Origin of the sequence: Chryseobacterium antibioticum (assembly GCF_012927325.1) — a bacterium.
GTDB lineage: Bacteria > Bacteroidota > Bacteroidia > Flavobacteriales > Weeksellaceae > Chryseobacterium > Chryseobacterium antibioticum.
The window spans coordinates 1-45414 of the sequence record NZ_JABBGI010000034.1 but is presented as its reverse complement, the minus strand read 5'-3'; the positions used below and the strand labels follow the sequence as shown (position 1 = coordinate 45414).

29 protein-coding genes and 2 pseudogenes are annotated in these 45414 nt (G+C 33.8%); 24 read left to right on the top strand and 7 right to left on the bottom strand.

What is annotated here, in order from left to right:
• Positions 1-435 precede the first annotated feature (435 nt).
• The 8 genes and pseudogenes from HHL23_RS19910 (at position 436) to HHL23_RS19875 (ending at position 15671) form a co-directional block, all read left to right on the top strand.
• Entirely contained in the window at positions 436-1695 is a 1260-nt protein-coding gene (locus HHL23_RS19910; protein WP_169236498.1) for an MFS transporter, read from the top strand.
• A gap of 73 nt (positions 1696-1768) precedes the next feature.
• Positions 1769-3156 (top strand): annotated as a pseudogene (locus HHL23_RS19905) (Gfo/Idh/MocA family protein).
• A 265-nt stretch (positions 3157-3421) separates the two neighbouring features.
• Positions 3422-3559: a hypothetical protein gene (locus tag HHL23_RS19900; protein ID WP_169236497.1), complete on the top strand. Its 138-nt coding sequence runs from the start codon at positions 3422-3424 to the stop codon at positions 3557-3559.
• A 114-nt stretch (positions 3560-3673) separates the two neighbouring features.
• Positions 3674-4927: a pyridoxal phosphate-dependent aminotransferase gene (locus HHL23_RS19895; RefSeq protein ID WP_169236496.1), complete on the top strand. Its 1254-nt coding sequence runs from the start codon at positions 3674-3676 to the stop codon at positions 4925-4927.
• 133 nt (positions 4928-5060) lie between these two features.
• The gene (locus HHL23_RS19890; protein ID WP_169236499.1) at positions 5061-5858 is read left to right on the top strand and encodes a RagB/SusD family nutrient uptake outer membrane protein; all 798 of its coding nucleotides are present in this window, start codon (positions 5061-5063) and stop codon (positions 5856-5858) included.
• 1095 nt (positions 5859-6953) lie between these two features.
• Entirely contained in the window at positions 6954-9830 is a 2877-nt protein-coding gene (locus HHL23_RS19885) for a SusC/RagA family TonB-linked outer membrane protein (RefSeq protein ID WP_169236495.1), read from the top strand.
• A 21-nt stretch (positions 9831-9851) separates the two neighbouring features.
• A complete protein-coding gene (locus tag HHL23_RS19880) occupies positions 9852-11504 on the top strand; it encodes a RagB/SusD family nutrient uptake outer membrane protein (protein WP_169236494.1) in 1653 nt (550 codons plus the stop codon).
• Positions 11505-11858: 354 nt separating this feature from the next.
• Complete coding sequence (locus tag HHL23_RS19875; protein WP_169236493.1) at positions 11859-15671, top strand: TIM-barrel domain-containing protein; 3813 nt, start codon at positions 11859-11861, stop codon at positions 15669-15671.
• A gap of 423 nt (positions 15672-16094) precedes the next feature.
• Here the strand turns inward: HHL23_RS19875 and HHL23_RS19870 are convergent, their stop codons facing one another.
• On the bottom strand, positions 16095-17093 hold the full coding sequence (locus HHL23_RS19870) for a GntR family transcriptional regulator (RefSeq protein WP_169236492.1): 999 nt from the start codon (positions 17091-17093) through the stop codon (positions 16095-16097).
• Positions 17094-17223: 130 nt separating this feature from the next.
• On the opposite strand from HHL23_RS19870, the gene HHL23_RS19865 reads away from it, so the two are divergent.
• The 4 genes from HHL23_RS19865 (at position 17224) to HHL23_RS19850 (ending at position 23002) form a co-directional block, all read left to right on the top strand.
• A complete protein-coding gene (locus tag HHL23_RS19865) occupies positions 17224-19092 on the top strand; it encodes a beta-galactosidase (protein ID WP_169236491.1) in 1869 nt (622 codons plus the stop codon).
• 265 nt (positions 19093-19357) lie between these two features.
• Positions 19358-20440 carry a UDP-glucose--hexose-1-phosphate uridylyltransferase gene (locus HHL23_RS19860; protein ID WP_169236490.1) on the top strand — a complete coding sequence of 361 codons (1083 nt, stop codon included), beginning with the start codon at positions 19358-19360 and terminating at the stop codon, positions 20438-20440.
• Between the two features lie 212 nt (positions 20441-20652).
• Positions 20653-21936 (top strand): galactokinase, encoded by a 1284-nt coding sequence (locus HHL23_RS19855; protein ID WP_169236489.1) that lies wholly within the window; start codon positions 20653-20655, stop codon positions 21934-21936.
• 4 nt (positions 21937-21940) lie between these two features.
• Positions 21941-23002: an aldose epimerase family protein gene (locus HHL23_RS19850; protein ID WP_169236488.1), complete on the top strand. Its 1062-nt coding sequence runs from the start codon at positions 21941-21943 to the stop codon at positions 23000-23002.
• Positions 23003-23960: 958 nt separating this feature from the next.
• Here the strand turns inward: HHL23_RS19850 and HHL23_RS23000 are convergent.
• Positions 23961-24482 (bottom strand): annotated as a pseudogene (locus HHL23_RS23000) (transposase); the annotation flags it as partial.
• A 198-nt stretch (positions 24483-24680) separates the two neighbouring features.
• Complete coding sequence (locus HHL23_RS19840) at positions 24681-24839, bottom strand: hypothetical protein (RefSeq protein WP_169236486.1); 159 nt, start codon at positions 24837-24839, stop codon at positions 24681-24683.
• Between the two features lie 547 nt (positions 24840-25386).
• On the opposite strand from HHL23_RS19840, the gene HHL23_RS19835 reads away from it, so the two are divergent.
• The 6 genes from HHL23_RS19835 (at position 25387) to HHL23_RS19815 (ending at position 36486) form a co-directional block, all read left to right on the top strand.
• The gene (locus HHL23_RS19835; RefSeq protein WP_169236485.1) at positions 25387-30759 is read left to right on the top strand and encodes an RICIN domain-containing protein; all 5373 of its coding nucleotides are present in this window, start codon (positions 25387-25389) and stop codon (positions 30757-30759) included.
• A 214-nt stretch (positions 30760-30973) separates the two neighbouring features.
• On the top strand, positions 30974-33175 hold the full coding sequence (locus HHL23_RS19830) for a TonB-dependent receptor (protein ID WP_169236484.1): 2202 nt from the start codon (positions 30974-30976) through the stop codon (positions 33173-33175).
• Between the two features lie 6 nt (positions 33176-33181).
• Positions 33182-33442, top strand: coding sequence for an alpha/beta hydrolase family protein (locus tag HHL23_RS22370; RefSeq protein ID WP_317174722.1), 261 nt, complete (start codon positions 33182-33184; stop codon positions 33440-33442).
• Between the two features lie 117 nt (positions 33443-33559).
• Positions 33560-33739, top strand: a complete 180-nt coding sequence (locus HHL23_RS22630; protein ID WP_228464881.1) for a transposase — start codon at positions 33560-33562, stop codon at positions 33737-33739.
• Positions 33740-33787: 48 nt separating this feature from the next.
• A complete protein-coding gene (locus tag HHL23_RS19820) occupies positions 33788-34183 on the top strand; it encodes a hypothetical protein (protein ID WP_169236483.1) in 396 nt (131 codons plus the stop codon).
• 20 nt (positions 34184-34203) lie between these two features.
• Positions 34204-36486 carry a T9SS type A sorting domain-containing protein gene (locus HHL23_RS19815; protein WP_169236482.1) on the top strand — a complete coding sequence of 761 codons (2283 nt, stop codon included), beginning with the start codon at positions 34204-34206 and terminating at the stop codon, positions 36484-36486.
• A gap of 521 nt (positions 36487-37007) precedes the next feature.
• On the opposite strand, the gene HHL23_RS22625 is transcribed toward HHL23_RS19815, so the two are convergent.
• On the bottom strand, positions 37008-37478 hold the full coding sequence (locus HHL23_RS22625) for a hypothetical protein (RefSeq protein ID WP_228464879.1): 471 nt from the start codon (positions 37476-37478) through the stop codon (positions 37008-37010).
• A gap of 320 nt (positions 37479-37798) precedes the next feature.
• Positions 37799-38149 carry a transposase gene (locus HHL23_RS22620; protein WP_228464877.1) on the bottom strand — a complete coding sequence of 117 codons (351 nt, stop codon included), beginning with the start codon at positions 38147-38149 and terminating at the stop codon, positions 37799-37801.
• Positions 38150-39274: 1125 nt separating this feature from the next.
• Between HHL23_RS22620 and HHL23_RS19805 the strand changes: the two genes are divergently transcribed.
• Together HHL23_RS19805 and HHL23_RS19800 are read left to right on the top strand one after the other, a co-directional pair.
• The gene (locus HHL23_RS19805) at positions 39275-40138 is read left to right on the top strand and encodes a Fic family protein (protein ID WP_169236481.1); all 864 of its coding nucleotides are present in this window, start codon (positions 39275-39277) and stop codon (positions 40136-40138) included.
• 297 nt (positions 40139-40435) lie between these two features.
• A complete protein-coding gene (locus tag HHL23_RS19800; RefSeq protein ID WP_317174720.1) occupies positions 40436-41122 on the top strand; it encodes an IS5 family transposase in 687 nt (228 codons plus the stop codon).
• 39 nt (positions 41123-41161) lie between these two features.
• On the opposite strand, the gene HHL23_RS19795 is transcribed toward HHL23_RS19800, so the two are convergent.
• Positions 41162-42253, bottom strand: a complete 1092-nt coding sequence (locus tag HHL23_RS19795) for an ISAs1 family transposase (RefSeq protein ID WP_169236480.1) — start codon at positions 42251-42253, stop codon at positions 41162-41164.
• Positions 42254-42643: 390 nt separating this feature from the next.
• On the opposite strand from HHL23_RS19795, the gene HHL23_RS19790 reads away from it, so the two are divergent.
• From HHL23_RS19790 to HHL23_RS19775, 4 genes are read left to right on the top strand one after another with little or no spacing between them, the layout of a single operon-like run.
• Entirely contained in the window at positions 42644-42952 is a 309-nt protein-coding gene (locus HHL23_RS19790; protein ID WP_169236479.1) for a hypothetical protein, read from the top strand.
• 53 nt (positions 42953-43005) lie between these two features.
• Entirely contained in the window at positions 43006-43347 is a 342-nt protein-coding gene (locus HHL23_RS19785; protein ID WP_169236478.1) for a transposase, read from the top strand.
• An 18-nt stretch (positions 43348-43365) separates the two neighbouring features.
• A complete protein-coding gene (locus HHL23_RS19780; protein ID WP_169236477.1) occupies positions 43366-43716 on the top strand; it encodes an ISAon1 family transposase N-terminal region protein in 351 nt (116 codons plus the stop codon).
• 22 nt (positions 43717-43738) lie between these two features.
• Complete coding sequence (locus tag HHL23_RS19775; RefSeq protein ID WP_317174721.1) at positions 43739-44650, top strand: thiopeptide-type bacteriocin biosynthesis protein; 912 nt, start codon at positions 43739-43741, stop codon at positions 44648-44650.
• A 32-nt stretch (positions 44651-44682) separates the two neighbouring features.
• On the opposite strand, the gene HHL23_RS19770 is transcribed toward HHL23_RS19775, so the two are convergent.
• On the bottom strand, positions 44683-44934 hold the full coding sequence (locus HHL23_RS19770; protein ID WP_169236476.1) for a helix-turn-helix transcriptional regulator: 252 nt from the start codon (positions 44932-44934) through the stop codon (positions 44683-44685).
• Positions 44935-45414: the final 480 nt, after the last annotated feature.

Below are 45414 nucleotides of genomic sequence, written 5' to 3'. Positions count from 1 at the left end.
TGGAACATCATCGAAACCCAACTGATCAAGACCAAAGTAATTTTATCATTGAGTAGTAATACTCGAATCGTGGACTTTAAGTCCACAAACCAAACCTATGGACTTTAAGTCCATAGTGGTTTAGTTTCTAAGTCCTGTAAGGTTATTCTTGCTGATGTTGGGTATAGAGGAGAAATAATAGAAGCCGTAAAAGAAAATTTGGTTATCTCATACAAGTCGTTATGCGGTCTGATGATAGAAAAACAGGATTCAAACCCATTCATAAAAGATGGGTTATTGAGAGAACATTTTCCTGGTTTGATAATGATAGAAGACTTTGTCGAAATTATGAGCTCCTAATGGAAGCATCTGAAAATATGGTCAAATTATCCACTATAAAACTTTTATTGAAAAAAAATTAAACAGGCTCTTAACATATATATATTTTAAATTAATATGAAAAATCAAAGTTACGTCTTACCTATTGCAATGATGTTTGCACTTTTCTTTATGATTGCCTTTGTTACAGGTTTACAAAATCCTATGGGAGTAATTGTGAAAAACCAATTTCAGGCGAGCAATTTTCTTTCACAACTTGGAAATTTCGCCAACTTTTTAGCCTATGCATTTATGGGAATTCCAGCAGGGTTTATGCTGCAAAAAATAGGCTACAAAAAAACAGCTCTTATTGCAATTTTAGTAGGAATTCTTGGCGTAGTAATTATATTTTTGTCGGGAAAAATAGAAAGCTTTTCAGTGTATTTAATTGGAGCTTTTATTGGTGGTTTTTCGATGTGTATGCTTAATACAGTTGTTAATCCAATGCTTAATACGCTTGGAGGAGGAGGCAAAAAAGGAAATCAATTATTGCAATTCGGAGGAACGCTAAACTCAATGGGAGCTACCATAGTTCCGGTGTTAGTAGGATATTTAATGGGAGATGTGGCAAAAGCTACCATTTCTGAGGCGAATCCTGCTTTGTTTTTAGCAATAGGAATTTTTGCACTGGCATTTATAGTTTTATACTCTATAAATATTCCGGAGTCGCATATTGATACGGAAAAATCTTCTGTGAAAAATACCCGCAGACCAATTTCTTTCAGACATTTTACTTTAGGAGCTATTGCTATTTTTGTATATATGGGTATAGAAGTAGGAATTCCGAATATTGCTAATTTATATATGACCGGAGAATTGCAAATAAATGCAGCTACTGCAGGTACTGTAGTAGGAACTTATTGGTTTTTGATGCTTATCGGAAGGCTGACAGGTGGAGTTCTTGCTTCTAAATTTTCAAGCAAAGCAATGTTAACATTTGCATCTTTACTTGGATTAGTATTTGTTTTGTTGGCAATTTTGTTACCTAAAGATCAAGTGATAAGTATGCCAGTTTTCCAAACTGATATTTCTTTTGGGTTTACGAAGGTTCCAATATGCATTATGTTTCTTATTTTATGTGGACTTTGTACATCTGTAATGTGGGGAGGAATTTTTAATCTTGCAACTAAAGGGTTAGGAATATACACAGCAACTGCATCAGGTATAATTATGGTAATGGTTTGTGGAGGAGGTATTATGCCCGTATTCCAAGGATATATTGCAGATATTTTAGGCTATTTGCAAAGTTATTGGGTAATTGCACTCGAAATTCTTTACATTCTGTTCTATGCTTTGGTAGGAAGTAATTCTTCACAAGTACTAATACAAAATCTATAAATCTAATGTAATATATATTTAACGTGAGTTCGATATACTTGTTTTTTTTTAGTTTGTGAATACTAAAATAATTATGAATAAATTCAATCGCAGAGATTTTATTAAAACTGTAGGTTTAGCAGGCTTTGGAGCTTTAATCTTACCCAATTCTTTATTTGCCTATTCTGATAATAAGAACTATACCCAAAAAGTAAGAAGGGATGATTGGTGTAGGAATGCGTGGGCAAAGTAATTTGGATATTTTAGCTAAGAGGGATGATGTAGAAATTGTCGCTTTTGCAGATCCAAGTAGAAGGATGCTAGACAATGCACAAAAAATTCTCGCCAAAAATAACCGTACCAATGCAAAAGAATTTTCTAATGGGCACTACGACTATAAAAATCTTCTAAAGCTAAAAGAAATTGATGCTGTCATTGTATCAACACCATGGGAATGGCACAAAATACAAGGAATAGAAGCCATGAAAGCCGAAAAAATTGTAGGCATGGAAGTGTGTGGAGCCATAAAGCTGGAAGATTGTTGGGACTTTGTAAATACATATGAACAAACGGGTGTCCCTATTTTTATGATTGAGAATGTGTGTTACCGAAGAGATGTTATGTCCATTCTTAATATGGTACGAAAAGGAATGTTCGGGGAGGTAGTACACGGACAAGGTGGTTACGAACATGATTTAAGAGGTGTGTTGTTTAATGATGGGCCTTATAATTCGGGAGTAGAATTTGGAGAAAAAGGCTTTAGTGAAGCCAAATGGAGAACACAACACTATATAGATAGAAATGCAGAACTATACCCTACTTATGGTTTGGGATCAGTTTCTGTTATGATGGATATCAACAGAGGAAACAGATTGTTAAGGCTTTCTTCATTTTCTTCTAAAGCAAGAGGCCTACATGAATATATTGTGCACCATCCGAAAAGTGGCGAAAATCACCCTAATGCCAAAGTCAAATTTTAGCAAGGGGATATTATAACCACACAGATTGTTTGTGCCAATGGAGAAACAATACTTTTAACACATGATACCAGTTTACAACGTCCCATATAATCTTGGATTCAGAATTCAAGATACAAAAGGACTTTGGCAAGATTTCGGCTGGGGAGAATTCAATCAAGGATTTATCTATTTCGAAGAAATGATGAAGCATAGTCACAAATGGGAAAATACTGATAATTTGTTGAAAGAACATGACCATCCTCTTTGGCAGAATTATGAAAAGTTGGCAGAAGGGGCCGGACATGATGGAGTGGATTGGTTTCTCATTAATTCATTAATAGAATGCATTAAGAGAAATGTTGAGTTTCCTTTGGATGTTTATGATTTGGCTACTTGGTATTCAATAACACCACTAAGTGAAAAATCCATTGCGAACAATTGAAAAGTGATGGAAATACCAGATTTTACGAAAGGAAAATGGCAAACAAGAAAACCAGTATTTGGCTTTGATGGAAACTTCTAGTAAAACAATTGTTTTTTATCAGGAGGATTAGGAAGCCGATATAATGACCTCAAACAAGTGGATATATTTTAAATGGGAGCTGCCTTCTAGAATACTCTCTTTATGATGTTTTGAATGCGGGCTTTAATAAATTTGTTTTTATTATTAATGATAAAATTCCTGCTGATTTTGTAGAGAGAACATTTCGAAGATTTTGGAAGACGACAGAAGCGCCTAATACCATTGGGTAAAACAAAAGAAAGACAGTTTTGTTGACTATGATGATTTGATTACTAACAGAGAAAAACCTTGGGGAACTGGACATGCAGCTCTCTGTACCTCTTCTGAAGCCGATTTCAGAGATAAATTAAAATCATTAGAAGCAAAAATGGAGGACGTAAGGAAAGATCTGAAATTAGATTAACCTTACAAGAGCTCAGGAGTTTTTAAGTCTTTTTGATGCTCAGATGCCTGTGGATCAGATCCGTGAGAAAATGAACGTGGAAAACGAATATTAGTAAATTTAAATAAAAATAAAGTGAAAGTTTCAAAATTAGCGGCGAACCTGATTGGTTCCGAAATCGTAAAAATTAGTAATGAAGTTAATGATTTAAAAGCAAAAGGAGCGGAAATTGCCAATCTTACTATTGGTGACCTGAATTCTAATCTATATCCTATTCCGGCACTGCTGAAGGAGGAGATTCAGAAGGCATATCAGAATAATCTGACGAATTATCCGCCGGCCAACGGACTTTTATCTTTAAGAAAAGAAGTTTCCAAAGACTTGAAAAACAGATGGAACCTGGATTATTCTCCAAACGATATTTTAATTACTTCCGGATCAAGACCATTGATTTATGCAGTGTATAAAACAATTGTAGATGAAGGTGATAAAGTAGTGTATCCTACACCGTCTTGGAACAACAATCACTATGCTTACCTTACTTCCGCAGACGCAGTAGAAGTAAAGACAACCCCTGAAAATAACTTTCTTCCGACAGCAGATGATTTAAGACCACATTTAAGCGGTGCAGTTCTTTTAGCGCTATGTTCACCGCTGAATCCTACAGGAACAATGTTTACAAAAGAGCGGCTTTCAGCTATCTGCGAACTGGTTCTGGAAGAAAACAGAAAAAGAGAGGAAGATGAAAAACCATTGTACCTGATGTATGATCAGATCTATTCTAATCTTACTTTTGGCGCAGAACACGTAGATCCGGTTTCTCTTTTCCCTGAATTGAAAGAATATACAATTTATATCGACGGTATCTCCAAATGCCTTGCAGCAACCGGAGTACGTGTAGGGTGGGGATTCGGTCCTGCTCATATTTTAGATAAAATGAAAGCCCTGTTAACGCACGTTGGAGCCTGGGCACCGAAGCCTGAACAGGAAGCTACTGCGAAGTTCTATGAAAACCCTGAAAATGTAAACGTTTTCGTAGAAGATTTCAAAGGAAAACTAGAAGAAAGCTTAAAAGTTCTTCACGGTGGAATCCAGGATCTGAAAGGAAAAGGGCTAGCTGTAGAAAGCATCGAGCCGATGGGAGCTTTATATCTTACAATCAGATTGGACTATATCGGAAAAACAAAACCGGACGGTTCTGTAATTGGAAATTCTTCTGATTTGGTTTTCTATCTGATTAATGATGCAGGTGTTGCATTGGTTCCATTTTCAGCGTTTGGAGAAGCAAAATCTGAACCTTGGTTCCGTGCTTCTGTAGGAGGTTTAGCGGTTGACGAGATCAAAATAATGCTTCCAAAGTTTGAAAATGCTTTGAACGTTTTAAAATAATTGAAAAAAAATATATACTTCGGCTACACTTAACACGGCACAATATAAATTAATAGTTAATATGACAAGTGTCACGCTGAGTGTGGTCGAAGCGTTTTTTGAAGATAAGAAATGCAGGAAAAACTAAGTTTTTATTAATGAAATTTCCAAAAAGGCCGTTTCTGGAAACCAAACTGTTGAGTTATTCAGCATTAGGAATTATTGTTTTAGTGATTCTGAGTGTCTGGCTTTCAGGAAAAAATTCTCCTATTGGAAAAAAGACGGAACGGCATTTACGCCCCCTTCTAATGCTACAAGAGCTTCAAATTATAATAATGGTAATCCAAATAACGCCTATCTAGATGAATTTAAAGACAGAGATACCCGTTTATATGCAAGTATAATGCATCCAAATGGACCCTGGTCTTACTTAAAAGGTTTTGGGACAAGTACACTATTCAAATGGAGTAAAGGTGGAAACAATACGTCTAAGATAGGCTATAATTATAAAAAAATGGCTGATTATAGCTCATTAGATGAGAACTTAAATACAAGTAATAACTTTATGCTTATTCGTTATGCAGAGGTATTACTCATATATGCCGAAGCAAGAAATGAATTTTCTGGCCCAGATCCTTCTATTTATGATGTATTAGATCAAATTAGAAGTAGAGTAGGCATGGTAGGAATTAGCAAAACACAAACAAAAGAAACCCTAAAAGACATTATCAGAAATGAAAGAAGAATAGAACTAGCAAATGAAGGACACAGATTCTATGATATTAGAAGATGGAAAATTGCTCCAAATGTAATGAAAACAGTTTATGATATAACAAATATACAGGTTGCAACAAGAGTATGGATTGATAAGTTTTACAGATTCCCTTACCCTCAAATTGCGGTAGATTTAAATCCAAAATTAAAAGAAGCTCAAGCAGCAAAAGGATACTAAGTATAGATGAAAAAAGATTAGTGGGAAGTTAACTCTTAAGTTTTCGGTTTATACATTAATCATATTTTCGGTGTGCACATCATAAAAAGTGCATCCTGATTATAGAGTTAAGCAGTGATTATATTAGCAGACAGGTTTTATTATGTCTGTTATTAAAATAAATATGGGTAGCTTTTTTAAACGAAACCGTTGAATAAGTTATCCATAATTCTTCTTCTCTCAATCCAAAAAAAGTTTTAAAGCCACAGATGTTAAAGATATCTTTCAATCTCCTTTGGCTTATTTTTCATTATTAAATACATAAAACAGAAGTGTGTAAAACATATTCTTTTTGTGAAGAATATTACATATGGTAATAGCAGAAAGGTTACTTAAAACGCTCTTATAATACAGAAAATTAATAGGTTAAACGGATTTTTTCCTCTTAAAAAGTAGAAAAGCAGGAAGTAAAGTCTGCCAACCATAACCAATCTATAGGGGGGCTTTCTAATAACACATATTCAAATGATTTTCAAACTGGTGGTAAAGGTACAAAAACTGGTGGCTACCAGTATGGAGATGTGATGTAAAACTATACATTTGAGTAACATAGAGTTAATATTATAGCAATATCTAGTTCACACTCGGACAAGGAAAAGAAGAAGAGAATATATAGTGTATTTGTGCATCATCAGGAGGTGTCCATTTATATATTTTCCAATTGTGCTAGAACAGAGGTTTACATTATATAATATGGAAGGTCATAATTTTTTTGTTCTTGCCAGGAAAAAGGTAAAATGGATATGGTTTTAAAATTCAACTTCATCTAGAAAGCTAAATCTCAAATAAAATGTTTTGGACAAAAGGGCATTATTAAAAAATAAACTGCTCAATACAATAAAGGATATTAGGCCGTGAAGGGAGTAAAAAAAAGAAGCGATTGCATTTAAAAGTGAAAACAAGACTGAAATAGTCATTTGGTTCTATAGAATTTGAAGAGCAAAGAGTAATATAAGACCTTTAGATTTTTCTTATTATATCTTATCTATCAAGAAAGATTGGTAAGAAACTAACTATCCTTAAATAGAATAATATTTTAATAAAAATGAATAAAAGATGAAAAAAGCAACAATTTGTATTTTGAGTGCAGTTCTAATGTCATCTATAACATTAGTGGATGCACAGGAAACTAAAAACAAACCTTCGGACTCCATCATGAAAAAAGTAAAAGATGTGGACGAAATTGTTTTAATAGGATACGGAAAACAGAAAAAGGGAACCGTTTCTGGATCTATAGTTTCTGTTGATAAAAAGATACTACAGGATCGCCCAACAACAAGCTTAACAGCGAGTATACAAGGTGCTTTACCAGGAGTTACAATTAAGTCTTCTTTAGGAGATGTAGGTTCTGTACCTGCCTTAAATGTAAGGGGAAGAAGTGTTGCTGGTAATTCACCACTCTATATTATAGATGGTATTCCCTCTAGTGCTGCAGATTTTTCTAGGCTAAGCCCAGCTGATGTTGAAAATATAAGCATATTAAAAGATGCTTCAGCAGCTATCTATGGTACAAGAGCTGGTTATGGTGTAATTCTTGTCGAGACCAAAAAAGGTGGTGGAGGTAAGATGAGTATAAGTTATAATATGTATAATGCCTATCAGACACCAACTTATTTACCTAAGTATGTAGGTGCTGTTGAATATATGAAAATAAAAAATGAAGCATATTACAACGCTAATAATAGTGTCGGTTATTTTTCTCAATATAAGCAAGAGCAAATAGATCTTACAGCTGTAGGTACAGACCCAGATAGATACCCTAACACAGACTGGTATAAAGCAACTTATAGAAAAATGGCAAATGTGCTTAATAATGAGATTAATGTATCAGGTGGAGATAAAATTCGTTATTTCGCAAGTTTAGGGTATTTGAAACAGGAGTCTCTATCACCTACAAAAGGTATGGATAGATATTCTTTTAGGACAAATACATCCTCTAAATTAAGCGATAAACTTACAGTAAATTCTAATATATCGTTTATCAAACAAATGATCAATGATCAAGGAGGTGGTATTAATACTACAGAATTGGCAAGAATATCTCCTACAATGGCATTAAGACAATCCAATGGATGGTGGGGATCTATAAATGCGGGTAAAGTAGATAACACATTTGCGAATACCAATCCTGTAAGAAATAACATAGAGGGTGGAGATTCTAAGTCAAATGATCAAAAATTTATGGGTGCATTATCTGCAAACTACACTCCTATAGAAGGATTAAATGTAGATGCTCAAATCAGCTATTCAAACTGGAACTATCGTTCAGGCACTTTTGTAAATACATTAAACCCTGTATACAATTTTTTAACTAAAGCTCCTATTGGTGCAACTTCGAGAGCGATTAATAACTATTCTGAGTCTTGGAATTCTGATGAATTACTTAATACTCAGGTCTTGGTAAGTTATGAAAAAAAAATATCATCACATTATTTTAAAGTTTTGGGAGGTGCTTCCTATGAAGACTATACAGTTAGATCAATATATGGTAAAAAATCTAATATACCAAAAGACGGATTGCATGCTTTAAGTGCTCTTACTACCCTTGATGGAACCTTAGATGAATTAAGGTCCAATACTCAGCAATATGCTTTCCAGTCTGCTTTCGCTCGTATCAATTATAATTATCAAGAAAAATATTTTTTAGAAGGTATTATAAGGGCAGATGCATCTTCGCGTTTTGCTAAAGAAAATAGATGGGGCTATTTTCCTGCGATTATGGCTTCTTGGAGGCTAGATAAGGAGAATTTTATTAAAAGCTTAAATTTTATCAATACACTAAAATTAAGAGGTTCTTATGGCAGCACTGGATCTATCAATACTATTGGTTATTATGACAGTCAGACGTATATGGATAATAATTCTTCAGTTCTAGGGAATGTTATAGTTGGGACAGCGGTACCAGGCAAGCTTGGTTTTTCGGATATAGGTTGGGAAAAAATTGTCACCAAAAATATAGGTCTAGATGGATCTTTATTCAGTAATACTTTCACTTTCTCAGTAGATTTATATAATCGTCTTACAAAAGGTGCATTAATGAGCAATCAATTAGAATATGAAACAGGTGTATTAGGAAACCAAGCGCCGCCAATAAATGCAGGAGATGTAGAAAATAAAGGGATAGAAGTTACTTTGGGATACAATAAAAATTTTGAAAATGGAGACTTTTATATCAATGCTAATTTTGCTAAAAACCAAAATGATATTCTTTCACTTGTAAATAGCAAGCCCCTATACAGTGGTTATTGGATAACACAAGTAGGAGGTTCAATTGGTGATTTCTACGGATACAAAACTGCTGGTCTCTTAACCCAAGAGGATATTAATAATAAATATCCTAAATTATATAGCTCTTCTCAACCTGGTGATATAAAGTATGTAGATATTAATGGAGATGGAGTTGTTAATGAGAACGATAGAACAGTAATAGGAAATGATGTTCCAAGTTTTACCTATGGTCTAAGCATAGGAGGTAAATATAAAAATTTTGATCTTAACGTAGTGGGGCAAGGGGTAGCTAATGTTAAGGTATATCTGGATAAAGAATCTTCTCAGGCATTTTTCAATGGAGGCAATATAAAACAATACGTTTTAGATAATAGATGGACTCCTGAAAATCCAAATCCTAATGCCTTGTATCATAGGGTATTGCCATCTGGAGGAGGAACTCAAAATATAGGTGTCACTTCAGATTATTGGCTTTTTGATGCAAGTTACTTCAGAATTAAGTCTATTACTTTGGGGTATTCCATTCCTCAGGAAGCAATTAGCCACATAGGATTGAAAAAATTCAGAATATATGCAAACTTAGAAAATTACTTTACATTGAGAGGAGACAAAAGAATGAAAGATTTTGATCCTGAAATAGCAAGTACTCGTTCAACATATCCGTACTTAAAGACCATATCGTTCGGTATAAATGCAACTTTTTAACTTAAAATGAAATATCTAAAAATGAAAAAAATAAAAATTATATTACTATCAGTTACCCTAGCTATAGTTACTAGTTCTTGTAATTTAGATAGGTTTCCAGAAGACAAAATATCAGAAGATACATTTTGGAAAACTGAGAAAGACGCTACCATGGCATTAAATGGTATTTATACATACTTGTCTAGCGCAGCTTATAGCAATTTATATAACGATAGTTATACCGATAATTCATTTGCTCAATATCCTTGGGAAACAACTGCAGTAGATGCTTCTGCAGGAAACATACTTCCTTCTACAGATTTCGGATATAACTTTGTTACAATTAGGGGGGTAAATACCTTTTTAGAGAATATTGATAAAATTCCAATGGACAAAAATCTTGCTAAAAGATATATAGCAGAAGCAAGATTTATAAGAGCTTTTAATTATTTTGATTTATCTCAGTACTTTGGAGCTCTTCCATTAGTGCAAAAATCAGGCGAGTTAGATGGTGCCAACCTTACACCTATTTCTGAAGCTAATATTGATGATTATGTTATCAGTGAATTGAGTGCTATAGAAAATGATTTACCAACTACTTATACTTCAAGTCAAGATAAGGGTAGAATAACAAAAGGAGCTGCATTGGCATTTAAAGCAAGGGTATATTTGTACACGGGAAAATATAAAGAAGCTTACGAAACTGCTCAATTGGTAATTAATTCTGGCACTTACAAGCTTTTCAATACTGCAACAGTAGATAAAAGTACAAACTATGACAATTTTGTTACGTATACTTCTACCACAGATAAAGATAATTTTTACAAAGGTTTAAGTAATTATCAGGCATTGTTCTGGGCAAATAATGATGGTAATATAGAATCAATTTTGGAAGCTCAATATATACCGGATTCAAAAGGAACACATAGTAACTCCATGACCCTTCTCCTATTGCCAAATGAAGAGAGTGGTTGGAGTTCTATTACCCCAACAATTGATTTGGTAAATGCCTATTGGAAAAAAGACGGAACGGCATTTACGCCCCCTTCTAATGCTACAAGAGCTTCAAATTATAATAATGGTAATCCAAATAACGCCTATCTAGATGAATTTAAAGACAGAGATACCCGTTTATATGCAAGTATAATGCATCCAAATGGACCCTGGTCTTACTTAAAAGGTTTTGGGACAAGTACACTATTCAAATGGAGTAAAGGTGGAAACAATACGTCTAAGATAGGCTATAATTATAAAAAAATGGCTGATTATAGCTCATTAGATGAGAACTTAAATACAAGTAATAACTTTATGCTTATTCGTTATGCAGAGGTATTACTCATATATGCCGAAGCAAGAAATGAATTTTCTGGCCCAGATCCTTCTATTTATGATGTATTAGATCAAATTAGAAGTAGAGTAGGCATGGTAGGAATTAGCAAAACACAAACAAAAGAAACCCTAAAAGACATTATCAGAAATGAAAGAAGAATAGAACTAGCAAATGAAGGACACAGATTCTATGATATTAGAAGATGGAAAATTGCTCCAAATGTAATGAAAACAGTTTATGATATAACAAATATACAGGTTGCAACAAGAGTATGGATTGATAAGTTTTACAGATTCCCTTACCCTCAAATTGCGGTAGATTTAAATCCAAAATTAAAAGAAGCTCAAGCAGCAAAAGGATACTAAGTATAGATGAAAAAAGATTAGTGGGAAGTTAACTCTTAAGTTTTCGGTTTATACATTAATCATATTTTCGGTGTGCACATCATAAAAAGTGCATCCTGATTATAGAGTTAAGCAGTGATTATATTAGCAGACAGGTTTTATTATGTCTGTTATTAAAATAAATATGGGTAACTTTTTTAAACGAAATCGTTGAATAAGTTATCCATATTTTTAAAAAGGCAGCTACTCTTTTGACAAAAAACTATTTTTGAAAGTCTTAATATCACAAAAGATTACAGTTAGTTTTATCATAAATATTGATCTTACTTTCTTAGAGTAGTATAAAATGTAAATTAATAAATAAAATCAAGATAAATGAATGCAGTTTTAAATTCAAAAATTCAAAAGATTTTACTCCTTAGCTCTTTTCTTTTTTTCTTCATTGGAAAACCTCAGGCTCAAAAAATTGAAAATGTTTCTAAGAAAGGAGAAACTTCGGTAGAAGTTTTGCTTTCTGGCAACAAAAAAATATTAATAGATTTTTATGGAGAAAATATTTTTCGATTATTTTTGGATCCCAAAGGTGGAGAAGTAAGAAATCCTGAAGCGATACCTCCCGCTCAAATTTTAGTAGATCAGCCTAGAAAAAAAGTGAAAGAAATTGCTGTCAAAAATTTATCACAGACTGTTTCTATCTCTACCAGTAAAATTAAAATAGAAATTGAAAAAACAACTTCTTTATTTAAAGTATTTAACTTGAATCTTAATAAAGAGGTCTTTTCTTTTATTGCTCCAATTGAATTTAATTCTAAAGAAGTAGTGCTGACTTTATCTCAAGGAAAAGATGAATATTTCTATGGAGGTGGTGTACAGAATGGGAGATTTTCTCATAAAGGAAATACTATTTTAATTGTGAATCAAAATAGCTGGACTGATAGTGGTGTAGCATCTCCAAATCCTTATTATTGGTCTACAAATGGATATGGGTTTATGTGGCATACATTCAAAAAAGGATATTATGATTTCGGTAAACAAAATAAAAATGAAGTGAAACTGGCTCATGAGATTAATTACCTGGATGTTTTCTTTATGGTAGATGATAATCCTAAATCTCTGTTGAATGATTTTTATCAGCTTACAGGAAACCCTATACTTTTGCCTAAGTTTGGTTTTTATGAAGGGCATCTTAATGCCTACAACAGAGATTATTGGAAGGAAGATGACAAAGGAATATCATTTGAAGACGGAAAAAGATATAAAGAGAGCCAAAAAGGAAATGGAGGAGTTAAAGAATCGCTAAATGGCGAAAAAAACAATTATCAGTTTTCTGCCAGAGCAGTTATAGACCGTTATAAAAATGCAGATATGCCTTTAGGATGGATATTGCCAAATGATGGTTATGGTGCAGGATATGGACAAACAGAAACTTTGGAAGGCAACGTTGCAAATTTGAAATCATTTGGAGATTATGCCAGAAAAAACGGAGTAGAAATAGGATTGTGGACACAATCTGATTTGCATCCAAAAGAAGGAATAAGTGCTCTTTTGCAGAGAGATATTATAAAAGAAGTGGGTGATGCAGGCGTAAGAGTGCTAAAAACGGATGTTGCTTGGGTAGGCCCTGGCTACTCATTCGGGCTGAATGGCATTTCAGATGTGGCTCAAATAATACCACGCTATGGTAACGGAAGTCGTCCTTTTATCATTTCGCTAGACGGCTGGGCTGGTTCACAACGATATGCAGGTATTTGGACAGGAGACCAAACTGGTGGAGAGTGGGAATACATCAGGTTCCACATTCCTACATATATAGGTTCTAGTTTGTCTGGCCAGCCTAACATTACTTCGGATATGGATGGCATTTTTGGTGGGGAAAACCCAATCATCAATACCAGAGATTTCCAATGGAAAACCTTCACTCCTATGCAACTAAACATGGATGGCTGGGGAACAAATGAAAAGTATCCTCATGCTTTGGGTGAATCGGCTGCTTCTATTAATAGGAATTATTTAAAATTAAAGTCTAGCTTAATTCCTTATACTTATAGTGTATCTAAAGAAGCTGTAGATGGATTGCCAATCATCAGAGCAATGTTTTTACAACAGGCTAATGATTATACCCTCGGAAAATCTACTCAGTACCAGTACCTGTATGGTCCATGTTTTTTAGTGGCTCCCATATATCAAGCCACAAAAATGGATAAAGAAGGGAGTGATATTAGAAATAATATTTATCTTCCTAAAGGAAATTGGATTGATTATTTTACGGGGCAAACTTATGAAGGAGGAATTATTTTAAATCATTTTGATGCTCCAATTTGGAAACTTCCTCTATTTGTGACGCCAGGCGCTATTATTCCGATGGTAAACGCTAATAATAATGTTCATCAAATCAATAAAAAATTAAGAATTTATGAAGTGTATCCTTCAGACAAATCTAGTTTTATAGAATATGACGACGATGGCATAACCGAAAAGTATAAGAAAAATGAATCTGTAAGCACCCTTATAGAAAGTAATGTAGTAAAAAATACTGCAACAATAAGCACTTCTCCTACTCAAGGTAACTTTAATGGTTTTGAAAAAGAAAAAATGACAGAATTTAGAATTAATGTTACTAAAAAACCATCCGGTGTAAAACTTTCTATTGGAGGTAAAAATATAAATCTGAATACAGTAAATACTTTAGATGAATTCAATAATGCCACAAACGTATATTTTTACAATAGCAAACCCGAATTCAATAATTTCTCTACAAAAGATTCTGAATTTGCAAAGGTTTCGATTACCCGAAATCCACAACTTTGGGTAAAAACAGAAATTACTGATATAAGCAAAAACAAAGTAGAGCTTGTCATTAAAGATTACCAATTTACCAATTCTAATCAATTAAAAAATAATTTTGGAGCATTTGCAGAAGCTTTAAAACCAATCACTTCAGAAAATACAAACACCGCGTATTCTATATTACCATCGTGGAATAAAATTCCTAATGCTGATTACTACGAAATACTATATAACAATATGGTATACAGTAATATAAAAGATACCTCTTTCTTGTTTGAAGGATTGGCTTCTGAAACGAAATATGATTTCAAATTAAGAGCCGTAAATAAAACCAATACTTCTGATTGGGTTCCTTTTTCATCTCGAACCAATAAAAATCCTTACGAATTTGCAATTAAAGGCATAAAAGCCACAGCAACAGTTCCAAGTCAGGAAGGAGAAGGTATAGAAAATCTTTTTGATCAGGATGTGAGCACGAGCTGGCATTCAGATTATGAAAAAAGCAAAGTCCCTTTTGAAATAATTTTAGATTTAGGCTCTATTAATACAATAAGCAAATTAGAATATATCCCTAGAAACAGCGGTTACAACGGAATATGGATGAATGGTAAAATTTCTTATAGTGATAATAAAAAAGATTGGACAGAACTTGGCTCTTTTACGTGGGATAGAAATAGCAAAATTAAATCTTTAGATTTCGCCACACATCCTACCACACGATTCATCAAAATTGAAGTCAGCAATGCTTTCAGAAACTTTGCTTCTGGAAATGAGTTATACGTCTTTAAAGTACCAGGTTCTGTAAGTTTACTTCCTGGCGATATCAATAATGATCAAAAAATTGATATGAATGACTTTACCTCATATATTAATTATACAGGTTTGAAAAAAGGAGATTCTGATTTTGAGGGGTATATTAGCAATGGAGATATTAATAAGAATGGTTTCATTGATGCATTTGATATCTCTAACGTCGCTACAAAAATAGATGGAGGAGTAAACGGTGAAGAATTGAAACCACTGCAAGGTAGCATTTCAGCCTTTGCCTCAAAACAGCAATATGCTAAGAATGATATTGTTGAAGTAGTAGTAAAAGGTAGTAATCTACAATCTGTAAATGCATTGAGTTTTGCTATTCCATATAACCAACAAGAATTGGAATATATAGGAATTACGCCATTAAATATCGGACAAATGGAAAACCTAACTTATGATAGGCTGCATACCAACAAAGAGAAAATATTATATCCTACGTTGGTTAATGTAGGACAAAAACGTCCTTTAGAAGGCACAACGGATTTATTCATTATTAAATTTAAAGCAAAACGAAACGGATTATTTAATATGAAAGCCACTAACGGATTACTGGTTGATAAAACACTGAATTCTATTAACTTTTAATTATGAAGTTGTTTAAAGCAAAAGAAAGTTTTTTAGCTTTTGTTTGTATTTTTATGAAACAACTTTAAAGGTTTAATAGTCAAAAATAGTTGGTAAAATTCTTTGTATTACCAATTATTACTGATGATACAGAAAGTTTATTGAACTTTGTTTCAATAAACTTTTTTTATGACTGAAAATTCAAAAAAAATCGTTGTTGGAGTTGCAAAAGTCTGGATGTGATTTCTTGGGGAAAACAAAATAAGAAGCATCACTTTAAATGTTAAATTTGTAGAATTTATTTTACCTCCGGAAACTGCTGGTGAGTTGCTCCTCAGCAGAGCTCAATTCATCTTCCAATCAACCGCCAAATATTACGAATTATTTTTGTGAAAAACACTAACTATTTTGACCTCATTACCCATAAAATTTAATTCAAATCAATTATAGTGAATTCCTGATAATTAAATCAGAAGCATTTTCAATTCTTTCTTGTTTGGTATTAAGAACCATCTCTGCTAGAATTTTTCCCATTTGCCAAAAATCCGTAGAAATTGTAGTAATGCCATTTTCTACAATACTTTTAAGAGGTGTTTCATTATAGGAGATAATACCGAAATCTTTTCTAATCTCTAGTTTCTGCTTTTTAGATTGTTTAATGACGTTTACTAAATGCTTATCATCTGGAATTATAAATACGTCTCCATTCAGTATTTCCTCATCTGTAAAATTACTGATAATGATATGTTTCTTTTTATACTGCTCACAAAAACTAGTAAATCCTTCTACCATACCTACAGGTTCTTTTTTTCCGGGGAAAATAAGAATCAATCTTTGGTAGGCTTCAAGCATAGTTTTTGCTTTTAATAGACCATTGAGCATGTCTTTTGCAAAATTCTGGTGTACTGATGAATATTCCCTTAAAAATATATTGGTTTGATCCAATATGTATACATCCTTCTTTGGAAGGATCTTAATAATTGGTGCTGTATTATTCATATTCCCAGGCATAATTATATATTTTGTGTAGCTTCCATTGTTTTCTTCGATTAATTTCTTGAAGACATCAATATTGAAATAGTGGAAAAAAACATGTACATTAGCTCTTTGTTGTATATCTTCCAAAAATGAATTATAAAGGTTTTCCTTGAAAGCATTCAGCTCATCAAACAGTAGAAAGATTCGCTCTTCAAAATCCCAATCGGTACTTTTTATATAGTATCCTTTACCCAAAATGGCATTTACTATTCCTTTTTTTTTCAGTGTTTCGTAAGCATATAGGACAGTGTCTCTAGAAACGCCGAATTCCATACACACTTTATTTATGGAAGGTAACTTGTCATTTTTTTTTAGCAGTTGTTGGGCAAGAGCTTGTTCAATGGAATTTATAATCTGTCGGTATTTGGGAACAACCGAATCGGGAATTATTTTAATAATTTTCATAATATTTCAAAATTTGTTAAACTGGTGGTAAACCTGCAAAAACCGGTAGTAACTAGTTTGGTAGCATCTAGTAAATTTATAAATTTGTTTTAATATTTAGTCAATTTTAATAACTAATAAGATATATACAATGAAGTTTATTAAAAATATAATTTTAACCTTTTGCTTTGTGGGAGCAACTTTGATAAATGCACAGCAGAAACCTATTAAATATGAATCTTTCAAAATCGAAGATGGAGAATTTAAATTTAACGGACAGGCAGTTAGGTTACATTCAGGTGAGATTCATTATGCTAGAATTCCTCATGATTATTGGAGACATCGCTTAAAAATGGTTAAAGCGATGGGATTAAATACAATAGCTACTTATGTATTTTGGAATTATCATGAAATAGCTCCCGGAAAATGGGATTTTCAAACTGGGAATCGAAACTTATCTGAATTCTTAAAAATAGCAAAAGAAGAAGGCTTAATGGTAATTCTTCGTCCTGGACCTTATGTTTGTGCAGAATGGGAATTCGGAGGTTATCCTTGGTTTTTGCAAAACTACAAGGATATGAAAATTAGAGAATACAATACTGCTTTTTTAAATTCAACAAAAGCATATTTCACAGAACTTTACAAGGTGGTAAAACCTTATCTGATTGTTAATGGAGGTCCTATTGTTATGGTGCAAGGAGAAAATGAATTTGGATCTTTTGTTGCTCAACGAGAAGATATTAAAATGGAAGATCATAAAAAATATAGTTCATCTGTATTTGATCAATTAAAACAAGTTGGTTTCAAAGAAATGGAATTTTTTACTTCAGATGGCGACTGGTTATTTGAAGGAGGAGCTTTACCTGGGGCTTTACCAACTGCAAATGGAGACGAAAACCCAGAAAATATTAAGAAAGAAGTAAAAAAATATCATAATGGGGAAGGTCCTTTTATGGTAGCAGAATACTATCCCGGGTGGTTAGACCATTGGGCAGAGCCGTTCCCTCGTAAAGCGGCGGAAAGAGTAAAAAGCCATATTGAAAAATTCATGAATAATAATATTTCTTTTAATATTTATATGGTGCATGGAGGTACTAACTTTGGGTTTACCTCTGGAGCTAATTATGATAAAAATCATGATATACAGCCGAGTATGACCAGTTATGATTATGATGCTCCTATTACCGAAGCAGGTTGGGAAACTGAAAAGTATATGAAATTAAGAGATTTATTAAAAAATTCTTCTACGCCTCCTATTCCTTCAAGAATTCCAGTAATTAAGATCCCGAGTATTACATTGTCTCAGGGAATTGATTTAGAAATTTTAAAAAAGGATGTAAAACCGGTAATTAATGATAATCCTTTAACTTTTGAACAATTAAATCAGGGGCATGGCTATATTTGGTATAGCAAAAATTTTAATCAGCCAATTAAAGGAACTTTAAAACTTGATGGATTACGAGATTATGCGATTGTTTATGTGAATGGAGAAAAAGTAGGAGAACTTAATCGTTACTATAAAAAATATGAGTGTGAAGTTAATATACCATTCAATGGAAAATTAGACATTATAGTAGAAAACATGGGAAGGATTAACTATGGGGCAGATATTAATAAGAATACAAAAGGAATTACTTCTCCTGTATTTATTAATGACCGAGAAATAACAGGAGATTGGGAAATGTATGGGCTTCCTTTTGCAGAAGCTCCATCAATTGACGCCAAACAAAAATCAGATTTAAAAGAAAACAGACCAGCTGTTTACAAAGGAAATTTTAATGTATCAAAAGTGGGAGATACTTTTTTAGATATGCGACCTTTTGGAAAAGGAATTGTTTTTGTTAATGGAATCAATTTAGGAAGATATTGGTCAGTAGGACCACAACAGACCTTATATTTACCAGGGTGTTATCTAAAAAAAGGTCAGAATGAGATTATTATTTTTGAACAAAAAAATACTAAAATTCAAAAAGAATTAAACACTTTAGCCGAACCTATTTTGGATAAATTAGAACCTTAAAAATGGATTAAACTAATCAGATTATAAATTGTGGATACTTGTAAGATATATTGTAATCCTAAAATACTTTTGAAAATATTTTACTATAATAATTTAAGGTAAAGATATGAGTGATTAAAATTTCTGATTAAGAAATTAAAAAAATAAAATCAAAATATTTTCCATATGTACTATAGTCTAATACTTCTCACCAGGTTCTCTAGAAGGTATAATATTTTAATTAAAGCTAAATAAGATAAGCTTTTTTAATAAGTGAAATTTTCTTATGGAATTAAATAATAAACTCAGTATGAGTAATTCATTTAACAGTAAATATCATCCACATAGAAGGTATAATCCTTTATTAGATGAATGGATTTTGGTATCACCTCAAAGAGCAAAACGCCCGTGGCAAGGACAACAAGAAAAACCACTAACAAGCGTTCAAAATCAATATGATCCAAAATGCTATTTATGCCCAGGAAATTCAAGAGTTAATGGAGTCCAAAATCCCCAGTATGAAGGGGTGTATGTATTCGATAATGATTTTGGAGCTTTATTGAGAGTAGAAGTAACCACTGATAAAACCGAGGATGTATTGGATGAGTTACTTAAAATTAAACCTGAAAGAGGAATTAACCGAGTAATCTGCTTTTCACACGACCACTCATTGACTCTTCCTGAAATGTCTGTAGAAGCAATTACAAAAGTAGTGTCTATCTGGAAAGAAGAATATCAAAGTCTAGGAGAACTAGATTACATTAATCATGTTCAAATTTTTGAAAACAAAGGGGCAATTATGGGCTGTAGCAATCCTCATCCTCATGGGCAAATTTGGGCTCAATCATCCATTCCTTCTGAGGTGGCTAGAACACAACAAAACTTGAAGAATTATTATTATAAACATGGAACAACTCTTCTGTCTGATTATCTTCAAAAAGAAATAGGAATTAATGAGCGAATTATATTAGAAAATAATTCTTTTGTAGCTTTAGTTCCATTTTGGGCAACTTGGCCATATGAAACAATGATTATTAGTAAAAGGCAAGTAAATAGTATATTGGCTTTTACAAAGGAAGATCAGGTTTTACTTGCTCAAATGTTGAAAGATTTAGCAACGAAATACGATAATATTTTTTCAATTTCTTTCCCTTATTCTGCAGGAATACATCAGGCTCCTACAGATTTAGAATCACACGAAGAATGGCATTTTCATATGCATTTTTACCCACCTTTACTTCGTTCAGGTAGTGTGAAAAAATTCATGGTGGGATATGAAATGTTAGCAGAAGCCCAAAGGGATATTACTCCTGAACAAAGTGCAGAAATTCTTAAAAAAAGTTCAACAATTCATTATAAAAATAGATAAAATTGTCAATTTTTTTTATTATCCCACAAAACTAAATAAAAGAATAAATTAGGCAATTTTTCGCTTTTTCACAGATTAAATTTTAGTATTAGAGCTTGTTTAAAAAATATTCAGACATAATAATTGCACCTAGGGTTAGGAAAATCAATTTTGATAAAATTTAAATAAGCTCTTAATTAAAATATATTGTTTTATAAATTAAATACAAATAAATGTCAAATATTAAATATGCTGGTTCTTTAATTGAAGAGGGAGATCTCTCTCAATTTAGAGAGTTATATGGACAAAATTCAGAATTACTACGCCAGCAAGCAATCCGATATACCAAAACATTATCCCGCTTCAAAGAAATTTTTGGGGACAAAGAGGTTTCTATTTTCAGTTCACCAGGGCGAACCGAAATTGGAGGTAATCATACAGATCATAATCATGGTCGTGTATTAGCGGGTGCAGTAAACTTAGACAATATTGCTGTTGCCTCTAAAAACAATTCAAATATTGTTCGGATTGAATCTTCGGGTTATCAAACATTTGAAGTAGATTTAGAGCATCTTATTCCCAACGAAAACGAATTTTTAACATCAAACGCTCTTGTCCGTGGGATTAATGCTCGATTAAATGAATTGGGATATCAAATAGGAGGATTTGATGCTGTAATTGATGGTTGCGTTCCTAAAGGTTCAGGATTAAGTTCTTCAGCTTCATTTGAAGTTTTAATTGGAGTAATTATTAGTCATTTATTTAATGAAGGTAAATTAGATCCCATATTAAATGCTCGTATAGGACAATATGCAGAAAATGTTTTCTTTGGAAAACCTTGTGGATTAATGGATCAAGTAGCCTGTTCGGTAGGAGGATTAGTAACCATTGACTTTGCAGATGTAAAAAATCCCATTGTTAAAAAAGTAGATTTTGATTTTACTTCTACTGGTTTTTCTTTAGTGATTACAGATACTAGAGGAGATCATACCAATTTGAATGATGAATATGCTGTTTTACCTAAAGAGATGAAAGAAGTTGCAACCTATTTAGGATGTAATGTTCTGAGAGAAACTACTTTGAAAAAAGTAATGGATATTGCACCTTCCATTCGTCAAAAAGTAGGAGATCGAGCTATTTTAAGAGCAATTCATTTTGAATGCGAAAATGACCGAGTAGTAGATGAAGTAAATGCGTTAGAAAAGAATGATTTTAAAAAATTTTTACAATTGGTAATAGATTCGGGACATAGTTCCTATATGTACAATCAAAACATCTATGTCTCAAGTAATATAAAAGAACAAGCAGTTTCATTGGGATTGGCTTATAGCGAAATCGTACTAAAAGATGCTGGAGCTTGGCGCGTACATGGTGGAGGATTTGCAGGAACAATACAAGCATTTGTTCCTAAAAAATTGCTTGAAAAATATACCACAACTTTAAATCATTTATTTGGTGCTGGTTCTAGTCATCCTTTATTTATTCGACAAAAAGGAGCTGTTAAATTAGACTTTTAAAATAATGGGTATCATAAATGAAGTGACTTTTAATGCAGTTCACAAAAATCAAAAAGTGCAATTATTTACTTTGAAAAATAAAAATGGGATGATTGCACAAATAACTAATTATGGTGCAATCATAGTTAGTATTAATGTTAAAGATAAAGAGGGAAAATTGGCAGATGTGGTACAAGGATATGATACAGCACAACAATATATTGATAAGAATGAACCTTATCAAGGAGCTATTTGTGGGAGATGTGCTAATCGTATCACAAATGGAAAATTCACATTAAACAGAAAAGAATACTCATTAGCGGTTAATAATGGAAGTAATCATTTGCATGGTGGTTTGATTGGTTTTGATAAAAAAATATGGGATGTTAAAGAATCTTCTGCCTCGAAAGTGGCTTTTCAATACACTTCTCCTGACGGGGAAGAGGGTTACCCTGGTACAGTATCTGTAACTGTAACTTATTCTATTAGTGAAAATAATGAATTACGATTAGATTGTTCAGGGACAACAGACCAAGAAACTATACTCAATCTGGTGAATCATTCTTATTTTAATTTGGCGGGAGAAGGTAGTGGAACAATAAATAATCATCAATTACAGATTGAGGCTGATTTTTACACTCCTCTTACAAAAACCTATGAACCTACAGGTGAGATTTTAACTGTAAAAAATACCCCATTTGATTTTACCTCCTTAACATGTATTGGGGACAGAATTGATGCGGATCACGATCAACTTACTATTGGAAAAGGATATGATCATAATTTTGTTTTAAAACACCGTATGCATAGTTTAGAGTTAGTAGCTACCGCTTTAGAGCCACAGTCGGGTAGAAAAATGGAAGTATTTACCACTATGCCGGGCTTACAATTATATACTGCCAATTGGATAAAAAATGAAAAAGGAAAAGAGGATCACATATACCAAGAAAGAGAGGCATTCTGTTTAGAAACGCAAAATTTTCCTGACGCAATTAATCAATCTCATTTTCCATCACCAATACTAACTCCTAAAAATGTATATAAACATTCAACTATTTACAAATTCTCAATTATTAACATCAAATAATTAGATTTAATAGTCAAAAATAGTTGATAAAATTTTTTGAGGAGCCTATTAGCTTCAAGAGTAATACTCCAAAACCTTCTATTATATTCGATTCCTGATTAAAAGATAATGGTTTCTCATTTTTACCTAGAAAATCGAATATAATGTGGTTTTTCGTCCGTATGTAAATTTGTGGATTCTATTGGTTTGAGGATAATTTTGCCCGTTTTTGATTATTATTCCAACTTCATTAAATGTGTTGGCTGAAAATTATTTATCTAAACGAGAGCCGTTTCAGTTTTTTGAAATCATATTATTGTTTATGAATATCCGTTTTTTCATCATAATTCTGTAATATTAGCAATGATGATTGGCAAAGAAAAAGTCGGAACCTCAGTAATACGAATTAATTCAATTAAAGTTATTCTTTAACATCAGCAGAACTAATCAAATTAAAAGGTAAATACTGCTTTTTGAATTAGAAGAGAATTAAAAGAAAAAAGTCGAGTGTCCTCGAAACCCAATCAAATCACTCAAAATTTTACAACTAGCAAAAGCAATGATTAACAATTAAAACAAAATATTATGAACACAACTGTCGGTAGAATTACGAAAACGCAGAGATCAACACATTGAAAAACGAAAGATAGGTCGTGACTTTTTCAGTAGTTATCAATGACAGCTAGAAGACCAAGCAGGGAGAATGCAAGGAACTAACCACCTATTATAACTGCTCGTACTGGATAGGCCCGAATGTCATAAAAATCCTTACCAAAGGGATTTTGGTAGAATTTCTGGCAGAGTAAGCTCAAGTGCATGGATAGGCAAAGATGGAAAAATCTGTTCAGGACTGAATTTTCACATATCAAATATTAAGCTTCACAGCAGTGGTGGAAAGAATTATGAAAGTCTATCGAAATAAGGTGAGGAGCCAAAAACAAGCAGTCCTTTTAATGGCGGTAAAGATGATAAATATATTCGGATTTCGGTCATCTACATTTCATTTGTTAAATAAAATAATAAGAGTTCTCCTTTTTCATGACAAACCAAATGCAATTTAAATCCATAAAACCAGTCCATTGAAGATTTCCCCCGCTCCGCCAATCCTTTAAAAACTTATAGTTGTTTATCCTTTGGTTTCTGCTAACTTTTAATATTGTACTGTCCATGAAGCTTATTCCTGTGCATTTCCCCAAACATTTTTCTTTTAAAAACAAGGCGAAAACTACAAAGCATTTTTGCTGAAGTTCTACAAATCTATTGTAAGAAAGACTTTTAGGAAACAAATCTCTCCAATAAACACAAACTATCTGTAGATAATAATACTTAAAAGTTTTATGAGCTCCCAAATGAATCCAATCATGATGCTGAATTTCAGAATCTGACATTAGAGATGCTCTGCTTTTTCTTTCTTGTGCCCACCAAGTACTCCCAACTTCATTTTTAATTTGAGCATCAAACTCTTTACAAAAATATTTGTAATTTGATCTTTCAAATCCATAAGTAATAATTCTTTTAATATTTGAAATATCAAAAACTAAGATATACGAATTATTACTTTTTTTTCAAATTTTATTTCTCTTCTTATCCTAACTCAGGTTAAATAACTTGAGTTAGGGTTAAAACAGAAATTATTTTATCTAAAAATCATTTCCGGAAACATTCGGTTCCAATTCGCTGACCAAAAATCTGATATCGATCAACTTACAAAATCCCTGGCTTCATCTTCTGCAATTTCATCATTGACAAGAATCTTTGCAATACGTACTATGGTTTTACCTTGTTTTGAAAAATCTAATATTTGTTGCAATTCATTTGAAAATGGAGCAGATGAAATGGTATAATCTCTTTTCCCCATTATATTCTTCAACGGTTTTAGAAATTTATAAGACATATACCTTATGAATCATCTCTTATTTTTCTTTATTTGAGAGGTGAACAGATCATTTTTTAAAAAAATATCTATTTAAAAATCAGATTATTATATCTGTTTAACCATACGTGTGTATCTAATATGTATCTGTATTTTGTATTATTTCTGATAATTTTTTATTTCTTTACTATAGCCAAAATCCTTTGGCGCAAGCTAAAAAAGGGAATGGATTGATCCTTTGGATTATGCTGATAAGGATTCTTTTTTTTATGTGGTTGATAGATGTATGACAAATATTGTAAAAGCAATACGCATCAAATATTCATCTTTTTCTCTAATCTAAATTTGAAGGGATACTTATTGTGATTAAATCGCTGTGTATCAGTTATAAATTGATTTTTTTTATATGGCTTTGAATTGATTCGTTATTTAAAATGGAAATAATATCACCTATAACGGACCATCTAAAAATGTGCGTAATTAACCATTAAGACGCAAAATTAAATTATTTAACCTTATAAATGTTTGAATTATGAAAAAAATACTACTAATTTCTTTACTTTTAGTAATGAATTTATCCTATTCTCAAAAAGAAGAAGATAAAAAGGAAGATATAAAATACGAATTAAAGCATAAAAGCCAAGCTTGGTTTACAGGAATGAAACCAGGAGCGAATTATTTTAAAATCAAAGAAAAGTTTGATGCCTATTTTGGAAATCACAGATGGGAGGAGAGTAAATCAAGGGAGATAGGGGAATCCTGGATAAAAGAAAATATCTTTTATTTGGATAAAGATGGGTTGGTACAATCGCGACCGCCATTTGATGCGTCGAGATCGAATATTGGAACCAATAATGTATTTTCTGGAACAACAACTAACACTATTGGTAGCTGGAGTTTGCTTGGACCCGTAAACAGTGCCACTACAGACTACTCCGGAAGAGGAAATCATGGAGGCTATGTATATCTCAACAGAATAGATCCTACCAATCCTCAAAAAATGTTTGCTTCATTTTTGACTGGCGGATTATGGATGACTGCTGATGGAGGAGCAAGTTGGACATTAACGGATTCTAATTTTCCGGATGAAGCATATAGGGATATTGATGTTTGTACAGGCAGCCCAAATACGGTGTACGCTTTGAGTAGTAAACAACTCCTGAAATCTACAGACGGGGGATTAAACTGGACTTCTACAACATTAACGAGCACAACTTATACAGGAACAGCCTATGATATTGCAGTGTCTCCATCAAACCCCAATATAGTTGTTGCAAGATGGGGTGATAAAATATACAGAACTACTGATGGAGGGACAGTTTGGACAAGCATAGTTACTGGGCTGCCTAATTATTATGTAGTTACAGATTGTTCTGTAAATAGCGAAATGCTGGATTGGAGCACAACAAATACGGCTACTGTTTATTTCATCAGTACCACAAACAACAGCGTGTCTAAGGTTTACCGTTCTACTGATTCAGGACTAACTTTTAATATTTTGTCAACCATAACCTTAGATCCTACCGCAAATGGTCAAGTGATAAGTTGGGCCAAGTTATTGCTTCCTTCCAATAATGCGACTTCCATTTATGTTGCAATGGGTACAGGGGCGAATACCTCTGGTCACCATGCGGTACAATTGTACAAATTAAATGCCACTACAGGTGCGCAAGAATTGAAGAGGGTTAATATGATTTCAGGAACTTTTCCAAATGAGGTGCATCATGGTGATCTTTCAATGGACAGAACCAATGAGAACAAATTGGTTTTTGGATCATATCTCCAGCAAAAAAATTGGTTTTCGATAAATAATGGAGCTTCCTTTACAGAAGCTACAACAGCTACACATTCAGACCCTAGGTCCCTGGATATGGTAAATAACAGAGTGATGATAGGAACAGATGGGGAGTCTGTTGTGTCTTCAGACGGGGGAAATACGAATACGACTATAACAAACAGCATCAGTAATCATGAATTATGGGGTTTTGGTTCGGCTTTTAAAACGAATCTTGTAGCTGGAGGAGCCAATCATGGACCGGTAATGATTAAAGAAGCGGGTAATGGATTTACATGGTATAATGGAAACGGAGCCGATCAAGGCAATACCGATGTGAATCCGCTGGACGACAGGTATATTTACAGCCAAGGCTACAGCAATTACAGGTTTTTTAGAACAGGAGTTCATACTTTGATAAACGAATTCAATTTTCTGGATTTAGGAGGTATTTATTCTTATTTCAATTCAATTGAATTTCATCCGAATTATTATTACTCTATGATTACGCACCATGCAGGGCAGTATCCAACAGGAAACGCAAATCTAGCCACTTGGAAAAATTCGCTTATAAAAACTGAAGACAACGGGAATAGCATTGCTATAGTTAAAACGTTTGCCAGTCAGGTTTTTAGAGAGAAAATATGCATGACCGACCCGAAATTTATGTATGTTATAGAAGGATTGAGTAACAACAAGCTTTGGAGAACTTCGGATGGAGGTACAACTTGGACAAACATAACCCCTTCTCTTGCGGCTAGTGGGAATATGACCAATATGTCTGATATTGCCGTGAGCGATGTGGACCCGAACCAAGTCTGGATTACTTACAGTGGTGTACAATCGGTATGTAAGGTGTTGAAAACGAGTAATGCTTTGGCAGCAACCCCTTCCTGGACTAATCTTACCCAGTCTGTTCTAACAACGAATCCAAATACGAAAATTATTTTTCAAAGAGGTTCAAATGGCGGGGTATATGTAGGGAATAAAAGCGGTATTTATTATAGAAATAATACCATGGCTAACTGGGTTATGCTTGGGAACGGATTACCACAAACTGATGTTCGATTTATGTTTATTAATTATAATGAAAACAAACTAAAAATTGGGACATCAAGAGGCGCTTTTGAGAATAATTTATATGAAATATCTCCGCCAAAAGCACAGATTTCTGCCAGTACAAGTAAAGTAACCTGTTCTCAGGTTGAGAAAGTGCAGTTCAAAGATTATTCAACCGTTCGTAATGCAAGTGCCACTTGGTCATGGAGTTTCCCTGGCGGAACACCGGCAACATCAACGCTTGAAAACCCTGAAGTTTCCTATGCCAATGCGCCTAATGGTAAATATAATGCCACACTTACGGTAACAGATGCTTACGGAACGGATACCCAAACCATAACTGAAATTGTTGAGGTGTTGAATCAATGTGGAACCTCGACCTCGACAGTAGAAACCATTCCCGGAAAGGTTGCTAATCTAAAAGGGCGATTAGGACAGGATTATCTGGATGTTTCCAATCTAAGTCTTAGTAATAATTCCCTGACTTTTTCTTGCTGGATCAAACCAAACGGAATCCAAACCGATTATAGTGCTGTTTTTATGAGTCAAGATACTCCAAATGCCTTTGGTATGAATTTTTTAAATGGGAATAACACTGTTGGATTTCATCCTAATTGGAGTTGGAGTTCGGGGTTAATTGCTCCGGCAAATCAATGGTCGCATGTTGCATTAGTCAGCAACGGAACCAGCGTAACGATTTATGTCAATGGGTTTGCAAGTACTGTTACTGGTACAATTCCAACAGAAACCATAACAAGAATGTTTCTAGGTACTTATGGAAATGTACGTACCGATCGTTTTGCTAATTTACAAATTGATGAGGTATGCTTCTGGAACAGGGCTTTGTCAACAGACGAAATCAGGAAATGGAGGCATTTAACTAAAAGTGATGCCGGCGACCCAATTTTAACAGGATTAGTGGCCTATTATCAGTTTAATGAAGACTCAGGTTCAATATCTTTGAACAAGGTAGGGAGTGATTATTTATCCTATAAAGGGTCGACCTTTAGCCATGACACTTCTTCTGTTCCTGTATTTGGTGGGGTGAGCGAAAAAATTAATGTTACGACTAGCGGAGTGAAAAACTTTTCCACAACTGGATTGTCCATGACTTTCCCAAGTAGCACATTGCCTAACGGAGATGTTTGGGTTTCCAGATCGACAATCAACCCGGATGTGTTGCCAGATGCCTTGTTAAATTTTAATACCTATCGGGTGGTGGATAATTACGGTACTAACCAAACATTTAGTGCATTAACGGAACTGAAGATTACCGGTAATGCGTTGAATACTTCGTCATCTGTTGCCAGTACGTATAAATTATTTAAAAGAGGCAGTAATGATTTTGGAGCAACTTGGGGATCAGTTTTAGATTCAGGCGATTCAAGAACCGGAACCGGAACTAGTGCCTCAATAACATTTTCAACTGGGCTTAACCTAACTTCATTAGGACAATTGACATTAAGTCAAGATTCTAGTCTTGCACCAATTCAAATTTTCGATCCAGCTAAAGATTATAAAATCATAAACCGTGTAAGCGGGAAATCTCTAGATGTATATTCTGGGTCTTTGGCTGATAGAGCGAAACTGATTCAAATGGACTATACCGCGGGCAATAGTCAGAAATGGAAATTGGCTCAAGCAGGAGGGAATTATAAAATAATCAATAAGAATAGCAACAAACTGGTTGACAACCCTTCTAGTTCTGCTGCTGACGGTACAGTAATGATCCAATATGGCGATACAGGAGGTGCAAACCAGCAATGGCAGTTAGTGGATTTAGGCACGGGATATTATAAAATCATAAATGTTTCAAGTGACAAAGCATTAGATAACCAGGGATCCAGTATGACAAATGGTACAGATATAATACAGTGGACTTATGGAGGAGGGAATAATCAACAATGGCAAATTGTAGAAGTATTTGATCCAGCTAAAGATTATAAAATCATAAACCGTGTAAGCGGGAAATCTCTAGATGTATATTCTGGGTCTTTGGCTGATAGAGCGAAACTGATTCAAATGGACTATACCGCGGGCAATAGTCAGAAATGGAAATTGGCTCAAGCAGGAGGGAATTATAAAATAATCAATAAGAATAGCAACAAACTGGTTGACAACCCTTCTAGTTCTGCTGCTGACGGTACAGTAATGATCCAATATGGCGATACAGGAGGTGCAAACCAGCAATGGCAGTTAGTGGATTTAGGCACGGGATATTATAAAATCATAAATGTTTCAAGTGGCAAAGCATTAGATAACCAGGGATCCAGTATGACAAATGGTACAGATATAATACAGTGGACTTATGGAGGAGGGAATAATCAACAATGGCAAATTGTAGAAGTATTTGATCCAGCTAAAGATTATAAAATCATAAACCGTGTAAGCGGGAAATCTCTAGATGTATATTCTGGGTCTTTGGCTGATAGAGCGAAACTGATTCAAATGGACTATACCGCGGGCAATAGTCAGAAATGGAAATTGGCTCAAGCAGGAGGGAATTATAAAATAATCAATAAGAATAGCAACAAAGTGGTTGACAACCCTTCTAGTTCCGCTGCTGACGGTACAGTAATGATCCAATATGGCGATACAGGAGGTGCAAACCAGCAATGGCAGTTAGTGGATTTAGGCACGGGATATTATAAAATCATAAATGTTTCAAGTGGCAAAGCATTAGATAACCAGGGATCCAGTATGACAAATGGTACAGATATAATACAGTGGACTTATGGAGGAGGGAATAATCAACAATGGAAGATTGTTGACGTGGCTTCTTTGGCTGGAAAGATAGCTGGTTCTAAAATGGCATTAGACCAAAGCAATACTATTGAAAAGCCCATCGTATATCCAAATCCTTTAAAAAGCAATACGCCACTAAAAATAGACGTGCCGGCAGTATGGAAAAATTCGACATTGTTTGTATTTGATAGTCTAGGAAGATTAATGGTAAATGCTACATTAAAAGAAGGTCTAAACGAGATGTTACTTAATGTGCCTACTGGTGTTTACTATTTGAAAATTGTTAACCAAAATGATGCTTTTAGCACAAAACTTCTTGTGAAATAATATTGGTTTGGTTAATTGCCACTGAGTAAGAGTTAAGTCTGTTGGATACATCAATTTTTTTGTTTTGCAGCTCTAAATTGACGTTTTTAAGCCAAGGAGTAACCCTTACTCTTTTTTTATACCGTTTTTAAACAGGCTCTAAACTTTAAAAATAAAAACAATAAGGTAGGACTGCCTTACCTTGTTGTTTTATAATATATAATATACAGAATTGATGAGAAAAAGCTACATATTTACACTGTCATTAGGGATAATTGGATTTGTACATGCGCAGGAAAGTGAAAAAAATATTGATGAAATAGAAATTCACGCCAGAGCAAAGGTTACCAAAGAACGGGAAGAATTTAAAAAACATGCTCAATCTACAGAAATCATCTCCGAATATGAAATCAACCGGAATAATCCTGCATTTATAGAACAGGGCCTCAATACCATGTCAGGGGTTCAGGTAGAAAAAAGAACCCAGCTGGGCGGCCAGAGAATTATACTGAGAGGCTACGGAAACGACCAGAAATTTAACAACTGGGGCATCAAGATGTACCTGAACAACATTCCTCTTACCGGTGCAGACGGAGTTACCATTCTGGATGATGTCAATTTCGGTCTAATCAACCATATAGATGTGATAAAAGGTCCTGCTGCAACATTGTATGGAGGAGGTTCCGGCGGCGCTGTAAGACTCTATATAAAACCTGAAAACCAAAAAGGAACTTCTGTTTCTGAACAATTCAATACCGGATCTTTTGGGCTTTTTCAGAGTTCGACTTCAGCTTCCAGCGTTGGAGAAAATCACTCTTTAATAGCTAATTTTACCCATATAGGGAGCGATGGTTACCGTCCTCACGGAAAAAGTATTAAGAATTTCTACAATATTAACGGTGAATTTAAACTGAATCCAAAGCAGACCATCACCCTATTGGCTTCCCATGGGAATTCTCTGGAACAGGTATCGGGACAGATTTCCTATGATGACTACTACAATGGCATTGATAATGGAAATTTCGCCTACATCAGAAGAGGAGCAAAAACCAAATTTATTACTTCCAGAGCAGGAGTCGGACATATCTGGAAAATGAGCGAAAACTTCAGTAACAATACTACTTTATTTTATACCGGTACTACGGGTGAAAGGATCGCAGCAGGAGCTTATGAAACTTCTTCGGCATCCAATTACGGTCTCAGATCAGTATTTGTATTCAACAAAGACTGGGATCATTTCAAGAGCCGGACAGAATTCGGAATTGAAATCCAACAGTCTAATTCTACCATTTCCAATTACCGTTTCAAAAGTGTAAAAATGACGGATTCTCCCATATTAAGACCTTTATATGATGGTTCCTATTTTAAATACACCAATGATCAGTCCAATTATTTTGCTGTTGAAAAAATCACTTATAAACCTTGGGGTTTAATGTTTCTGGCAGGGATCAGCATTAATCAAATCAGCTACAATAGAAAAGATTTATTTGCCCTTCCCGGCCTGTTCTTAATAAACGGCAATGATCTTTACAATAAGGATCTGTCTTTTGATAAAAAATTTAAGGCGGTAGCCACCCCTCATTTTGCCCTGCAAAAAACATGGAAAAATCAGATCTTCAACCTCAGCTACAGTGAAGGGTACAATGCGCCTACTTCTGCTACCTCCTTTACAGCCGGTCTTAATGTGACCAATGATGATCTTATTGCAGAAAAGGCAAAAATGTGGGATTTCAGCATTCAGGGACTGATCGGAAATACTTCTATAGATTATCAGTTCTCGTTATTCAATATTAACATTAAAGATAAACTGACCCAATTGCGGGGTACAATGGATAATCCGGAGCGGACTCCCTATTCTTACTGGGCCAACACGGGAGATCAGAGAAACAAAGGCCTGGAAATGAGTGCAGGATATTCTTATAAGCCTAAAAATTCTTTTATTGCTAAAATCCAGCCTTTTGTAAGCTATACCTACAATAATTTTAAGTATTCTAAATTCAGCACCTATCTGAAAGAACACGCCCTCCCTGCCGCAGTCAACGTTTATGATAATAAAAATGTAGCCGGGGTCCCAAAAACAAAGCTTTCTATAGGATTAGACTTTGATACCGAAATCGGGCTCTACTGGCAGAATACATACAATTTTACGGGAAGTGTCTACACTGATTTTGCTAATTCAAATAAGGTGAAAAGTTTTGGACTGTTAAACTCTAAAATCGGCTACAAGCATACTTTCAATAAATTTGATGTAGATGTATTTGTAATAGGAAATAATTTAACCAGCCAGGTCAATTATACTTTTCTTTTTTATGGAAACAGTATTAATGATACAGATATGGATAACCAGTATAACAACCCCTCTGTTTATACAGATGTTAATCCAGGACCCGGCAAAGCTTATTTTTTTACAGGATTTAATGTAAAATATAATTTTTAATCTTGAATCTGTTTAAACTTTTGTAAGAAAAAAAAAGTTGCAAGTTCATCCCCCATTATGTTATGGACCAGTTTGAAAGATAATAATGTATCACCGGCGCAAACAAGATCTTATTTTCTAGGACTTAAAAGACTTGGGAAAGGAGCTGTCTTATTAGAGTACCCGCTGGAGGGGCATAGTATGATTGGTTCCGAGTCGAGCCGGGATCTGAATGTAAGGACGTGGCCTGTTGCAAGTATCCACGACAGTAAAGCGGTAGATTTTTAATGAGAATGCTGTCTTATTTTCTAAGTCCCGTAAAGGTTATTTTTGCTGATGGAGGTTACAGAGGGGGAAGTAATAGAGGCTGTAAAGAAAAAATTCAGTTACCTTATCTAAATCGTCATGCGTTCGGAGGATAGAAAAACAACCTTTAAGCCTATTCATAAAAGATGGATCGTTGAACGTACCTTTGCTTGGTTTGATAATAACAGAAGACTATGCAGAAATTACGAACTCCTAATGGAAAATTCTGAAAATATGGTCAAATTATACGCTATAAAATTATTGTTGAACAAAATTTAAACAGCCTCTTAGTTAATGGGGTAATTATAATATATAAAAATCTATAGTATGAACTTTTTTAAAATTAGTAAAGCATTGTTTATTTTTCTGTTTCTATTTGCTTTCCAAATGACATTAGCTCAAGGTGAAACCAGTGAAATCCCTCAATGGATAAAAATGATGGATGATCCGAATGCCAGCTACTATCAAACTGTTAAAAGCTTTGAAGATTATTGGAAGGACAGAGAAAAGCCTGTTGAAGAAAATGAGATTTTCAGAGACAAAGAAGCCAAAATCCGAAAGTATAAAAACAAAGAAACACCGAAATATGCTTTTGAATATAAAAAATTTATGAATTGGAGAAAAAAAACTTTCCCTTTCGTTCAAGATGATGGCCGTATTTTAACTAAAGATGAGCGTATGGAAATATGGGAAAAGGAAAGAAGAAATAGAAATAAAAATTAATTATATCAAAAAAACATATGATGAAAACAAAAAGTACAAAAAAGTTCATTTTTTTATTACTCTTTATCTCTGCTTCAGTATTATTGGCTCAAAACGCTAATGGAAACTGGACATTGAAAGGACCAATTTTATTTCCAACTAATATATCAGGACAAATTCACGGTATCGGGAGAGTAAGTCAGGTAAAATTCCACAGTTCCAATTCTCAAAAAATGTATGCCGTTAGTGCTTCAGGTGGGCTTTGGATTAGTAACAATGGTGGACTTAATTGGAATAAAACACAAACCGACAGCCAAATTCCGCAAGGGACCTGCTCATCGGTATGTATTGACTATACAAATGATAATATTATTTATTTATCAACTGGTGATGCAAATTACTATTATAACGGATATGGAATTTATAAAAGTACAAATGGTGGTAACACTTGGTCTCCTTCAAATGTAGGAATTGGAAATAGAATGGCCCTCGAAATCCTAATGTCTCCAATTGACCATAACACTCTTATTGCGGCTACTACTGATGGAATTTGGAAAAGTACAGATGCTGGACAAACTTGGACAAATACTTTAGCTGGTGGAGCCTTTAAGGATATGGTTTATAAAGCCGGTTCTTCTAATATTGTCTTTGCTGTAACAGACAAGAAACTTTGGAAAAGTACGGATAATGGTAGTTCATGGTCACAAATTAGTAGCGTTAGTCCAAATCCAGGAAACGGGGGAAGAATTGCTGTTTCTTCAGCAAATAGCAATATTATTTATGTGGGATTTGTAGGAAGCAATAATAGTGCTGGGCAAGGTGGAATCATATATCAATCTGCTGATGGAGGAAACACTTTTACTTTAAAAAAAGGTGATGTACAGCCTAATTTAAATGGGTATGAGGGTGATACAGATGGACAAGGAAATTACAATTGGACATTATTTGCAGACAGGAACAATGCAAATATTCTTTATGCCTGCGGACATGCAGTTTGGAAAAGCACAAATGGAGGAAAAAGTTGGAAACAACTTACAAACTGGTGGGAAAAATGTCATACTGATATGCATCAAATTGTTTCTTCGCCCTATGATAACTCGAAACTTTTTAATATTAATGATGGGGGAATTTTTGTAAGTACTGATGGAGGGAACAATTGGACCCCAAGTGCTGACAGATTAAGTGCTACTGAAATTTATCACTTAGGACAAAGCAAGTTATCCCGAAATATTGTCTCCATTGGAACTCAAGATAACGGCGAAATTTATTTACACGGCAATACCTGGTACTGTAATCGTGGTGGAGATTGGGGTTCCAAAGCCTCTTTTGATTCTGCTAATCCAAATACAGTATATTACCATGACACTGCAAAAAGAAGAAATCTAGTCCAGAATAATGGTGAAAACACATATGGGTTAACTAATCCCACAAATGAAAATAACTATGTTTTTTCCAATTTAAATACAAGTATGGCATTCGTAAGTCAGCTAAATGTTTTAAAGAAAACGAATAATTTATTGTCAGCGAACCCTTCTTGGACGAATGTAAAAACTTTTACAACAAAAATTAAAAGCGTTGCTATTTCCCCAACCAATGACAATGAAATTTATGTAGTATTAGAAAACAACCAAGTTCACTATACTTCTAATGGTTCAACATTTAACCAAATTTCTAATACCCCTTCTAGTTCTTATAACTATTGTAATATTGTTGTGAACAAAAATGATACAAACATAGTGTTTATGAGTTGTGGAAGCAGAATGTATCGCTCAACAAACAAAGGTATTAGTTGGACAAATATTTCAGGCTCACTTACTCTTGAAAACATCTTAAATTTAATACACGATCCATACAAAACAAACGAAAGCTTCTATCTAAGTACACCTCATGGAATATATTACAGAAACAACACCATGACGGATTGGCAGAGTTTCTCTAACAATTTGCCTTTAATTGCCCAAATTTCTGATTTATATGGATATTTTGACGGTACAAATAATAGTGTTTTGAGGGTTTCTTTCTTTGGAAGAGGTGTTTGGGAAAGCGGCTTGTACTCAACAACCACTCTTTCTACTAGTGAACTAAGTGATAATGTGAGAAATATCAGCATTTATCCAAATCCAAGCACAGATATTATTACCATTAATATTACCAAACCAGAGTTGATAAATACCAAAGCAATTCTCTTAGATATGAATGGTAGAAAAATAAAAGATATCAATATAAACCAACCTATTACATTGATAGATTTCACCAGCTATCCCAAAGGGGCTTATATGATAAGGTTCAATAATAATATTACTAAAAAAATTATTGTGAAATAAAATAATTCAGGATCTTTTAGATTGAGTACATTGATCGAAGATAAATCTGCAACATATCAAAGCGTGATCATGTAATTTCAGTCTAAAAATGAACATCTTTTTCTTTAATAATATAGGAGGAAATTGATGTTCAAGATTAGTAATAAGTTCAATCCGAAAATGGGTGGTCAATATTATTTGTAAAAATAAAAATCCCCCCGAAAAAGTGGACTTCCCTATTACATAGAAGATTTTTCTGATAGTGAAGTCGATAAAATGATAGATAGTATTTTTTAAAGTCTATTAATGATATATTCCCAAATAGTTCTTAGGGGTTTAGTGTAGTTAAGCAACTATGGAAAAATGCACTTTGTCTACTATTTTATTAGCACTCCCCACCTGTTAATCATAGGGGTCGTTGGTTCAAGCCTAGCAGAATTAGCTACTGAAAATGAAACACTTACATTAATTTGTGAGTGTTTTTTTTGGTTTTTACAATTTTAAGTAGTCTCTCCTTAACAAAATAGCTTTTGCATTTTAATTTAAAAAAAAGAAATTGAAAATAGTTTGCTTTGAGGTTGAAAAAAATAAAAAATAATTTTCTGTTTCAATATCTCCATCATTTTCTTGAGATTCCACGCGGTTGCCGATAATAATGCGTTGATTTGCGGTCCTTTTCCTCCAAGAAAGTAATTTTGAGCCAGCCTGAAATCGTTTTTTAAATGTCCTATAATAGGCTCTATTGCTGCTCTGGTTCTGAATTTCTTGCGTTTAACTTGTTTTTGATAAGCCGTATCTGCTTTCTTTGGGGTGCCTGGAATGGATATTTTAACGCCTTTTATTTCTGTTGTCCCTCTTGCGCCTCGATCGTAAACGATTTCTTTGGGAAGCTTTTGACCGCCCGTCTCCATTTGTTCCAAGAGCGGTTCAATGGTTTGACCGTCATAAGGGGTTTGCAAAAATGCTTTGATGCCAAGAATGATTTTTTTGCCTTTGTCTGCTGTAGTAATCAAGCCAACTTTATTGCCGAACTCATACTGTTTATGAGCTTTTCCTTTAGCAATACATCGGGTAAATGGTTTGTGGAGACTGTAAATTTTATCGGTATCGGTTCTTTTCTGCGTTACTGCCTTGGTGTAAAGTGAAAGTAATTCGTTGTAAAATCCCTGTTGTTTCGGAGTAAAATTGCGCTGTAATTCCCGTATCAATCTCAAGGCAATAGTTTTGAGGTGACGACCGGATTTTCTTGCGGTTTTTGCGCGTTTGGGGTGTTTTCCGTTGTAGGTATTGCGAACAAGTTGTTTGCTTACTTTCGTGTAGCGCTGTCTTTGTTTTATGCTTCGTTTTCGGCTATCTTGTTACAGTAATCAATCACTTTTTTACACAACTTAGTATCGGTAGGAAAAGTGGTATTATTCTCCTGAACGGTAGTATCCGATAAAACAAAATTCGAGGTATTCATTTTTGTATCGTGTATCCTTACGCTGTAGGCAAAGATTTTTTCAATGCCTTCTTCTCCAATTCTTTTACGAAAATGTACAAAATTACTTGGGTCACATGGAAATTCATGCTCAAAGAAAACCATGCCACAAAAATACTGCATGTAAGGGTTCATAATCCAAGCTTTTTCCAAGGTTTCATCTCCCAAATTATACAGGTGCTTGAGAAGCAGACACCCAACCATAAACCGAATGGCTGAGATTCCCTACTTTGGAATACTGTGGCGAAAATTCTTTCTCAAAATAATTTCAATCAATTTTTTCTGAAAGTAAAACAAGTTCGTGTTTGTTATCAATAAAATCTACCAACATCGGACGGAATAATTCTGGCAGCTTTTTCGGATTTTTTCCCAACATATTTGCAAGGTTTTAGTATTCTAAGATACAAAAACTTGCAATAAAAAAAGAATGGTTTAAGATGTAATAATTTGGTAATTAAATAATTAAATAAAATTTAAGGAGAGACTAAATACTGCTTTTTAAATTGGAAGAGGATTAAAAGAAGAAAGTCGAGTGTCCTCACAGGCTAATGCTAGAGATGAGTAAAATAGATACAGGTTTACTTTCTGCCTGCATAAAATGAATACAGGTCATCGTATTTTTTCTTCTCATAATTATTGTCATTTCCTCTTTCAATAGAAAAAAATATTTTTAATAGGTTTAAATATCTGAGTAATAATATGATGTATTGTTGAAGGCTATTTTTTCAGAGTTCTGAAAGAAGTGGACGACTTTACATGGCAAGATGTGTCTTTGTATGTACAACTTTTCAAGTTGTCCTACAAAGACGATCTTGCCTTTTTGCAAAAAGGGGAAAAACTTTGGAACTTGTTTTTTTGTTTTTGGAAAATCAAGTATAGTATTCCAAATTGGTCCAGATTATTCTTTTCTAATCTTTTGAAATTCTACATGATGCCAGAATATACTTATTTAATTTGAATTTATTTATTACTATTGACTTTTTGCTGTTTTAATACTTAATTTGCTTAAGAATTTTCAAGTGAGAAGGAATTATTTAATTTTTGACAACCCTCCTTAAAATGGAGGAAGATTGCATACCTGTGGAAATAAAATGGGTAAAAGGTTCAGTTTATTACAACAATGATAATGTTTTCTAGCGGTTTGTTTTAAGATGAGTTCTTCGTTGGGAAATAAAGATTTCGACAATATGCTTATGCTGGTTTCAAAAAGTATAAAAGATTTCTGGAACCTGTCACGATCTATGGAGTTGCTTTAGAAGTGGGATAGACATCACTAAACCAGAAATGCAGATAAAAAGATAAAATATTTTTGTAAATTTGAATACCCTTATGGAAAAATTAATTTCACGCTATAATGTACTGTTGGAACAGTATAACGATATTATCATCAATGCATTTGATGATAAGGATTTTTTTGAGTATACGGAAAACCTATTTACTGCCCACAGCTGCGGTATTGAAGGAAATTCATTTTCTGTAAATGATACCCGGGAACTAAATGAAAAAGGACTAAACGCTATACTTCACAATAAGTCACTTTTGGAGGCTTTTGAAATTTTGGACCACTTCAAAGCGTATGAATTTGCATTTAGCAATATTCACCAGCCATTGACAGAAAATTTCATTAAAGAACTTCATTCTGTATTGACTTCAAGTACCTTGAAATTTACTAAAAATTCTGAGCCAGGAGAATATACTACGACAGACATGGCTGCCGGGGATACTCTATTTGGAGATCACAAACAAAATATTGAATTAATTCCCAAGCTTTTGGAACAGACCCAATTAACCATGGATAGAGGGGAATTACACCCTATGTTGATCAGTGCAAAGTTTCATTATCACTTTATTTATCTTCATCCTTTTAGAGATGGAAATGGACGTTTGGGAAGACTCCTTTCAAACTATATTCTGGCTCAAAAAAAACATCCTTTGGTAATTATCCGGTCTGAAGAGAAAGAAAAATACATTGAGGCATTAAAAGCATCTAAAAGACATAGAGACACCTCGCCAATGGAGACTTTTTTCTTTGAAACAGCGATAGAGAGAATGACACACGAGATTGCTCAAAAGAAGAATTTGACTCAAAATTTTTTTTTGAAACTCAAACCTTCTCAACAGGCTGAAGGAAATAAAACTGGAGAAAAAGAAGATAATGAACGAGAAATAAGAAATAGAGGAAGAAGGAGATAAAAATATTGGACGACGAGTATAGAATTTCAATAAAAAGTTTACTAAATCAATGCTTATTAGTTTTGCTTCCATTTAATGAAGCTGAAACCAATCTTAAACAAGTAATTTCTTCCGGTTTTGAAATAGTTAGTCAATCTAATGATGGTGGAATAGGCAGAATAATTTATCAAGATCATCTTAGAGCCTGTTTAAAAACGTTATAAAAAAAGAGTAAGGGTTACTCATTTGCTTAAAAACGTCAATTTAGAGCTGCAAAACAAAAAAATTGATGTATCCAACGGACTTAACTTTTACTCAGTGGCAATTTATAAAAAAACGCTTGATTTTGATGATAGAAAGCGAAAATATGATTTATGTATCATCTGGAATGCCATTTATTATATCGTAAAAACAGGTTGCCAGTGGCGAATGCTCCCCTCGAATTATCCCAAATGGCAATTGGTCTACTATTACTACTCTAAATGGTCAAATTTAGAACTCTTCGATTTACTTCTGTGTAATTTAAGAGAGAAGGTACGAGTAAAGAGAGGCCAAAATGCAGAAGCAAGTTTAGGAATTATAGACAGTCAGAGTGTGTGCTGGGGAAATAATCGTTCTCTTAATGGGTTTGATGGGAATAAGAAGGTAAAAGGAATAAAAAGGCATGTTGTGGTAGATAAAAATGGATTTTTGTTAGCCGTAATGGTAAGTGTAGCCAATTTTCACGATAGTAAAGCTGCTTTGTTATTCATGAGAACATTGCAATATCTTTTGATTCCAATTACAGTGATTTTAGCAGATGGAGGTTATAGAGGAAATATTATTGAAGAAATAAAAGATAAGTTTGGCTACATCATTCAGGTTGTTTTACGCTCAGATCATAAAGAAAAAGTCTTTAAGCCTATACACAAAAGATGGATTATTGAAAGGACTTTTTCTTGGTTTGATAATGACAGAAGACTTTGCCGAAATTATGAATTGCTAATGGAAAATTCTGAAAATTAAATATATAGTCAGTCGCCATATTAGGGCAAACGCATGAAATTACTTGATTAAGACTTTTAGGTATTCTAGGTCGTATGCAGCTTTTACCCTTCTTTTCTTTAAGCTTAACTTATCATCATGTTCCTTTAGGATTTGTAAAGCAAATTTTCTCATGGTAGAAAGATTTTCAGCAGCATATCCCTTTCTCGCCCTGCAATCATCTTCTCTAAAGGTTACATCCAAATGCCAATGAAGATGATTCTCAATTCCCCAATGTCCTCTGGCTAAAGCATTGTAATAGGAAGCCGGCTGGTCTTCTTCATCACTGATGTAATAACGGGTTTCACGGCTTTGTTTCGCGCCAATAACTCTTGTGGCTTCTATCTTTATTATTGTTTTCAGACCAGCCCATTGTGCAATATTTTCCTCTAACAGAACGTCTTTTGCAGATAGAATGCTGCATTGGCGAACTTCAAAACGACCTCGTTCGTATTCCCATTCTTCTTTGGTGCTTTCTGGAAGGCAGGCCTTAAAGCTTCCAACAACATCGTGGTAGAGTTCTGATTGATTCTGCTTCAAAGCTAAAAAATAATGTCCTTTTTGACTCATAATCTGTTGAACTATTTCTTGTTGGCAACCAATGGCATCTATACTTACCAACGCCTCTTCTATATCTATTTCTTTGATAAGATCAGGAAGAACTGTAATCTCATTACTTTTGTCTTCTACTTTCTTCTGTCCTATACACAGACGGTTTTCTGCAACCCAGGCATTAACGATATATAATCCTCGATTACCCTTACTGGTAGGGCTTACTCCCCTGAGCTTCTTGCCATCAAGACATATTTGCTTTTCAGATAATAACCCTATCAAATCCTTACCATAATCATTTAAACAACATCTTAAAAGATCAGGATTAAGTAATGAAAATACCCTATTGAAGGTATCATGAGAGGGAATCCTGTTCTCTAATTCACAAAAGGCTTGTACAAAATCTCTATGACTTTGACCAAATAGAACCATATCTTCATAATCTTCACCATTGCTTAAATAGGTAAAAAGACCTATTAACAATATATCTGACAGTTTGTGCCTGCACTTGTTCTCCATTCGGAAATCCTCTATGCTTCCAAAGTATTCTTGTATGCTCATGCAGACAAAGTTCTTATTTATTTTTCATGCGTTTGCCCTATCGCCATATTTAAACTTAATTGATATATATTAGCAGTTAGAAAAACAAATAAAATCTAAGCCTTTAATCTAGTGTTTAAAGGCTTTTTTGCTGTTAAGAGTTATCTCCATAATCATACATTCCTGTTTGTTGAAGCTTTTCCCATTGTACTTGTGAGCTTCATAAGAACCGCTTCCAAAATACGTATTACCACTATTCAAATGATTACTTTTAAATGTGTTCTACTATTAAATTAGTACTAATTTATAATATATTAGTCATTGTCGCCTTCTGCATTTTACGTTCTTATCAAATACCTTTTAAAAAATGATTAAATTTAATTTAGCATAACTCAGCAAAATCCTGAAAAGATGAAAAATATTGACAATCCATTATTTGGAAGTAGCAGAATATATAAATCTTTGACTGAAAATGGAGTAATTGATTTCCTTTTAAACTGGAATAATGATCGTGATAAAAGCGATTTAAGGACTTTTTTAAGTGGAATTTTTTATCCTGATCAGAAAGAATACTTCAATTATGAAGGTTTTTATGTAACAAAAACCACTCTTAGAGATGAGCTTAAACTTGAAAAAGGCAAAAAGCCCGGAGATATTGATGTAATCATAATTCCTTTTAGTAAAACCAAAATTCAGAAGTCATTTAAACTTTTCCCATAAAAAAAGGCTTGCCTATTTTTGTGTTGCTAAATATAAAAAAACAAAGCAAGCCAATGATGTACCAAGTACTTGACAAAAATATAATAGAAAATGAGATAGTCCCAAATCTTCCGACCCCAAAACGAGGATTTTCACCAAGAGCTCCTTTGAATCAGATCATTAACTGTATCTTATACAAACTTAAAACAGGAGTGCAATGGGAGTATTTACCTGTAAAAAGTCTTTTTGAGGATAAAGTTTTGAGCTATCAAAGTGTTTTTTATCATTACCGTAAATGGTGCATAAGTAATGTTTGGGAAGATTGCTGGATACAATTATTATCCAAAAACAAATCAAAGCTGGATTTATCAAGTGGCGATTTAGGATCAGTCTCAAAAGTTGGGGGGCATTTTTAGTTATTGTATCTTTGTTTTATGTTAAACGATCAGGAACTACTTAAATTATTACTTCCAGAATTTTTAGTTGAACACTTTGATATCATCAAAGCACAAGAGCATAATGCTGAACTTCATATTTATTTTGAAGAAAAAAGCAGCATTCCTGAGGAATTAAAAGATAGATTATTAGAGTCCAAAGGTTTTTTACCTGAAATCATTGTGGATGATTATCCATTAAGGGGTAAAATCGTAAAACTTCATGTGAAAAGAAGAAGATGGACAGATAAGGTATCCGGTAAAATCCTTCAAAGAGATTGGCAACTTGTATCCCAAGGAACACGCATGACCCATGACTTTGCAGGTTTCTTAAAAAAAATTAGCCGATAGTAAAGCTCTTCCTCTAAAAGTCATAGCCGAATTTTTCGGTATCAAGGGCAAGACTTTTCAGAGACAATACAAAAACAAACTCAGCGAATATAATAGTTGGGTACAAAAACCTCACGCACAGGACTGGATACTTTATCCTGAAAACCTTTCAGAATCCTTATCCCTGGATGAAGTAGCCCTTTCTGATGGAGAACTTTACAGTGTTCTTACCTCCAAAAAAGCCAAAGGAAGAAAAGGCAGTATTGTCGCTATAGTAAAAGGAACCCAGAGTGATTTTGTAATAGAAGATTTAGACGGCAGCCATACATCGGCTTTACGAGGAGGAGAAGAGGTAGCTTATCAAGGTCGAAAAAAGAGAAAGACCAGTACTGCACTTTATTTTACTTACAATAGGGAACTTGAACGTTACGGGGAAAATACCATTGAAGATGCCAAAACATTATTCCATAAAAACAGTGAGTTTACGTTGCTGTGTTTGCATTATGACGATGAGGAAAAAATAATGTTCAGTCTTTTCTTTATCAATGAAATACTGAATAAACTCAATCTTTCAATTCACGAAAAGCTAGAATGGACCAAAGATTTCAATGCTGCCTTTAAGCAGGAATTTAACGCAGATAAAAAACTCAACTCCCAACTGGATAAAAAATATAGAGATTTTAAACCAAAACTTATAGACTTTCTTACATCCGAAGAATTTTTGGAAGAGAGAAATACTGTTATTTTCAATATTGAAACAAGCAGTTCAGCAATACAGAATATTGTTTTTCATTATGAAAGAAAATCTTTACAAAGTTTCTTTCAGAGTATTTTCCATATGAATATCAACAGGCTATTTATTTCTAATCAACGATTGTTTGAAATGGTAATTTATGATTATCTATTCAGATATTACAAAGCTCTATATTACCATCAAATAGTTAGAAAAGAATAACTAGTCAATTGTTTTATAATGATTTAATTGAGCTATTCACTAAAAATAGTACTATCAAAAAAGTCTTTGAGTGATATATCTAGACCTTTGCAAATTTTATTAATGCTATATATTGAGATTCCTCGATTATTTGATAGACTTTCCCAATTATTTAATAGCTGCTTATCTAAGCCAAGCTCTCCAGCAAACTTTGATTGATTATCCTCGTACTCTTCTCGTAATTCCCTTACTCGTAATATTATTTTTGTCCTGAGTTCTTTATCAAGTTCATTTAACTTTGCCATACGGCAATTTTGTGAATAATTTAAAAATAAAGGTAAAGCAAATGCTTTACTTTGATGAAAAATTTATATATTTGTAAAATAAGTTACAATAAATGTAACTTTGCGATACTTCAACGAATATTAGAAGCTATTGCTTAGAATCTCTAACTGAAAACTGGTAATTTTTAACATACGAGACGATAAGCAGGAAGCTCACGACCTAGGCGTGGGCTCTCTTATCTGTATGTAGGGTATACCAGTACCTCAGTTAGGATATTGTAGAGTCCCACGCCGTTTTTATTTTCATGCCATTTCTGACTTTCTACAATTATTTTCTAAGCCCGCTTTTCAAAATACAGTATCAAACGACACGATACAATGGGGCGAAAAATCCATTGCGGCTTTACAGCTTTCACGGGGACACAAATTTCATTCATATTTCAATTGATGGGCTTAGGGCAGGAGGTTATGCTGTGTGCTTAGACTTCCTCCTGAGCCTTC

Excerpts from the sequence above, each read along its gene's own strand:
- HHL23_RS19910 (WP_169236498.1), top strand. The coding sequence starts at position 436 with ATGAAAAATCAAAGTTACGTCTTACCTATTGCAATGATGTTTGCACTT.
- HHL23_RS19885 (WP_169236495.1), top strand. The coding sequence starts at position 6,954 with ATGAAAAAAGCAACAATTTGTATTTTGAGTGCAGTTCTAATGTCATCT.
- HHL23_RS19880 (WP_169236494.1), top strand. The coding sequence starts at position 9,852 with ATGAAAAAAATAAAAATTATATTACTATCAGTTACCCTAGCTATAGTT.
- HHL23_RS19875 (WP_169236493.1), top strand. The coding sequence starts at position 11,859 with ATGAATGCAGTTTTAAATTCAAAAATTCAAAAGATTTTACTCCTTAGC.
- HHL23_RS19870 (WP_169236492.1), bottom strand. The coding sequence starts at position 17,093 with ATGAAAATTATTAAAATAATTCCCGATTCGGTTGTTCCCAAATACCGA.
- HHL23_RS19865 (WP_169236491.1), top strand. The coding sequence starts at position 17,224 with ATGAAGTTTATTAAAAATATAATTTTAACCTTTTGCTTTGTGGGAGCA.
- HHL23_RS19860 (WP_169236490.1), top strand. The coding sequence starts at position 19,358 with ATGGAATTAAATAATAAACTCAGTATGAGTAATTCATTTAACAGTAAA.
- HHL23_RS19855 (WP_169236489.1), top strand. The coding sequence starts at position 20,653 with ATGTCAAATATTAAATATGCTGGTTCTTTAATTGAAGAGGGAGATCTC.
- HHL23_RS19850 (WP_169236488.1), top strand. The coding sequence starts at position 21,941 with ATGGGTATCATAAATGAAGTGACTTTTAATGCAGTTCACAAAAATCAA.
- HHL23_RS19840 (WP_169236486.1), bottom strand. The coding sequence starts at position 24,839 with ATGGGGAAAAGAGATTATACCATTTCATCTGCTCCATTTTCAAATGAA.
- HHL23_RS19835 (WP_169236485.1), top strand. The coding sequence starts at position 25,387 with ATGAAAAAAATACTACTAATTTCTTTACTTTTAGTAATGAATTTATCC.
- HHL23_RS19830 (WP_169236484.1), top strand. The coding sequence starts at position 30,974 with ATGAGAAAAAGCTACATATTTACACTGTCATTAGGGATAATTGGATTT.
- HHL23_RS22630 (WP_228464881.1), top strand. The coding sequence starts at position 33,560 with ATGCGTTCGGAGGATAGAAAAACAACCTTTAAGCCTATTCATAAAAGA.
- HHL23_RS19820 (WP_169236483.1), top strand. The coding sequence starts at position 33,788 with ATGAACTTTTTTAAAATTAGTAAAGCATTGTTTATTTTTCTGTTTCTA.
- HHL23_RS19815 (WP_169236482.1), top strand. The coding sequence starts at position 34,204 with ATGAAAACAAAAAGTACAAAAAAGTTCATTTTTTTATTACTCTTTATC.
- HHL23_RS22620 (WP_228464877.1), bottom strand. The coding sequence starts at position 38,149 with ATGGTTGGGTGTCTGCTTCTCAAGCACCTGTATAATTTGGGAGATGAA.
- HHL23_RS19805 (WP_169236481.1), top strand. The coding sequence starts at position 39,275 with ATGGAAAAATTAATTTCACGCTATAATGTACTGTTGGAACAGTATAAC.
- HHL23_RS19795 (WP_169236480.1), bottom strand. The coding sequence starts at position 42,253 with ATGAGCATACAAGAATACTTTGGAAGCATAGAGGATTTCCGAATGGAG.
- HHL23_RS19790 (WP_169236479.1), top strand. The coding sequence starts at position 42,644 with ATGAAAAATATTGACAATCCATTATTTGGAAGTAGCAGAATATATAAA.
- HHL23_RS19785 (WP_169236478.1), top strand. The coding sequence starts at position 43,006 with ATGATGTACCAAGTACTTGACAAAAATATAATAGAAAATGAGATAGTC.
- HHL23_RS19780 (WP_169236477.1), top strand. The coding sequence starts at position 43,366 with ATGTTAAACGATCAGGAACTACTTAAATTATTACTTCCAGAATTTTTA.
- HHL23_RS19770 (WP_169236476.1), bottom strand. The coding sequence starts at position 44,934 with ATGGCAAAGTTAAATGAACTTGATAAAGAACTCAGGACAAAAATAATA.